Here is a 41,844-nt window from a genome sequence, read left to right on the forward strand (position 1 = left end):
GGAGGCCTCGTTGCCTCCTTCTTTTTTTCAAAATTGACACAAAAGGGTGCGTACACTAGACTGATTTTAGGCCTTTTTCACACAGCAAACGTTCAGATAGGGAACAGACTTGGTGAACTTTTCCCAGTTCGAAACCGCAAACCTCCCTGTACAACGCTGAAGCGGGGGGAGCACCTCATTGCACGACGCTGAAGCGGAGGGATCACCTCATTGCACGACACTAAAGCGGTTTGGTCGCCTTCCTGCGCATCGCTCAAAGGTGGGACCACCTCCCTGCGCGTCGCTAAAACGGGGGCCCCTCTCACAACATAGCGCTAACGGTCGTAGCAGAGGCTATTTGCCGAAAAAAGGCCGATTTGAAATTTTAACGGACGCAGTAGAGGCTAATCGTCGTTTCGGTGCCCAATTATCAGGGAAAAAGCAAAAATAGGCGCGCTCACGACCGTTAGAATCGAAAAGCGATCGATTTGGGCCAAATAGGCGCTGTCGCGTCCGTTAAAGGCTGCAAGTCGGCGAATCGACCAAGAGCATTGCCGCGCAAGAACTTCATATGCAATGAACAAGGAGGGAAACCGTTTTGTCAATTGACTTTGATAAGTACTTGGCAACGGTGATTTGGTGACCAGTCACGCAATGGCCGCGATTCGGTCGTGGCGGCATGTGTTCAAGCTGGACCCCGACCGTCCGATTTCCGATCACGCGTTGGAGCAAATTTGCGAATCCGGAACCGATGCTTTGATTGTGGGCGGTTCAACGGGCGTAACGTTTGACAACACGGTCGAGTTGCTGGCCAGAATCCGCGCATATTCTGTTTTTTGCGCTTTGGAAGTTTCCAACCAGGAGGCTATTGTTCCCGGCTTTGATTTATATCTGATTCCGACGGTGCTGAACACGCAAGACGGCGAATGGATCGTGGGGCGGCATGTTGAAGCGTTGAAGCGGTACGGGGCGATCATGCCGTGGGAACATATTGCGATGGAAGGCTACGTGATCCTGAACAAGTTTTCGGCTGCGGCCAGGCTATGCAACGCTCGAACCGAACTTGCGGTTCGCGATCTGGAAGCGTACGCGCGGTTTGCCGACAAGCTTTTGCACATGCCGATATTTTATGTGGAAAACAGCGGCGCTTTTGCCGATATGGAACCGGTGAAGCGCGTTAAATCATTGTTAACCGGGGCGCGGTTGTTTTATGGCGGCGGCATTGATAATCTTGCCAAAGCGAAACAGGCTGCGGAAGCGGCGCATACGATCATCGTTGGCAACGCCATTTATGAGCATTTGCCGGGAGCGCTGCAAACCGTAAAAGTTTTGGAAAAAAGCTGACAAATACGCGGAGTGGAAGGTATGGATGGCCATGTTGAACGATTTGCCGAATATATTTTCGGCGTTGCAGCAATTGAATCCGCGCCAGCGGGAAGCGGTCGAAGCCGTTGACTGCCCGCTTTTGATCGTAGCCGGAGCGGGCAGCGGCAAAACAAGGGTGCTTACGCACCGGATCGCCTATCTGATTGCGACGCAAAAAACGCCGCCATGGGGCATTTTGGCGATTACGTTTACGAATAAAGCGGCGCGCGAGATGCAGGATCGCGTAACCGCCCTGGTGGGGCCCGCGGCCCAGGAAATGTGGGTGTCGACGTTTCACTCGATGTGCGTGCGCATCTTGCGGCGGGAGATCGAACGGTTGGGGTATACGAGCAATTTTACGATTTTGGATTCCACCGATCAGTTGTCCGTCGTGAAAGGCTGCATGAAAGATTTGAACATTGATCCGAAAAAGTTCGATCCACGGGCGATGCTTGCGGCGATCAGCGCCGCGAAAAACGAATTGATTGACGCGGCCGCTTATGAACAACGGATCGGCGATTACCGGCAGGGCGTCGTTTCCCGCATTTACACCGCTTATCAAAAGAAACTGCGCGCCAACAATGCGCTTGATTTTGACGATTTGATCATGACAACGATTCGGCTGTTTGATGAAGAGCCTGAAGCACTTGATTTTTACCAACGTAAGTTTCAATACATGCATGTGGACGAGTATCAGGATACAAACCATGCGCAATATATGTTGTGCAACAGGTTGGCGGAGCGCCACAAGCGCATCTGCGTCGTCGGCGACAGCGACCAGTCGATTTACCGCTGGCGCGGAGCGGACATCCGCAACATTCTGGAATTTGAGAAAGATTATCCGAATGCGCGCGTCATTTTGCTTGAGCAGAACTATCGATCCACGGAAGCGATTTTGCAGGCGGCAAACGAAGTGATTGCGCATAACAAGGGACGCAAGCCGAAAAAACTATGGACCGAGAAAAAAGGCGGGAAAAAGCTGAAGCTCTTTATCGCCGACGGAGAGCATGAAGAAGGCTATTTTATCGCGCGAACGATCCGCGACGGGCTTTCGCAAAAACGAAAGTTTCGGGATTTTGCCATCCTGTACCGGACAAACGCGCAATCCCGCGTATTGGAAGAAATTTTGCTGAAAGCGGAAATTCCGTATCAGATTGTCGGGGGCATCCGCTTTTATGAGCGGAAGGAAATCAAGGATGTGATCGCGTATTTGCGGCTTGTCTCCAACCCCGACGACGATATCAGCCTGCAGCGCATCATCAATGTGCCGAAGCGGGGTATCGGCGATACGACGATGGACAAGCTTTTGGCGGCTGCCCAAGAGCGCGGCCAATCTCTTTTCCGTATGCTCGACGCGGCGGAAGAAGCGGGCATCGCCGGCAAAACGGCGCACAGTTTGCGGCAGTTTAAACAGATGATGGACAGTCTCAACGCCATGACTCCCTATTTGTCGGTGACGGAATTAACCGAACAAGTGTTGGAGATGTCCGGTTACCGGCGTGAATTGCAGCGGGAAGGGACGATTGAGGCGAATGCGCGCCTGGAAAATATTGACGAATTTCTTTCGGTAACCCGGGACTTCGAAGCGAAGAACGAGGATAAATCGCTGCTCGCATTTTTAACCGACCTTGCCCTGATTGCCGATATCGACACATTGGCTGACGAAAACGGCGGTCCGAAAGACGCGGTTACGCTCATGACGCTGCACAGCGCGAAAGGTTTGGAATTTCCCGTCGTATTTATCGCCGGCATGGAAGAAGGCGTATTCCCGCACAGTCGTGTGCGCGATGATGAGGAAGAGCTGGAAGAAGAACGGCGGCTCGCCTATGTCGGAATCACCCGCGCCGAGGAAGAACTGTACTTGACCTGCGCCAGAAGGCGGATGCTGTTCGGGCAAACATCGTATAACATGCCCTCGCGCTTTCTTGAAGAAATTCCCGAATCGGTGTTGGAACCCGTCTCCGGCGACGGAATGGCGGAAACAGGCGGTTTCGGGAAAGGCTACAGCTCGCCATCATGGGGATATGGCGGTTCTTTCGCAAGCGGTTCGCGCAGTGGGTTCGGATTCGGAGATCGCAAAACCGGCGGCCGGACAAGGAGATCGACCACATCGCCCGCACATCGGGCCACGGTGGAATCGCGACCGGCAACTGCGGCGGGAAACGCTCCGATTCGCCAGCCGCGGGTGAATGCCGCGAGCGCCGATTTTCGCGCAGGGGACAAAGTTTCCCACGGCAAGTGGGGCGTCGGCACGGTGGTGGCGGTAAAGGGGAGCGGCAGCGATATGGAACTGCAGATCGCATTTCCGGCGCCGGTAGGTCTCAAGCGGCTGTTGGCGCAGTTTGCCCCGATCACCAAACTGTAATTTGGAGGATTAAAGCGCATGGATCAGATGGATGAGATGCGAAATCTGGTTGCGGAGATCAATCGGCACAATTATCATTATTACACGTTGGATCAGCCGATTATTAGTGATCGTGAATATGACAAGTTGTATGACCGGCTTGTCGCTTTGGAAAACGAAACCGGGGTTGTGCTGCCCGACTCGCCAACGCGCCGCGTCGGCGGGGAGTTGCTCAAAGGTTTTGCCGAACATCGCCATCTCGGTCGTCTGTGGAGTCTCGACAAGGCGCAAAGCATCGCCGATTTGCATGCCTGGCATGCCCGGGCGCGCAAACTGGTTGCCGATTTTAACGCGAAACATCCCGACGCTATGCTGCCGCCTTTATCCTTTGTGGTGGAATTAAAATTCGACGGCTTAACGCTCAATCTGACTTACGATCACGGCGAGCTTGTACAGGCGGCGACGCGGGGCAACGGCGAAGTCGGCGAAGGCATTTTGCCGCAGGTGCGGACGATTCGTTCCATTCCGCTTGCCATTCCTTACCGCGATGGCGTAATCGAGGTGCAGGGCGAAGGCATGATGCATTTATCGGTGCTTGCGGAATATAACAAGACGGCTGCCGAGCCGCTGAAAAACGCGCGCAACGCCGCCGCCGGCGCGCTGCGCAACCTTAACCCGGAGGTGACGGCGGCACGCAGACTGGATGCGTTTATCTATAACGTCGGTTATGCGGATGGCCTGCATTTTGCCGATCATAAGGAAATGGTCGCCTTTTTGCGCGAAAACCGCTTCAAAGTAAATCCGCATATTGTGTTTTGCTCCACAATGGAAGAAGTTGTCGCACAAGTGGAACGCATTGCCGAAATGCGTTTTTCGCTGGATTATTTGATCGACGGCGCGGTCGTGAAAATCGCCGATATGCGCACCCGCGACGTTTTGGGCTATACCGAAAAGTTCCCCCGTTGGGCGGTCGCCTACAAATTCGAGGCGGAGGAAGCGACCACCGTGTTGACGGATGTTTCCTGGGAAGTGGGGCGCACCGGGAAGCTGACGCCGGTCGCCACGGTCGAACCGGTTGAACTGGCGGGCGTAACGGTGCAGAGATGCACGCTCAACAATCTCGGCGATATTGAACGGAAAAATTTGCGGTATGCGCTGGGCTCCCATGTGTTTATCCGCCGCTCGAACGACGTGATTCCGGAAATATTGGGCAAAGCGACGGACGAGCCGGACGGGCGGGAAATTCCGGTGCCGGCGGAATGTCCGGCTTGCGGCACGCCGCTAGAAGAGCGGGGCGCGCATTTGTTTTGCCCGAACCGGCTTGGCTGCAAGCCGCAGTTGATCGGCAGAATCGTGCATTTTGCCTCGCGCGATGCGATGGATATCGAGACGTTCAGCGTGGCGACGGCGGAGCAGCTCTATGATGAACTTGGCGTAAAAGATCCGGCGGACTTGTACGATTTGCGGCTTGCCGACCTGGTCGGTTTGGAACGGTTCGCCGAGAAGAAAGCGAATAATTTGCTGCAGGCGATCGAAGCGAGCAAAACGAAAGATCTCGCCTCTTTTCTGTTCGCTTTGGGCATTCCCAACACCGGCAAGACAACGACCAAAAGCCTGGCCGGCCATTTCCGCAGCATGGATGCCGTTATGCGCGCAACCCGCGAGGAGTTGACCGGCTTGCCGGACATCGGGGACGTCGTGGCGGACAGCATCGTGACCTTTTTCGCTGATCCGTATATCCGCGCTAGCCTGTCCCGCATGTTTGCCGCGGGAGTGCGCCCGACAGCGCCGGCGGAGCGGACGCAAACGGACAGCATGTTCAGCGGGAAGACGGTCGTTTTGACCGGCACGCTCGCATCGTTGACCCGGGATGAGGCCACAGCCAAACTGGAAGCGCTCGGCGCCAAAGTGGCGGGCAGCGTTTCGAAAAAGACGGATTTCGTCATCGCCGGGGAAAACGCCGGAAGCAAACTCGCAAAAGCGCGGGATCTGGGTGTTACGGTGATCGACGACGAAGCGGAGTTCCTGAAGCTGTTGGGCATGGGTGAAGCGTAAACGGGGGCGGATCGCCTCCGGTTGAATTTGTGGAAATATGGGATGAAGTAAAAAAATGGGGCGTCGCAGTGTCGGCGCTCTTTTTTTTTCGAATTGCCTGAGCGGCTGCTTATCAGATACAAAAATAAAAATAAACAGACATATTCAAATATAAACAAAAATATAGTATAGTAAAAATAAAAACATACCAAAAACTTCGGAGGGAAAACATGATTACAAGCCTGTGGGAACAAAGCAAGGCGGACAAACTTAAAAGCGGCCTGGATGAACTGGTTTACCGCTCCAACCTGATCGGCGCGGATCGGCGGGTGTGCAACTGGGGGGGCGGCAACACCTCCATGAAAACAACCGTCGTCGACTTTCGCGGGCGGCAAGTGGAAGTGATGTGGGTGAAAGGCAGCGGTTCGGATTTGGCGTCGATGCAGGCAAAAAACTTCACGGGGCTGCGCCTGGAAGATATTCGCCCGCTCATGGAGCGCGATGATATGCCGGACGACGAAATGGTCGCGTATTTGGCCCATTGCATGATTGACAGCAAGCATCCGCGCGCATCCATCGAAACGCTGTTGCACGCCTTTTTGCCGTTCAAGCATGTCGACCATACGCATCCCGACGCGATCATCAGTTTATGCTGCGCGGATAACGGTCGCGAACTGGCCCAAAAAATATTCGGCGACCGGTTTGTCTGGGTTCCGTATATCCGGCCGGGTTTTAAACTTTCCAAAATGATCGCCGAAGGTGTTAAGCAAAATCCGCAGGCCGAGCTGGTCCTGATGGAGAAGCATGGATTGGTAACATGGGGAGAAACGTCAAAAGACTGCTATCACAAAACATTGGCAATCATCAATGAAGCGGCCGCCTATATTGCGGCACACTCAGCCGGCAACGCCGCTTTCGGAGGGGAAAAGTATCCGGCGCTTCCGGCGGAAAGACGGCGCGGGATCGCCGCGCAAATCATGCCGCTAATCCGCGGCTTGGTCAGCGACAGCAAGAAAATGCTGCTTGCGTTTGACGACGCCGACGATGTCCTGGAATTTGTGAACAGCAAGGACGCTCCCGCTCTTTCCCAAGTGGGCGCGGCTTGTCCGGACCATCTGGTGCATACGAAACGGGTGCCGCTGTTTGTTGATTGGGACCCGAATTCGCAGGATGTTGCCTTGCTCAAATCCGCGGTTGCCAAAGGCATTTCCGCGTTCAAAGAGGAATATGCCCGGTATTTCGAACGTAACCGTAATGAAGGGGACGTGATGTTTGAAGCGGCGCCCCGCGTGATCCTGATTCCCGGCGTAGGCATGATCAACACGGGCAAAAGCCTGGCAATGGCTGAAGTGAGCGGAGCGCTCTACCATCGGGCGATTGCCGTCATGAAAGGCGCCACCGCGCTGGGCAAATTCGTATCGTTAAACGAAAACGAGTCCTATAACGTTGAGTATTGGCCTTTGGAATTATACAAATTGACTTTGGCGCCGCCGGAAGCCGAGTTTTCGCGCAAGATCGCTTTTGTGACGGGCGGCGCCGGCGGCATCGGCAGCGAAACGTGCCGCAGATTGGCGGCGGAAGGAGCGCATGTAATCGTCGCCGATTTGAATTTGGACGGCGCGGCGCAGGTCGCCGAAGATATCAACAACCGCTTTGGCGCAGGCCGGGCGATTGCCGTTAAAATGGACGTGACGAAAGAAGACGAGATTGCCGCGGCGTTTCAGACGGCGGCTTTGCAGTACGGCGGCGTGGACATTTTGGTCAACAACGCCGGCTTGGCCACGTCCAGCCCGTTTGCGGATACATCGCTGAAAGAATGGAATTTGAATATCGATGTACTGGGGACCGGCTATTTTCTGGTGGCGCGGGAAGCGTTCCGGCTCATGAAAGAGCAGGCAATCGGCGGAAGCATGGTCTTTATCGGCTCGAAAAATTCGGTATATGCCGGCAAAAACGCCGCCGCTTACAGCGCGGCTAAAGCGCTGGAAGCGCATCTTGCCCGCTGTATCGCGGCGGAAGGCGGCCAGTTCGGCATCCGCGTCAATACGATTTTGCCCGATGCCGTCTTGCAAGGCTCGGCGATCTGGAATTCCGCCTGGCGGGAAGAGCGCGCCGCGGCATACGGCATTCAGCCGGAAGAACTGGAAGAGTATTACCGCAAGCGCACGACCTTATTGGTAAATGTTTATCCGAAAGATATTGCCGAAGGCGTGGCCTTTTTCGCTTCCTCCAAAGCGGAGAAAACGACGGGGTGCATGCTGACGATCGATGGCGGCGTGCCCGCCGCATTCGTACGCTGACGTTTGGCAAAGCCATCAAACCAAATCCGAAAGGGTGATATGCATGTCCGACCGTGCTTATGCATTGTTTGCGGAACAGCAACAGGCCAGGGGAATAAACCTTGATAGGGTTATGCAAAAGCTAAAATCGCTAACGATTGAAACGCCTTCCTGGGGTTACGGAGACTCCGGAACCCGATTCAAAGTGTTTCGCAAGAACGGGGTGCCCCGCAATCCGTACGAAAAATTTGCCGATGCGGCGCAGGTGCACAAATTTACCGGGATCTGTCCATCCGTAGCCATTCACATCCCCTGGGACAAGGTGGACGATTACCATAAGCTGAGTGTGCACGCGGGCAATTTGGGTTTGCGCATCGGCGCGATCAACCCGAATTTGTTCCAGGACGACGATTACATGCTGGGCAGCGTGACCAATGCCGATCCGGCAATCCGCCGCAAAGCGACGGAGCATTTGCTGGAATGCGTGGACATTGCCAAAGAAACGGGTTCGCGCGACTTAAGCCTCTGGTTCGCGGACGGCACCAATTACCCGGGGCAGGACGATATTCGCGCGCGCAAGCACCGCATGCAGGAAGCGTTGGCCGCCATGTACAAGGCGATGACGCCGGATATGCGGATGTTAATTGAATACAAGTTTTTTGAACCGGCGTTTTATCATACCGATCTCGCCGATTGGGGCATGGCCTTCAACCTGGCCAGCAAGCTGGGTCCGCAGGCCGCGGTGCTCGTTGATACGGGGCATCATGCGCAAGGAACGAATGTGGAGCATATCGTGGCTTACCTGCTCGATGAAGAAAGATTGGGCGGTTTTCATTTCAACAGCCGCAAATACGCGGACGACGATTTGATCGTGGGCGCGATCAATCCGTATGAATTGTTCCTGATCTTCTACCAGATCATCGACGCGAGTGAGACTGCGGCGGAAGGCGTGCGCAACAACGCGGAAAACATTGCGTACATGATCGATCAAAGCCACAACATCGAGCCGAAAATCCCGGCGATGATCCGTTCCGTGCTGAATGTGCAAACGCAGTACGCCAAAGCGCTCCTGATCAATCTGGAAGAGGTTCGCGCGGCGCAAGCGGCGCAAGATGTTTTGCGGGCGGAAAATGCCGTGCGGGAAGCGTTCGAAATGGACGTGACGCCGCTGTTGCATGCGGTGCGCGAAGAGATGGGCGTGCCGACGGATCCGATGCGCGCCTTTTTGCAGAGCGGCTATCTGGAAAGCATTGCCGTGCGCGGCAAAGGCGGTGCAAGCTGGTGAACGTCCTGGCGTTTGATCTTGGCGCCGGAAGCGGCCGGGCATTGATCGGCAGTCTGCATGGCCGCAAGATGCAAATTCGGGAAGTGCACCGGTTTGCAAACGATCCGGTGCAGGTGAAAGACAGGCTGCATTGGGATATCTTGCGGCTGTATCATGAGATCAAACAAGGCTTGTTGCAGGCGAAATTGCAAGCGGGCGGCGGATTGGCAAGTTTGGGGATCGACTCGTGGGCTGTGGATTTCGGGTTGATCGGCGATAACGGGGAATTGCTCGGAAACCCGTACCATTATCGGGACCATCACACGGATCAAGTGATGGACGAAGTGTTTGCCCTTTTGCCCAAAGAAGAAATTTTTCGCCGCACCGGCATTCAGTTTTTGCAATTCAACACGATCTTCCAGTTGTATGCGCTAAGGAAAGCCGGTTCGCCGATTTTGGCGAAGGCGCAAACGTTATTGATGATTCCCGAGTTGTTGCGGTATTTTTTAACGGGTGAACAAATCGGGGAATTCACCAACGCCAGCACAACGCAATTGTATAATCCGATTGATGGTTGTTGGGATCGGACGTTGCTTGAACGCATCGGAGTCCGTCCGGAACTGTTCACCCGGGTATGCCGCCCCGGAACCGCAATCGGCGGGCTGTTGCCGTCGGTTCGTGCCGAATTGGGACTATCCGATCTGCAGGTCACTGCCGTCGCCGAACATGATACGGGTTCAGCCGTCGCGGCAGTGCCGGCCGAACAGCGTCATTTTGCCTATTTGATTTGCGGCACTTGGTCGCTCTTGGGCACGGAGACGGAAAAACCGGTTATTACCGATGAAGCTCTCGTCTTCAATTTTACGAATGAGGGCGGCGTTGCCGGAACGAACCGGCTATTGAAAAATATTATGGGCTTGTGGATTCTGGAAGAATGCCGCCGCACCTGGCGCAAGCAAGGGCTGCAATTATCCTATGACGAAATGTCGGAGCAGGCGTTGCAGGCGGAATCGTTTGCCAGCTTGATCGATCCGGATGATCCCGCATTCCTGAACCCTGCGAACATGCCGCAGGCGATTCAGGATTATTGCCGCAAAACCGGGCAGCCCGTGCCCGAACAGATTGGACAGATCGTTCGCTGCATTTTGGAAAGCCTGGCGTGCAAATACCGGTTTGTTCTGGAAATGACGGAGCGGCTTGCGCGGCAGCGGTATAACGGGCTGCACATGATTGGCGGCGGCATTCAAAACAAGCTGCTGTGCCAGTTTACCGCCAATGCCATCGGCAGGCCGGTTTGGGCGGGACCCGCCGAAGGCAGCGCAGTCGGCAACGTTCTGGTACAATATATGGCATTGGGCGAAATAGCCGACATATGGGAGGCGAGGACGATCGTCCGAAAATCTTTTGCCATCGAAACTTATTTGCCTTTAGAACAGGAACGTTGGGAAAAAGCGTACACGGCATTTTTGCAAATGATGAAATCAAGCGGCAGTTAGTGGCGAGGAGGGTGGCGTCCATGTTGGTGGCGCAAAGATACGAAATGATCGAGCAACTTGTCAAAAAGCGCGGCAGCATCCGCGTATCGGAATTGAGCGAACTGTGCGGCGTCACCGAGGAGACGATCCGCCGCGATCTTGACAAGCTGGAGCGGCTGGGAAAGCTGCGCAGAAGCCACGGCGGCGCGGTCAGCGTAAAGGAAACGGCGCCGGAAATTCCGTATTTCGAAAGAGAAGCGACCCATGTCGCGGAGAAAAAGGAAATTGCCGCCGAAGCGATCAAGCGCATTTCGCCCAGGGACCGGATTATTCTCGATGCCAGCACAACCGCGTGGTACATGGCGGCCAGTTTGCCGGATATACCGCTTACGGTGCTGACGAATTCGATCAAGGTGGCGGTCGAATTGGCCGCCAAAAGCAACATCCAGGTGATTTCCACCGGCGGTTTTTTGGCTTCGCGATCGCTTTCTTATGTTGGCCCGTTGGCCGAACAGGCGCTGGATCTTTACCACGTGAATAAAGCGTTTATCTCCTGCAAGGGTGTCCATCTGGAGCGGGGCATGTCGGAGTCGAATGAGTTGCAAGCGACCGTAAAACGCAAAATGATCGGCATTGCCGACAAAACGTTTTTGCTGGCCGATTTCAGCAAATTTGGCTCGCAGGAACTCGCCCATTTGGCGGGCTGTGAGCAAATATCCGCGCTCATCACCGACCGGAAAGCGGATTCAGGCTATGTGCAGGCGTTAGCCGAAAAATTCCGTCTGGAAGTCATCCGCCCTTTGGCAAACTGACGACATCCGGCTTTGCGAGAATTCGCGCTTGCCGCGCGGATTGAAATGGAGGCGATAAAGATGAAAGTTTCCTTGTTTATCACCTGTTTGAGCGATGCGCTGTATCCGCGGGTTGGCGCGGCAATGGTGCGGATATTCGCCAAACTGGGAGTGAAGCTGGATTTTCCCGGGCAGCAAACTTGTTGCGGCCAGCCCGCATTCAACAGCGGGTACTGGAAGGAAGCGAGAAGCTCCGCAAAAACGCTCCTGGAAGCGTTTGCCGACAGCGACTTTGTCGTTTCCCCTTCCGGCTCGTGCACCTGTATGATTCAACACTATTATCCCGAATTGTTCAAAAACGATCCCGAATATGCGGAAAAGGCCAACCAAATGGCGGAGAAAACTTATGAATTCTCGCAATTTCTCGTCTCGGTGCTGGGTGTGCAAGACGTGGGAGCGGTGTTTCCGCATAAGGTTGCGTATCATCCTTCCTGCCACGGCACGCGGCTTTTGGGAATCAAGGACGAACCGCTTGCGCTGCTGCAAAACATTCGTGGGCTGGAACTTGTGCCGATTCCCTATGCGCAGGATTGCTGCGGTTTTGGCGGCACTTTTGCCGTGAAAATGAGCGATATTTCCGCGGCGATGGTGCGGGAGAAAGCCGACCATGTGCTGGAAACGGAAGCGGAAGTTTTGACAGGCATGGATTTGAGCTGCCTGATGCATATTTCCGGAAACATGCAGTACCGGGGAGAAAAGATTCGCGTCATGCATCTGGCCGAACTTTTGTATGAGGGGATGGTTGCAGGTGGGCGCATCTGACGGGACGGTCAAAACCCGGGCCAAACTGGCGCTTAATGACGACTTTTTGCGCCAGGCGGTGCGGTTTACGACGGATAAACTCAGGGACGGCAAGAAAAAAGCCACGGAGGAACAAGGGAATTGGGAGGATTGGCGCGAACGGGGCGAGCTGATCCGCGCGCATACGATTGCCAATCTGGATTACTATTTGGCGCAATTTGCAAAAAACGCGCGGCTGCATGGCGCCCATGTGCATTTTGCCCGGGATGCCGCCGAAGCCGCGGCTATTGCCATTGCCATCGCCAAAGAAAAACAGGCCGGTCTGGCCGTGAAATCCAAATCGATGGTGACGGAAGAAATCCATCTGAATCAGGCGTTTGCAAAAGCGAACATCAAATCCGTGGAAACGGATCTCGGCGAATACATTATCCAATTGGCTGAAGAAGCGCCGTCGCACATCATCATTCCGGCCATTCACAAAAACCGGCGCCAGGTAGCCGAAGTGTTATCCCGCGATGCCGGAGAAAATCTGCCTCCCGAAACAAAGGTGTTGGCCGGATACGTGCGAAAAAAACTGCGGGAATATTTTCTTGCCGCGGATGTCGGCATTACCGGCTGCAATTTTGCCGTCGCCGAAACCGGTTCGATCGTCATTTTTGAAAATGAAGGCAATGCGCGCATGGTCAGCACCGTGCCGAAAACGCAAATCACGCTTATGGGCATGGAGCGGCTTATTCCGAGCCTCGATGACCTGGAAGTAATGGCGACGCTTTTGCCCCGGTCGGCCACGGGACAGCGTTTGACCGTGTACATGTCGGTGATTACCGGACCGCGCAGGCAAGACGACGGCGACGGACCGGAGAACATGCATATCATCGTGCTGGACAACGGCCGTTCTCTGCAGCTTGGCGACGCGGAGTTTCAGGATGTGCTGAATTGCATCCGCTGCGGCGCTTGCCTGAATGTATGCCCGGTTTATCATCAGGTCGGCGGCCATACTTACGGCAGCACGTACTCGGGGCCGATTGGGGCGATTTTGAAATCGGCATTGAATGGCGATGTGTCCACCTGGGACGACTCAATGAATTTGTGCACGTTGTGCGGCGCATGTACGGAAGCGTGCCCGGAGCGAATTCCGCTGCACAATATGTTTCTGCATTTGCGCAGGCGAAAAGTGGAGGCCGGACATGCGCAGCCGGCTGAAAAAAGCGCATTTAAAGGCTTCAGCTATGTCATGGCGGACGCAAAACGGTATCAAACGGCGCTCAAATTCGGGAGATTCGGCCAGCGCTTTATCGCGCGGGGCGGCGTGATCAAAGCAAAGATCGGACCTTTGAAAAAATGGACGGCAAGCCGCTACGCCCCGACGCTGCCAAAGAACAGTTTTCGGGACGACTGGGCAAGTTTGCATCGGGAACTGGAGGAGCAACTTCCCGAGACGTCGCCGGAAATGCTGGAAAGGCTGATGCGGGCCAAGCACAATCGGGAAACAGGAGGTAATGGGCATGGTCGAACAAACCGGGCATGAGATTCCGGCAGCCGTTTACGATGAGGCGGGCGAGGGCGAGCGATCGTTCCTGGAAAATATTTCGCGCCGTTTGCGCAGGCCGCAGCCGAAATCCGCGCCGAAGCATCCGTTTCGCGGCGCGCCTGAATTCTGGAAGGAGTATCAACTGCCGGTCGATGAGTGCATCCGAACCTTTATCGACCATTGGGAAAGTGCGGGAGGAAAAGCCATTCGGACAAGCGGGGACAACGAATTGCGGCAAACCGTGATTGAGATATTGCAGACTCATCACATTACGTCGGTGATCCGGCAAAACCAGCCGAAACTTGCGGAATTGTTGCTGGATGCCGGCATGCCGGAAGCCCGCTGGAAAACCTGGAGCGTTGCCGAACGCGGCTCGCTCGCCGAGTTTGCGGCGCAGGCCGACGCGGGCGTTGTCATCGCCGATTACGCTGTTGCGCATACCGGCACTGTCGTGCTCGGTTCATCGAGCGACAAAGGCCGGTCGGTCAGCCTGCTGCCTCCACTGCTCGTCGTCATTGTGCCGATTTCGCGGCTGCGCACAAGGCTGGGCGAAGTGATGCGGGATTTGCAGGAAATCTCCTCAGCGCAATTTCCGGCCGGCGTGCATTTCGTGTCGGGTCCGAGCCGCTCTGCAGACATCGAGAACGATCTGACGATCGGCGTGCACGGCCCGGGCATCGTCTATGCCATCATGGCTGACTTTTAGCACTTCGCTCGTTAGGCCCGGCACGTCAGCCCGCCAATCCCGACACGATCAGCCCACCCTTTCCTGATCGTTTGGTTAATATCAACCAAAGATGTTACGCAAACAGCAGGCTGCCGCTGCCGGTTGTAAATTTTGTCGTATACGCCTCGGCATTGGGCGTGACAATCTCGCCTGTTTGGTCACCTATACCTCTACACGCTACAGGGTCATGCTCTAACGGACGCCAGCGACGTTAACAGGCGGTTTTTTTCGCTTTTAAAATTTTAACGGGCGCCACAGCGCTTATTTGCCTATTTTCATAGCTTTGGCTCCGGAATTCGGCCAAATAACGTCACCTGCGTCCGTTAAAATTTCCACATGGCGTTTTTCCGCAAAATAGCCGCAAATACGTCCGTTAGCGCAGCCGGCATGGGCAATGTGCTGGTTGTGCTGCTGGTAGGGAAACACCGCATTGAGCCGATAATGGCAGCCGGCATAGGCAATGTGCCATTATCGCAACCAACTTGGGCAACGTGCGGTTGCCGGCCAGCCGTATGCAAAGGGCCTGCTGATTGCCCGAACCTTCCTCGATGGTGACAACTCTGAAAGGGGAAATTCCGGGGCAAGCTAACCCCCTGCGCTGTCCGCACCATCAGTTAAACGAAGTTCAGATAGGATAGGCAAAATATCTATTGACATTCTCGCCGCAAAGTAATAATGTAATTACATAGGAACATGAGAGTACTGACGCGCTAGAAACATGAGAGGCGCAGGCGCGTGATGAGGTTGCTGTCGCAAGATTGTGGCGCATGCGCACGAGATGGCACTGCCGCAAGATTATGGCACAGGCGCGCGAGATGGCACTGCCGCAAGATTATGGCACAGGCGCGCGAGATAGCACTGCCGCAAGATTATGGCACAGGCGCGCGAGATGGCGCCATCGCGCGATGATGGCGCGGTCGTCAGACGATTGCGCTGTAGTTGGATGATTACCCTAACGCAAGATGACAGTGCAGTTGCTAAATTGTGGTGAAGGCGCCAGTTGAAAGCGCTTTACGAACAAAAATGACTGGTGATAAAATATGGCTACCTTAATGAAAATAAACAAGACAAGTCCTGTCCCGCTATACCACCAACTACGGAGCGAGCTGGAAAGGTTGATACAGGAAGAAAAAATGAAGCCCGGAGATGCGTTTCCGAGCGAACTTGAACTATGCGACATGTACAATGTCAGCAGAACCACTGTTCGCCAAGCTATCCGCGAAATGTTCGCCGACGGTCTTATTTATCGCGATCATCCGCGCGGGAGGCCGCTGGTCGCCGCGACCAAGGTCCGCCAAAAACTGATGCGCCTGGAAGGTTTCTTTTCCGTTGATATGTTATCGTCCGGCTTGTCGCCGACAACGCAGGTGCTTTCCGTAGAATTGGTCGCGAAAACGTCGGCTTCGTTGGAATTGGGGCTGCCGGCGAACGAGAAGGTTTACCGCTTGCTTCGTCTGCATGGCAATAATGGCGAACCGTTGGTGATCCAGAACGTTTATTTGCCGAGAAAGATATTTCAACGTTTCAAGAACGAAGATTTGTCCAAATCGCTTTTTCAATACATCGAAACAACATACCAGCATCGCATCGTCAGGGCGGTTCAGACAATCAGCACCAGACAACCGGATGCGAAAGAAAGGGAATTGCTGCACATTACTCCGCATACAAGCGTGTTTCAGGTCAATCGCACTTCTTATGCCGATGACGGTACGGCCGTCGAATACTTTGTGTGCATTTTGCGCGGGGACAGATACGATTTTGTCATGGAATTGAACGCGGCGGACGCATAACTTTTTTTTAGGTTCTATTGTAATTACATCGGTACATCATCATGTGGGTATATAATTAATTAAAGGGGGTGATGCGGAAAAGTTGGGCATGTTTTGTCTGGCGGCTGGCATTAAAAAATATCTTATGTGGGGGTATTTTGCATGAATTGCAAGCGCTTACTCGTAATTTTGCTTTCTGCAATGGTTGTGTTGGTAACAGCTTGTTCAAGCAGTGGAAAGAATACCGAACAAAGCGAGGCCGGAGGCGACAATGCGGCAAAAGTGTCGGACAAGCCGGTGGAAATCAATCTTTGGTCGGGCTATCCCGAACTGGACCCATGGTTCAACAAAATGGCAGACGCTTATCATACGCAGCATCCCAATGTAACCATCCATATTTCTTCGTTCCCGTTGCGAGATTTTGAGAAAAAAGTGGCGACCTCCGTTCCGTCAAACAGCGCGGCGGAAATCATCACCATAAACCCCAGCATAGCTTTGCGGTATATTCAAACGGATATGATCCAAAAGGCGCCGGAAGATTTGGCCACTATGGTCAAAAGCGGCATTTTTCCTAAAGTGTTGGTAGATGACGCCTCCTATAACAATAATGTCTACGGCATACCGCACATGCTGGCGAACAGCGCCATTTTCTACAACACGAAAATGTTCGAAGAAGCCGGAATTAAAGAGCCGCCCAAAACGATGGATGAACTGATCAAAGATGCGGAAATGCTGACAAAACGCGATGCTTCGGGCAAAGTGATCCGATCCGGCCTAAGCTTGCGTTTGAGCGGCGGCGGCAGCGGCGTCGCGGAAAAGTTCTGGATTTTCGCCATGCAAAATGGCGCAAGCATTTTGAAAGAAGTGTCTCCGGGGAAATATCGGGCGAACTACGCGAATGAAGGCGGCCTGAAAACGTTGCAAATGTATGTGGATATGGTTCACAAGACGCACGTTGACGATCCTGCGCTCAAGCATGACGCGGAAGCGTTTGAATTGCAGGATACGGCGATGTTTGTGCGCGAAACATGGGTGATCGGCGACATACAAAAGAAATCACCGGATCTGCAATATGCCACCGCTCCGATGCCGTCCGCCAATCTGCTGGTGGAAAAAGACTTTTATGTGACGAATGCGGCAAAAGGCGACAAACAAGCGGCCGCATGGGATTTCATCAGATTTTTGATGCAACCGGAAAATCATATTCAACAGCTGGAGATGAGCGGCTGGCACCCCGCCCGGACCGATCTGAAGCTTGACGATATATTCGCAAAGACGCCGCAATTCGAGAGTTTCTTTGCCAATTACGATCATCTTGAGGTTTATCCGCTATTGCCCGAATTTGACGAAATTGCGACGAAGTTTGCCGATCGGTTGGCGACAAAAGGCTATGTGGACGCTTCGTTTGTCGATAATCCCGATAAAATGATGCAATTTTTGCAGGATGCGGCGAAAGAGACGAACGACATTTTGAAGCAAAACGGCCATCTGGCCGAATAATGCCGAAAATATTGGGCGCATAATCCACTGTCAGGGCGAAAACTTGCCGCTAAACACAGCAAATCAGCAATCCGGGCGGAAGTTTTCGTCCTGCCTTTTCCATCCTTTTTCAAGGAGATGAGACATCTTGGCTACTGCCACAAAACGAAAAAAGCGGCTGAAATCGACGCACTGGTTTGTCATGATCGCGCTTGCCCCGATTATGCTGCTCTATACGTATTTGCGGTTTATTCCGATCGGCAAAACATTCTATATGAGCCTGTTCAATTGGGACATGGTCTCGCTCAATAAACCGTTCATCGGGTTCGCCAATTATACTACCCTGTTTCACAACAATATGTTTAAAATGGCGATCGAAAACACGACCATTATCGCGTTTAGTATTTTGCTAACCAGTGTGCCGCTGGCGTTGTTGGTCGCGAATGCGTTGAAGGACAAAATCAAGTTTCAATCCTGGTACGAAGCGTTTTATTTTCTCCCGGTCATCACGCCGATGGTGCCGGTTACGGTGATCTGGAAATGGATTCTGGACGCCAATTACGGATTGCTAAACTACTTTCTGTCTTTTTTCGGCATCGCGCCGAAAGCATGGCTGCTTGACCCGCATCTCGCCGTCGTGTCCGTCATCATGTTGACCGTTTGGAAAACGGTTGGCTACAACATGCTGATCTTTATGGTCGGGCTGCGGGGGATTTCCAAAGAGTATTATGAAGCGGCGTCGATCGACGGCGCAACCGGAGTCAAGGCGTTTTGGCATATCACGCTGCCGCTTTTGAAGCCGATTACCGTGTTTGTGTCGATTATCACGCTCATACATGGTTACAACGTGTTCAGCCAGGTTTACATTTTGGCGTCCGACGTGCAGGGCGCGCCCGGTTATGTTGTGCGCGTGCTGGTGTACGACATGATCGAAAACGGCTTCCGTTTCTTCAAAATGGGCTATGCGTCCGCCGAGGCCGTTATCCTCTTTTTGATCGTGTTTGTGTTGACCCTGATCCAGCTGGGAATCACGCGGGAAAAGACGGCGCGCAAGGGGGCGAGAAAATGAAACGAACGATGAATGCGGGAGCGGTCGTGAAGTCCGTATGTTTGGCCGTCGGCGCCTTTTTCATGCTGATTCCGTTTTTGTGGATGTTATCCACAGCTTTCAAGACGCCGGCAGAGCTGAATATATGGCCGCCAAAATTTTTGCCGAACACGTTGGCTTGGGACAACTTTGTCGGGGTGTTCAAAGCGGCGCCGTTTGAGCTGTATTTTCTCAACAGTTTGCTGATGGCGGCGATTTCCGCCTCGTGTATCGTGCTGACCTCGACGGTTGCCGGCTATATTTTCGCCAAGTTTCGTTTTTTCGGCAGGGATGCGCTGTTTGCGCTCATCTTGGCGACGGCGATCGTGCCGTTCGAGATTTACATGATACCGCTATATTTGCAAATGCGCGCGCTCGATCTGGTCAATACCTTTTTGGGGCTGGTGATGCCGTATTTCATTATGAGCTTCGGGATCTTCTTTATGCGGCAAAACATTATGCAGCAAATCCCGGATGAAATTATTGAATCGGCCCGGGTCGAAGGGGCGTCGGAATGGCGCACGCTGTTTCAGGTCGTCATGCCTTTGTGCGCGCCGCCGATGAGCGCGCTAGGCATTTTCGCCTTCATTGAAGCGTGGAATTCCTTTGTCTGGCCGCTGTTGGTCGTCAATGTGAAAGAATTGTATACGATGGAGCTGGGCCTGGCGATGTTCCAGTCGTCGTTTGGCATCGACATCAGCGTCGTATCGGCCGGATCGCTAATATCGATTACGCCGATATTGCTCGTCTTTATTTTCCTGCGCCGCCGCATACTCGACAGCATCAGCCGTACAGGTTTAAAATAATGACGCATCAGAATATTTAAACAAATACAAGGAAGTGGAGAAGTCATGCCGCAATGGATTAGCGGAGCGGAAGCTATCGCGAAAATCAGGACGGGAGATCATGTCTGTTTGATTGGCAATATCAATTTGTTGGAGCCGGAAACCATTTTGCATGAATTGGAACAATCCTATATAACGTCCGGAACGCCGCGGGATTTAACCGTCAGTTTTCCGGTGTTTATCGGCAGCGAGGAAGGAAAAGGCATCGATCATCTGGCGCATGAAGGGCTGGTCAAACGCCTGATTGGCGGTTCCTACGCCAGCATGATGCCCAATCGCAAAATGAACGAGCTGATTGTGGCGAATCAGGTGGAAGCCTACAATATTCCGATGGGCAGCTTGTACAATTTGTTGCGCGATACCGGCGCGGGCAAACCCGGTTTGGTGACCGGAGTGGGGCTAAATACGTTTGCCGACCCGCGGTATGGCGGCGGGAAATTGAATGAACGGACACAAGAGGAATTGTGTGAAGTGGTGAAACTGAATGGCGGGGAATGGTTGTTTTACCCCCGGTTGAAGGTGAATGTGGCGATTATTCGGGCCACTTCCGCGGATGAACTGGGGAATCTTTCCCTGGAAAAAGAGCCGACGTCGCAAGGAATTTTGGCGATCGCCATGGCGGCGCGAAATAATGGCGGCATCGTGATTGCGCAGGTGAGGAGGAAGATCGCGCGCGGGTCTATCCACCCGAAAATGGTCACGGTGCCCAGCAAGCTGGTGGACTATCTGGTGCTGGACGAACGCGACGAAGCCATTGTGCAGAGCCATCCGGGCTCGGTGATGGGAGAATTCCGCCAGCCGATTGAAACAAGAAGGCCGATCCCGCTGGATCACCGGAAAGTGATCATGCGTCGGGCGTTGTTCGAATTTCGCCAGGGAGATTTTGTGAATTTGGGTTTCGGGATTCCGGCGGGTTTGCCTGCAGTGGCGCACGAGGAGAATTTGCTGGATGATATCCGCTTTACGATTGAGCACGGGCCGATTGGCGGGGTGCCGGGTTGGACCGGGGTTTTCGGAGTGTCGATGAATCCGGACTTGATTTTGGACAGCACGCAGGTATTTGATTTGTACGACGGCGGTCTGTTGGACATGACCTGTCTGGGGATGGGCGAGGTGGACCGTTTCGGGAATGTGAACAACCATAAATTCAAACATATTATCGCCGGAACCGGCGGTTTCAACGATATTATCTACGCGACGCCCAAAATTGTGTTAGCCGGGACGTTTACAGTCGGAGGGCTGAAGACGGAAATCCGGGACGGCAAGCTTATCATTGTGCAAGAAGGCAAGTTCAGGAAGTTCAATCGGGAAATCGAGGGGATTACGCTGAACGCCAAAGAAGCGCTTGGCAAGAAACAACGCGTCATGTATGTGACGGAGCGCGCGGTGTTCGAGTTGAGCGAAGACGGACTTGTCTTGACGGAAGCCGCGCCCGGTATCGATGTGGAAAGTCAGATACTGGGCTTGCTTGATTTTCCGGTGGCGGTATCGCCTGAGTTGCGCACCATGAATCCGCGCATTTTCCGCCCCGAGCCGATGCGCGTCAGGTTGACCCGAACGGGTTGCGAATGCGTGTAACCGATACAGTAAGCGTGTAGTCGAGGCGTAAAGTGATCATTTTAGCCGGTGCGGGCGACGTTGCGGTTCTGTGCGGGGGGGTCCCTCGAGGAGGCGCAACGCACCGCCTGAGACGAAAAACGACAGGAGAAGGAGAGAACCGAACATGGGAGCGGCAACACCACTCGTCACATATGAGAGATACGGCAATGGAGTAGTCGTTTTGACATTGAACAATCCGCCGCTAAATTTAATTACGCTGGATATGACGGCGCAAATGATCGCGATGATGGATCGTCTGGAAGATGATCCGGAAGCCAGGGCGGTCGTGATTCGGGGCAGCGGCAGCAAAGCGTTTTGCGCCGGGGCGGACATCAAGGAATTTACCGCGGTACGCGATCAGGTCGTGGAAAAAAAGCTGGCGAAGGAAAATGAGGCATGGAGCCGCATTGAGCGGCTGTCCAAACCGGTAATCGCCGCCATGGAAGGTGTCGTGCTGGGCGGCGGCTGCGAAATTGCCCTGGCCTGCGATTTGCGCGTGATGTCCGCAACGGGCCGCATCGGGCTGCCGGAGATTAATCTGGGGGTATTCCCCGGCAGCGGCGGGCTGTTTCGCCTATCGGAGCTAATCGGACCTTCCCGCGCCAAAGAGCTGCTGTATTTGGGCGAGCCGATCGACGCGCAGGAAGCGCTGAAGATCGGATTGATCAACCGGATCGCGCCGGAAGGGGAAACGCTGCAGGCAGCCGTTGCCCTTGCCGAAAAGATTGCGGCAAAATCGGCTACGGCAATCGCCATGATCAAATCCGGCGTCAAAAAATCGCTCGGAATGTCCCGCGCGGACGCGGTCGCGCTTTCGCTCGAATTAAGCGATGCCGTCTTCCGGACGGACGATTGCGCGGAAGGAATCAGCGCCTTTTTCGAAAAAAGAACGCCCATATTCAACAAGTCGAAAGGAAGAGGGTAATGGAAGTTACTGCAGCGTTGCAACAAGCGTTGGCGAAAGTGCGATGGATGTCCGACCATTTGACGCAGTTTCCCCACATTACCAAAAACGGCGAATGGCTGACCAACGAGAACGGGCATTGGACAGGCGGATTTTGGATCGGGCTGATGTGGATTTCCTCATTTTATGGCGAACAACCGGAGGTCGTGCGGGACCGCGCGTTAACTTGGGCAAAACGGTTGCAGCAGCGGACAAGCGATAATAAAACCCATGATATGGGTTTTTTATTCGGTCCCAGTTGTGTAATGGGCTACAGGCTGATCGGAGATATTAAATTAAAAGAAATGGCCTTGAGCGGCGCCCGCAACATGACGGATTTATATGAACCAAAGGTCGGTTTGATTTTGGCCTGGGATGAACCGGGATATGAAGGCAATGCGATTGTCGATACGATCATGAATGTGCCGCTGCTGGTCTGGGCTGCCGAGCAGTTGCATAATGATGAATACAGGCGGATAGCCTGTCGGGTGGCCGACAGGATTATGCAGGAGCATGTTCGCCAGGACGCTTCCATTTACCATATGGTGAAATGGGATACGACCTCGTTTGCCGTTGTCGAGCGCACGACGCATCAAGGGTTTGCGGCGGATACATGCTGGTCGCGCGGACAGGCATGGGCCTTGTACGGCTTTGCCAACCTGTACCGCTACACGAATGAACGGCGTTATTTGGATACATCCGTTCGTTTGGCCGAATATTTCTGGGAGCATCTTGATACCGACACCCGTCTTCCGCGATGGGATTTCGTATTTCAGGATCAACCGGATCAGCCGATTGACGCCTCCGCCGCCTCCATTGCCGCATCCGGCATGCTGTTGCTTGGCGAACAGCTGGCAAAAGCGGGCAAACAAACGGAAGCCGAAATCTGGATGATGCGCGGCGAAGAGATCGTCCGGTCATTGGCCGACCGGTGTTTGTACGCGGCGATGGAGCAATACGGGATTATTGAAAAGGCTACTGTGGACAAACCCAGAAATTCCGGCGTGCAGGAAAGCACCATGTACGGGGATTATTATTTTGTCGAGGCGCTGTTCCGCATTGTGAACCGCGGGAACCCGGATTTGTTGGGCCATTTATATTAATTTTTTCGAATCTGCCTAAGATCGGCAACCCGGAGAATATCGGAATTGCGGCGGTGTTTCCCGTTCACCCGCCGCATATTTATTTTCCGGGCACATTGCAAATAAAAGCGGACATAGAATGATGTTTGCCAGTTGCATATTTGTTATAATCAAAATATAATCTATTTGTAAAGGTAATTACAAATTTAATTTGTCACTTCATTTAAGATGTTGGCATTTTTTTCGTTTAGAGAGCTTTTTAAGGGGGAGTTTAATGGATTCGATAGAGATTCGCCCCGCGATTCATCGTGATGAATTGGAGTGTGCCTTTGACATCTGGGGAACTGTTTTTCCGGAAGAAAGATCGTTTTTTCAAAAGCGGTTGGATTTTGATCCCGATTATACTCTTGACACGACCTGGCTGGCATTAATAAACGGCCAAATTGTATCGGCTGTTCAAATATTTCCGTATCGGATGTATTGGGGATCCGTTTTTTTGAAGGTGGGCGGAATCGGTAACGTGGCGACCTTGCCGGAATATCGGGGGTTAGGTCTGGCTAAGCGGATCTTGCGCATGCAATGCGAATACATGAGAAAAAATGAATTCGACCTCTCTTTGTTGCTGACCGGGATCAATTCTTTTTATTCGCGAATTGGCTGGCAAACCATTCCCAGGCAGGAATGGACGGTAGACGCTGCGGTCATTCGGAAATCGGCCCATTCCACATTGCATCTGATCAGAACATTTGACGAGAAAGATCTGGGCCAGGTTAGTCAGATTTATGACGAAATCAATTCCCGCTGGATCGCTCCGATGAAACGATCCAAAGCGTATTGGATTGGGCAGATGAAATGGGAAACCGCGAATCCGGGCCATTTTTTGGTGATGGAAGAGCAAGGACGAATTTTGGCTTATATGCGGTATGTGCTTAACGGCAACGAGTTGCGAATTCGGGATTGTTGTTACAGGGAGGAAAATGAACAGGAAGCATTGAACCTGCTTAGTTTTATATTGGCGAAGGAACAGCAGGTGGAGTCGGTGCGGGCAGAATTACCTTCCGATCACGTTATGGCTGTTTTTTTTCGTAAAATCGGCGGCCAACCGAAAACCGACAATGGATACATGTGGAGAATGTTTGATTTAAACGAAACTTTGCGTAAATTGGCTCCCGAATTGTCCAAAAGGATTTGCAAAAGCAGGCTGTCATCCGAAGCGGACCTTTCCGTCGCACTGCTGCTTGGCGTAGGAAATCAGCTTTCTTTGCTCAAGATTTCACATGAAGCCGTTGAGGTGCAGCCCGTTCGGGAGCCTATTGCTTATAACTTGGCCATCGATTTAACAGAGGAAGAGTGGTTGCGCATCCTTCTGACAGGTTGTGGCGCATTTGGTAAGCCCACTCGAGCCGGTTACGAATATATTCGCGTATTGTTTCCGGATTGCCCCCATGTCTTTTGGCATGCGGACCATTTTTAGCGGGGAAACTTCACGTGGCTAACGTCCATTCGGCAAAAAGATTGCCCCACAATACCTGAAATGAAAGGAAATTAATCCGGGTGAAAATATTTTGTCTTTATTATTTCTTTTATTATTTGGCGTTGGCATCGTATTACCCCTATATAAGTCTTATATTAGACGAAAAAGGCATCCGTCTCGCGCAAATCGGAGTCATCCTTTCCGTATGGGCGTTTGTCAGCGTCTTTTCGCAACCGATTATGGGGTTGATCAGCGATCGTCTGCGGGATCGGCGTATGGTGTTGATTATCGCTACATTTATTTCACCCATCGTGGCATACGGATTTTATTTTTCGGGTCGATTTACGGATTTACTCGTCGTAGCAGTGTTGTTTTCCTGGTTCCAATCTTCCACCAGCCCGCTAAGCGATGCGCTGACGATTGAGACTTGTTCCCAAAAAGGCGTAACATTCGGAAGAATTCGCCTTTGGGGGGCTCTCAGCTATGCAATTTGCACTCTTGTAAGCGGCTTGGTTTATAAGAAAATCGGTTACAATCGAAGTTTTTTTGTTTACTTCGCGTTAAGTTTTATTGTGTTTTTTATCCTTTGGTTTATACCGAAGCAATCTTCATCCCGCATGCGCACTACTTTTTTCAATCAGAGCAAAATTGTATTTTTTCATAAAAAGTTTTTGATGTTCAGCTTCGCCTGTTTTTTGATCATGATGTCCGCATCCATCAATTCTTCCTACCTGCCTATTCATTTTTCCGAAATGGGCTTTGATAAAGGTTGGATCGGCGCGGCTTTTTCCGTGGCGGCATTTATTGAAGTTCCGATGTTCTGGCTTTCGGATCGGCTTAATAGGCGTTTCGGAGGATCTATTATGCTTCGCGCCGCAGCGATTCTTTATGCTGTCAAATATCTTGTCTTTTTCTTGTGCCACAACGTTTATCTCATAATAGCCGCTCAGTTGCTGGACGGAGTTTCCTTTGCCTTCTATGCCAGCAATTCGGTGGAGATGGTTGATGATTTTTCAGGATCGGATAACAAAGCGTCGTTTCAAACAATCTTTGCCTCATTAACCTACGGATTGGGTGGAATTATAGGAGCGGCAATCGGCGGGATTATCATTGACTTGTCAAGCACTACGCATCTTTATTTTGTCCTGGTCCTGTTTTGTTTTTCAGGATTCGTCCTCCTGTCAATGAAACGATTGACATCCGATTCGCTCCCAAAAAAAGAATCATTTAACGGATAAAATCGTTTGATGTTGAAGAGCGGGGCACATTTAATTTTCTTTCCAGAATGAAACTCGAGCGATCCCCACGGTAAACTTCGCGCGAATATTCCAACGGTTCGTCATTGACATTGTATGTTGTAGACTTCAAAAGCATTGCCAACGATCCCACAGGGATGCCAAGGACTTCGCTCGTTAATTGGTCGATCAGAACCGGTTCGATTTGTTCTACACATTTCTCCAGTTTATGATTGAATTTATTCTCAAACATCCAGTACAAAGAGCCCTCACAATCCTCCTTTGTTAATCCCGGCGCCATTTTCCAAGAAATATAGGTTTGGGAATATTGGAATGGCAAATTCTCCACGTAACGAGAGCGGATAATGTGGAAAACAGGGTCTTTTTCGGCAATACGAAGATGTTTGGCAATATTCGCACTGGCCGGTATAACGGAAAATTCTATAATTTTCGTTTCATTAGCCAGGCCAAGGCTATTCATAAAATCAATAAAACTGATATAGCTTGTAAGCCGGTGCTGGATTTTTGATTTGGAGACAAAAGTCCCCCTTCCTTGCACTTGATTTACATGCCCTTCCAATTTCAATTGATTCAATGCCAGTCGAACCGTCGTTCGGCTAACGTTGAACATTTTACAAAGTTCAAATTCCGTCGGAAGTTGATCGCCAGGCTGATATTTTCCCGTTTCGATCATTTCAAGAATTTTGTCTTTTACACTTCCGTAAAGCGGTTGCCCCATCTTGCTCATGAGCTGATTTCCTCCATGATTCATATCCGAGTTAGTGTTGCCTTAAGAAATTTTCTTAATCATATCGCAAATCCCGCAAAATGAAAAGAATTTGTCATTATCAATATGAAAATTGGCGAACATCTGAATCCTATCGCGATCATTTTTAGTGACAAATATGAATGTGCAAACGATGCATATTCGAATAAATGATTGTTTGCGATTCAATCCGGAGAACGGCCCAAGCTTTAATAAAACACACGATCACAATGCGTATGGCAGACACAAAACCAAGTTTCAAAACGAAGCGCGCAAAAAAATTTGTATTTTCGTTGACAATTCGTAATAACAAATATTATAATTAATTTGTAATGTTACAATCATTCATTATTTTCATTAAGGGGGGTTTTTCCTTATGCTCGTGAGGGGTTTGAGGGGACTTTTTGTCAGTGTTTTGATTGTTTTGCTCATTGCCGGTTGCAGCGCGGTTCCAAAGTCGCAACAAAATGAAAACGCTTCACAAAGTGTGGATGTAGGCGCCAATAACAATGAAAGCGGTAATAATTCCGATGCCTCTGCGGAAAATATATTGAGTTGGGACAAAACGGACGATCCGTCGTTGAAGGGGCAGGAAATCACTGTACTGCTTGTGGACACGGATGGAACATTGGAGCCGATCGTAAAACAATTCACAGACGAAACTGGCATAAAGGTTAAAATGCTTGCGGTGGATTACAATTCGCTTTATAACAAAATTACAACCGCCGCATTATCAAATTCCTCGGACATTGACGTCATCGAGATGGATACAATTTGGGCAGGGCAGTTCCTTAAAGGAAATCTTGTTGTCGATCTGACGGATATTGTGCCGCAGAATGTTAAGGACACCTTTACACAATCATCCTTAAGCTCAGTGGAATATAATGGCCACTTGGCGGCAATACCATATTACTCAAGCACCAAACATTTTTATTGGAACATGGATTTGTTGAAAAAAGCCGGGTATGATGCACCGCCGAAAACTTGGAGTGAATTTCGGGAAATGTCCAAAAAGTTGACGAAGAACGGCGTTTATGCATCGGGATGGTCTTGGAAGCAAGCGGAAAGTTTGAATTGCGATTATGTCGCGATGGTTTACGCTTTCGGCGGCGACTTTTTCGGGCAAGACGGAAAAATCAAAGCCAACTCCCCGGAAGCCGTCAAGGCGTTGCAGTTTATGGTCGATATTTTGAATACGGACAAAACCGTAAACCCTGCCAGTTTGCAGTGGGCTGAAGATGATGTCACCAAAGCGTTTGAGGCCGGAAAGATTGCCATGATGTCCAATTGGGAAGGGCAATATCCGGAATTGAACGATCCGTCGAAATCGAAAGTTGTAAATCAAACGGATGTAGGTTTGCTCCCGGGTGAAGGCAATGTGAAATCCGCTTCTGTCACCGGTTCTGAAGGTGTGGCTATTATGCAAGCAAGCCAGAAAAAGCAGGCTGCGCTGGCCTTTGTGAAATGGATAGGGGAAAAGCATTTCCAATTGGAAAACTTCGCCGAACGGGGCACATATCCTGCGCTTAAATCCTTATACTCAGATCCGGCTATGAAGGAAGCGGATTCGACAAATACGATCGATAAAATCCAGGAACAATTTTCGTTTGGGGTAAATCGACCGAACGCGCCAGGTTATGTGGAATGGGCAGACATTCTTTCGGCCCAGGTATTCTCCGCTCTTACAGGCCATGTTACGCCCCAGGAAGCACTGGATAATGCGCAACAGAAAATTGAAGCTGCCATCGCGGCAAAACAATAACATTTCGGCTGAATTTGGTCCGTTTATGTTATGGTTCGGGAATAAAAGAGGAGTTAGTTGATCTGGCTCCTCTTTTTTCGCCGCAACCTCTCAAAGCATCTAAACCTGGAGGATGAAAAATGAGGGGAACAGGTTTAAAAAGAAAAAAATTAAGTTATTTAACAAACCGAGACCGCAAAGAACTTATTCTGGCAATTATACTCCTGCTGCCCACCATTTATGTTTTAGTCCGTGCTTTTATTTTTCCGATTTACCAATCGTTGGTATGGAGTTTTTTCAAATACAATTTGATGGATGGCTCAGAGATCCGCTTTATTGGTTTGCAGAACTATGAGGCGGTATTCCGTCTAAGGGATTTTTGGGTCTCAATGTACAATACTGTATATTTTACCGTGTTTACAGTGACGGTGGAACTTGTTATCGGTTTTTTTAGCGCGATTTTGCTGAATCAGGCTTTCCGCGGTCGAATTTTCTTTCGGGCGATGATTATTGTACCGTGGGCAATGTTGACGTTGGTTAACGGTTTGTTGTGGAATTGGATTTACCAACCCGGATATGGGGCATTGAACCAGGTACTGCATTTTTTTCATATACTTGGTCCGGATCAAACCCCGATATGGCTTTCCAGTTCATTTCGGGTTGTTACGTTCGCTTCCATAGCCGATATTTGGAAGATGACACCGTTTATGACGCTTTTGTTATTAGCCGGTCTGCAGTCTTTGCCACCCCATTTATATGAAGCGGCAGTAATTGATGGTGCGGGCTTCTGGGAAAAAATCCGGCACGTTACGATTCCGCAACTTTGGCCCGCGATTATCATTGCTTTGGTTCTGCGTATCATTGGAACATTCAGAGTGTACGATATCCTGACGGTATTCACGGGCGATCCGACGGCATCCTCCACTTATTTGACCTTTAATTATGCTTTTCGGTACTTTTATTTGGGCAAAGCATCGGCCATGGCCTGGATAACAACACTGTTTATACTGGCGATGATCATCATCTACATTCGTCAATTGAAAAAGAATCAGGATCTGCAATAGGGGGTGAAGCAGAACCGTGTTAAAGCAAATCAAAAAAAGCATAACAGATCATACAGACGATACTTTCAGAAAAAAATCGTGGCGGGTGCGCCTATTTAAAGCGGCGAGCCATGAACTTTTTCCGCCTTTGTACTTGTGGATCGGACTGCTGTTATTAGCCTTGTTTACTTTGTTGCCGTTTCTTTATTTGTTGACATCTTCCTTCAGTGAAACGCAAGAACTGATCAGCGGGCACTTGTTTCCGCATCATCCGACTTTGGAAAATTACAAAAAATTGTTTACCGGTTCGACCAGCTCCGATTTTATAAACGCCATGAAAAACAGCGTGCTCACCGCATCTCTGACAACTTTTTTCACATTAATTATCGGTGTCTTCGCTGCCTACGCATTAGCCAAAATCAAGTTTCCATTACGAATGTCGACGATGTTCGGGATTTTATCGATACAGCTTTTGCCGTCCATTAGCATTATCGTGCCAATGTATATCATGATGCGCAATGGCGTGACGGTCAATATTCCGTTTACGTCAATCGAATTGATTCACACCCCGCCGCTATTGGATTCAATCTGGTCGCTTGTGATCGCTTACAGTACGTTCTCCCTGCCGTTTTCCATTTGGTTAATGACCGGATATTTCCGGACGATATCCCGCGAAATGGAGGAGGCTTCATTTGTCGATGGATGCAGCCGGATTGGCTCGATGATCAGAATCGTCATTCCATTGTCTTTGCCTGGAATTGCGGCCACAGCCATTTTTACCTTTTTAAACGCATGGGACGAGTTTATGTTTGCCAGCGCGTTTACGCAAACTTATGATTCCAAAACCCTGCCAATCGCAATTCGTGAATTCATCGGCAAACACAGCATCGACTGGGGGTTGATGACCGCGGGAGGCTTAATCGCTTCACTTCCCCCGGTTGTGATCTCACTTTTCTTGTATCGCTATATAGTAAGCGGATTGTCTGCAGGAGGAGTGAAAGAATAAACGTTTTCTTTTTACCATGAGCTTATGGCGATAGGTTGACTTTTAATATGTATTGGTTTTATAATTTGTTACAACAAATCCAATTAATTTTTTATACATCATAATAAATATATTGCGGGAGGTATAACGAGTGGTTGAGAAACAATTGAAAATTGCCGTAATCGGCGGCGGTTCTTCCTATACACCGGAACTTATCGAAGGGTTCATCAAACGATATCCCCATTTGCCGGTAAAAGATTTATATTTGGTCGATATTGAAGAAGGGCGCAACAAATTGGAAATTGTCGGAGCTTTGGCCAAACGCATGGTTGAAAAGGCGGGAGTGCCGATTCGTATCCATTTAACGTTAGAACGCCGCGAAGCGATAAAAGACGCTGATTTTGTGATAACCCAGTTGCGCGTAGGATTGTTGGAGGCGCGCGTGCGCGACGAGAAAATTCCGTTAAGGTATAATCGAATCGGGCAAGAAACGACCGGTGCGGGTGGATTCGCGAATGCTCTGCGCACGATACCGGTCATTCTCGAAATTTGCAAAGATATTCAGGAGCTGTCGCCCAACGCCTTCATGTTTAATTTTACAAATCCGGCCGGACTCGTTACGGAGGCGGTATTAAAGTATTCAAAAGTAAAATCGATCGGACTTTGTAACCTTCCGATTGGCACGCAGATGCAAATCGCAAAGTCCGCCGGAGTTAATCGCGACGATGTCGAACTGGAAATGGTCGGAATCAACCATTTGAATTGGACGACAAAAATCATGGTAAAAGGCGAAGATATTACTTCGTTCATCTTGCAAAAGGCGGAGAATACAGGATTTAGTATGAAAAATGTGCCGGATTTCGGCTGGAGCCCGGAATTTTTGCGGTCGCTTGGAGCGCTTCCTTGCGCGTATCATCGTTATTATTACATGCCAGACAAGATGCTTGCCGAGGAGATCGAATCTGCCAAAACAGTAGGGACGCGGGCGGAAGTGGTCAGGCAAATTGAAGCAAAGCTGTTTGAAATGTACAAGAATCCCGAATTGGCGGTTAAACCGCCGGAGCTTGAAAAAAGGGGAGGAGCGTATTATTCGGAAGCGGCTCTTAATTTAATCGACTCCATTTATAATAATAAACGAGATTTGCAAGTAGTTAATGTGCAAAATAACGGCACAATCTCGTGCTTGCCTGACGATGTCAGCATTGAGGCAAAGTGTGTGATCGGCGCGGAAGGCGCGGTTCCGGTTCACATTACGACACCGATAGATGCCCGCATCCGCGGATTGTTGCAAATTGTCAAAGCTTACGAGGAATTGACCGTAGAAGCGGCTGTAAAGGGTGACTATGGCCTGGCATTACAGGCATTGGCAATCCATCCGCTCGTAGGAGACATTGATATTTCGAAGCGGATTTTGGACGACGTATTGTCGGAAAATAAGGCTTATTTGCCACAATTTCATTTATAATCATAAATAACGGCTCTTTTGTCTTATAAATAAAAAATAAAGGCGGGGCTCGAATATGATTGGCACGGTTAGGGAATATAATCATTTCATTGGAGGGGAGTGGGTCCCCCCCGGTTCCGGCAAGTTTATCGAACGGAGAAACCCGGCGACTTGGCAATTGGTATCGCGGTTCGCTGATGGAACTCCGGAAGATGCAAAACGGGCGATTACTGTTGCCAGACAAGCCTTTGATTCAGGGCCGTGGCCGCGCATGTCGGGAATGGATCGAGCCCGAATCCTGTTTCGGCTTGCGGATCTGATACGAAATGAAAAAGAACAATTGGCGAAAATGGAGACAGAAGAGACGGGCAAACCGATTAAGTTGTCCAGAGGAGATATGGATGGTTGTATCGGCCTGATTGAGTATGCGGCCGGTTTGGCCCAGCAGCTTCACGGAGAATGTTATTCCAACCTTGGCGAACGGCATACAGCGCTTGTGATTCGCGAGCCTGTAGGTGTGGTGGGAATGATTGTGCCGTGGAATTTTCCCGCGTTAATTTTTTGTCAAAAAATGCCGTTTGCATTGGCTGCGGGATGCACAGTTGTGGCCAAACCGTCCGAGTTTACTTCCAGTTCCACTTTGGAAATCAGCCGCCTTGCTTTAAAGGCAGGGGTCCCGGCAGGTGTAATCAATATTGTGACTGGATATGGCGCGCAAGTGGGCCAGGCAATCGTCGATGATCCCGATGTTGATTTTATCTCCTTCACCGGGTCCACCGTGACCGGAAAACGCGTGATCGCATCATCGGCTGATACTCTAAAAAAAGTATCGGTTGAATTGGGCGGGAAATCGGCAAATATCGTGTTTGCGGACGCGGATTTGGATGATGCGATAGACGGGACGATGCTTGGCGTCTTTTTTAACAATGGTGAAACATGCTGTGCTTGCAGCCGTCTGATAATTGAAGATTCAATTGCCGATAAGTTTATTGAAAAACTGGTTGAACGCACACGGCAATTAAAAGTAGGCAACCCGTTAAATTTGGACACGGATATTGGAGCGCTCATTCATGAAAAGCATGCCGATAAAGTTAAAGGATTCATAAAAACGGGTCAGGAGCAAGGAGCAAAACTCCTTGCCGGGGGCCTCAAATCGTTGCCCGATGAGTGCCAAACCGAATGTTTTGTACTTCCAACTATTTTCGACCATGTCAAAACAGAAATGAGTATTTTTCAGGAAGAAATCTTTGGTCCGGTATTGAGCATCACGAGATTCAAAACGATAAATGAGGCTATTCGGATTGCAAACAGCACAAGATATGGTTTGGCATCCGCCGTTTGGACAAAAAATATCGACAAAGCAATGGTTGTGTCCCGGGAAATGAAAAGCGGAACAGTATGGGTTAATACCGTTATTGATGGATCGGCGCAACTTCCGTTCGGAGGTTATAAGACAAGCGGCTTCGGCAGAGAGATGGGGCAGGCAGGATTTGAAGAATTTACAGAAGTAAAAACAGTCAATATACACATTGGAAAAAGAGAGCCCTTTTACAACATCGATAAAAATTAATCGGCAAGCCATATGTCAGATCACTTTAATACGAATGTGGAGGAAATGATGGCATATATTATGGGGGTTGATGGCGGAGGCAGCAAAACCTATACGGTTATTGTAAATGATTCCGGCAAATTATTGGGCCACGGCATTTCAGGCTGCGGCAATTATCAAATGGTCGGGATCGATGCCGCTATGCAAAATATTAATTCCTCAATTAATTGTGCGCTTAAACAAGCAAACCTCGCGGCGGAAGAAATTGATTTTACAATGTTTGGTCTGGCGGGTGCGGACCGTGAAAAAGATTTTTCGATACTTCGTCCGGCACTTGGCAAACTGCCGTTGCCTAGATGGGATATTGTTTGCGATACGTTTGAGGGCCTTCGCACTGGTAGTCCGCAAAACATTGGAATCGTCCTGGTATGCGGAAGCGGGACAAATGCCGCGGGGAAAAATCGGCAGGGGAAAACCGTGCAGGTAGGCGGATTTGGTTATTTTTTTGGTGATCATGCCGGCGGGCACGAAATGGCGCAAAGCACTTTTCGGGCAGCGGTCCGCTCGTGGGAAGGCAGAGAAATTCCATCCGTTTTAACCCAAAAAGTGGCCAACTATTTCGGTTTTAATTCTATGGAAGAAGTTTTTAACTATTTCTTGGATCATGATATTCATCATTTGCCTGATGGAAATCTGACATTGTTGTTGCATGAAGCGGCGAATGAAGGAGATCGGTTGGCCATACGGATAATCGAAGAAACGGGTTATGAATTAGGCATTGCGGCTAATTCGGTTATAAGGAGACTAGGTGGTTTTCCGGGTGAAAATTTTCCGGTTGTATTGGTTGGTTCCGTCATTCAAAAGGGCAGAAATTCGTATTTGTTAAATTCCCTCCATAAAACGATCGCCGCGGAAAATACGAATTTCGAGTTCGTGATTCCGGAGATGGCTCCTGTTTATGGCGCCGTTTTGTTAGCTATGGATGAACTTGGAATTAAGGCGACGGATGATATGTATAAAAAGTTTATTGATTATGGGGGATACCAGGTTTGAAGCGCGGGGGATTGCAATTTGCTGAAATTAATAGCCTTGGACGTTGATGGGACATTACTCAATGAGTCAGGTCAAATTTCGGAACAGACGCTGGAAATGGTCGCTACGCTGCGGGGGCGAGGCGTCGAATTTACGTTGTGTACAGGGCGTAATTTGCCCATGGTCCTTCCTTTCGCAGAAAAACTCCAGATCAAATTACCGATTGCCACTTGCAATGGAGCCGAAGTTCGTTGTCTTGACGGGAGAGTATTGGCACGCCGTTCGTTGCCGAGCGACACAGCGGCGTCTGTCCATCACGTTTTGCGATCTTGTGATGCTCTATATCATGTATACGCGGACGATTATATTTATTTCGAAAATAAGGACAGACATAGCAAGAAAATGTATGCTTATTATCGCGATTTGCAACGAAATAAGGATATGAAAACAATCTTGCACGAAATCGATCAACCATACATGATTGAAACGTCCAATTTGGATGATTTATGGAAAGATGAATCTGTAACGGTCGAGAAGTTTTTTGTTATGGAACAGCGGGCCGATCGCTTGCAGGAAATTCGTAGGAAACTTATAAAAAAATGCGATCTTGAAATTGCCACTTCCCATTTTGCTGCGTTGGAAGTGTGTCATGTTTTGGCTAATAAAGGAAACGCGCTATTGAAAATTATGGAAATTTGCGGTTTTTTGCCTCGAGAGGTTGCGTCAATTGGCGATGGTATGAACGATGTGCCCATGTTTACAGTTACCGGAAATTCAATTGCAATGGGGAATGCAATCAACGAAGTGAAAATGCGCGCTCGGTTTGTTTCCGGGAAAAATAGCGAAGAAGGTATGGCGCAAGCGTTGCGGCATTTATTAAATTATTGCTAGGGCCACTATCCTTTTCGGGCAATAGGCATCAATTGGAGAACGATAGTCCGGTATCCTACTGAGGAACGTATTGCCCCCGTTCCGCAAACGCCCCGGGCTAAAACCCGGCCGGATAGCGGGCCAGTCTTCGCACTCTTCGTTGCCGCTCCACGTTGCAGGGGCGTGCTTTAGCGGACGCCAGTGACGTTAACTGGTCGCTCTGTCGTCTAACGGACGCCAGTGACGTTAACAGGCGGTTTTTTTTATGTTTTAAATTCTTACGGACGCTATTGCGCGTATTTGCTCATTTCTATGGTTTTACAGGCCCGATTTAAGCAAATAACGTCACCTGCGTCCGTTAAAATTTCCACATGGCGTTTTTTCGCAAAATAGCCGCAAATACGTCCATTAGCGCTAGTGGCTGGGGGGAAAGTCACAGGTTGGCGGATTATGCGGTCGATTATGCATCGATTGCGCGGCCAGCAACCGTAAATACGTCCGTTGGCACGGGCAACATGCTGATGCGGGCGAACTGCCCATAATGGCAGTTCCGTTTGCGAAGGCGTGGCGGCAATTCCGATAAAATCGTGGCAGTATTTGCGCAGCGTTGACACGCGACTTGATCGTGTTATAATTGAGAATGATTATCAGTCAAGCTGACCGCGTGGCAAAAAAGCTGCCGCGCTGTCGCAGAACAAGCAAAGGTGCCATTTGAATGAAAAAAGCTTCCGCGTTTGAAAAAGTTGCCGCCAGGTGTTGGAACGTGCTGAATGAAGGCAAGCCGTTTACGCCTGTATTTGTCGTCGGCACTTTTCTTATTTATACGCTGCTGCAAGGCGCCGGTCAGATCAGCTGGCCAAGCTTTGCGCTGGCGGTTGTGTGGTCGTTGCCGGTATTCGCGGTTTATTACGCGTTCGACTTTCCGCTGCACTTGCGCGTCTTCTTATGGCTGCCGGCAGCCTTGCAAATCTGGATGTTCCCCGGGGCTGATTTTGCGTTATACGCGTTGGGACTGGGACTTTATATTTTCTTCACCGTATTTTTTTGGGGCACGATCTATTACCATCTGCGCATCGGCACGCCGTGGACGAACTATCGCCGGTTCTGGAAACTGGTGCTCAAAAACAGCGATTCGACAAGCGGCAACGCTCAGGAGCAGCTGCCCAAAGTCTGGCTGCTTTTGGGACTCTTGGCGTGGTTTTATGCGCATCCGTTAGGCGGCATGCCGCGGCACATCGTCGTCTATGCCGTTTTTGCCGCCTGTTTATGGCTATACGCCTGGGCGGTGCATAAGCTTTTGTTTACCTGGAAGCCGCATGAGTTGCCGCCCACGAAGCGGGAAGGCGCCTTGAGCGCGATCGCCGAAAAAGTTTACATCGTCATTATCGACGGCTGCCGCAAGGATCGGTTGGCGGAAGCGGACACGCCGTTTATCGATTGGCTGCGCGCGGAAGGGACGGAATTCGCCAGCATGGAAACGATTTATCCCGACCGCACCGTCGTCTGTTTTTCATCGATGTTTACCGGGACATACCCGCGCGAGCACGGCATCAAAAGCAATATGGTGTGGAGGCTGGGCGTCCGCTGCGAAAGCGTCTTTGACAGTTTGCGCAAAGTCGGCAAAACGGGAAAACTTTTAGGGATCGCCCATCTTGTCGACTCGTTCGGCGATGATGTGGAAACGGTCACGGCTGTGATGAAAAACGACGAAGCGGACGCCAATATCATGCTGCGGGCCAAAGATATCGTCGAACGGCATGACCCCGATCTCCTGATCGTGCAGCTGATTGCGACCGATCAGACGGGGCACAGCCGCGGTGCGCTTTATGAGGAATACAAGCAAAAAATTGCGGAAGCGGACCGCCATATCGCAGACTTTTACGCTTGGCTGAAAGCCAGGGGACTGCTGGATGATGCCGTGTTCATCGTAGCGGCGGACCATGGTCAATCTGACGGAATCGGCGGGCATGGACATCTGGATGAAGGCGAACGGTATGTGCCGTTTTTCATGGCCGGAAAAGGCATCCGCAAAGGCCACCTCGTAACGTCCAAGCACAGCCTCGTTTCCGTTACGCCGACCATATGCCGGCTTTTGGGCGCGCCGCTGCCCGACAAAAGCAGAGGCCCCGTGCTTGCGGAAGCGTTCAAGGAGGAGATCCGGTGAAAACGTGTATCGTCGTCATTCCCGCGTACAATGAGCAGGACGCGATTGCCGGCGTCATCGCCCAAATACCGCGCGCAGCCATGCCGGGATATGAGGTAAAAGCGCTTGTGGTCAATGACGGCTCCGGCGATGCGACCGTGAAGAGGGCGCGCGAGGCCGGGGCGGACTATATTTATTCGACCGTGGCCAACCAGGGACTTGGCGCAGCCGTTTATTTCGGATTAAAGGAAGCGTATCGGCTGGGCGCCGACATCGTCGTAATGATCGATGCCGACAACGAATATCCGGCGGCCGAAATTCCGCACGTCGCGGCGCCGATTGTGAACGGGGAGGCGGATTATGTGATCGGCTCCCGGTTTATGCGCAAAGTGCGCGGCATGAAGCTTTACCGCAGATGGGGCAACCGCGCGTTTACGCTTCTGGTATCGCTGCTTTTGCGCAGACGGTTGAGCGACGGGCAGTCCGGCATGCGCGCGTTTTCCCGGGCGGTCTGCCGTGACGTGGACATTATTCATGCTTACAATTACGCGCAGGTGATGACGCTAAATATTGTGCGCCAGGGCTATCGGCTGCGCGAGGTGCCAATCTCGTATAAAGTTCGGACAACGGGTGAATCGTTTATCCGGTTCAACTATCTTGCCAGGGTTATTCCGGCGATTTGCAAAGAAATGCTGACGCCGGTGGAAAATCGTCGCGGGGTACAAACACCCTACGCCTTGGAATTTCATAAAGCTATAGTGACCGACAAAATATAAAAACCGGCATTGTTTAAAACAATAGATTCGGTGAATACTGGTATACAGGATGAGAAAAGCTTTGGAAGTTTCGAGGTGGTAGAAGCATGGATGATATGCAGAACAGTGTTTGTATCATTTGCCACGGGCAGCGATCCGAAGGCATTCGTATTTGCTCCCGGTTTATTTGCGCCGATTGTGAACGGGAAATCGTTCGCACCGACGTGGTAGACGGCAATTACGGTTACTTTATTGATCAGATGAAACAGATTTGGCGCGATATAAAAGGATTGGCTTGAATAAAATCATTTCAAATCATTTCGAAACTGCTGCGGATATACACCGCAGCAGTTTTTGAAAAACCGGGAAAAAGAGTACAGATTCGGATAGCCAAGCGTGAAGGCGATTTCGGTTATCGTCATTTCGTTTTGCCTAAGCAGATGTTTTGCTTTATCCAATTGCAGCTTTTGCAGGAAAGCTTTCGGCGACATGCCCGTTTGCTCCGAAAATACGGTCGCGAAGTACGTCCGATTCACGCCGATGAAATCCGCTATATGTTGAACGCTGATCTTCTCCGTATGATGCAGCTTCATATATTCGATCGCCCGCTGAATCCAACTGATTTGGCGCACAGGCTGGTTCGCGACAGACTCGGACAATTCGGCAAACAGGCGATAAAAAAGGCTGAGCAGACGCAGCGGAGTTGTCTGTTCGGAAGATGTAGGCTGCCTAAGCTCATCGAGTATATGTTCAACCGTATTCCATACTTGTTTGGAAGCGGCATTTGTTTTGCACGGATAGTGGCGCATGATGCCAGCCGCCCCCATCAGCCCATCCGCACCCGGACCGGCGAAAGCGGTCCAGTACATTTGCAACGGCTCCTCGGCCGGAAGCCCCCGATAGGAATAGCTGCACCCGGGAAACATGCCGAACAGGTCTCCGCTTGCGAGATCGGCTGAACCGCCCGGATATTCAAAATGAACTCGGCCAGAACGGACAAAATGAATACTGTAGCATTCGATTTGCTTCGGACCGACCGCATAATTGGGTTTGGCAATGTTGCGACCAGCGCGGACGGGCCATATCCGTTCATCTTTTTCATAAAGCGAAGGTGTGTAGTATAGCTGTTCGGAAAATTCGTGCGCATATTCCTTCACATTCCCGCCGCCCCTCTCGTCACTTTATTTTTCCGACTTGTACGCCGAGCCGGGCGTCGATCATCACCGGGATGTATCCCAGCCAGCATGGCGCCTGGACATTGGGCACGAAGTTGTTGGAAGACCGCCATACGGTCGGTGAAGATTTTGTGCAGGCGGGTTATCGGACGGCGCTGATTGGCAAAGCGCATTTCCAGCCGCTGCGTACGACAGAAGAATACCCTTCGCTGGAAGCGTACCCCGTGTTGCATGATTTTGCTTTCTGGAAACAATTTTATGGTCCGTTTTACGGCTTCGAGCATGTGGAGTTGGCCCGTCCCCACACAAACGAAGCGCATGTCGGGCAGCATTACGCGCTATGGATGGAACAAAAGGGCTGCCGCAATTGGCGCGATTATTTTCTGCCGCCGACCGGCACTATGGACAGTTCGCAAACCTACAAATGGCCGATTCCGGAGGAATTCCACTACAACACCTGGATCGCCGAACGCACCAATCGTTTGCTTGAACGGTACAAGAACAACGAAGAAAACTTTTTCCTGTGGGCCAGTTTCTTTGATCCGCATCCGGAATACCTGGTCCCCGAGCCCTGGGATACGATGTACGATCCGGACATGTTGACGATTCCCGCACTGGTGCCCGGCGAGCATGAGCACAATCCGCCGCACTTTCAGATGACGCAGGAGGAAAATCCGAACTACAAACGATGACCGGCGTAAGTCAAAAACAGGTGTGGCTCGGCGAAACCGCCCAGGCGCGGGATCATGCGATTTGCGAATTTCGCCACGAACCGACCACGATTCACCAGAAAACGTTTGTCGATGCGCGGTATAAAATCACGGTCTATTACAACCGGACGTACGAAGAAATCTTCGATCTCAAGGAGGATCCGCACGAATTGCATAATTTATGGGACGACCCCGCGTACGGACAACTGAAGCAGGAATTGCTGCTCAAGTATATCTGGGCGGAATTGGGCAAGGAGCCCTTGGCAATGCCGCGCATATGGGGCGCATAACTTGACGTTTTCTCTAGCATGGCGCCAGTGTGAAAGTGAAATGGTCCGGACGACGGATGCAGTAGATGAAAAAAGCTTATATTGTATAGCTGGCTACCGCCATTTACCCGGTAAATGGCGGATTTTTTATTCTCGTACTTTCCTGTAATACTGGTAGGGGGAAAGCCCCGTGTATTTTTTAAAAACCTTGCTAAAATAATAAGGATCGTCCAGGCCGGACAAGCTACCGATTTCATTCATGGCGAGATGAGTCGTCTCGATTAATTCCTTCGCATGGTTGATACGAACCATATTGACATATTTCATGATTGTGTGGCCTGTTACTTCCCGAAAGACACGGTTAATAAAATCGAAATTGCAAGCGAACTTTTCTTCAATCATGGTGCTGCTGATTTTTGCAACGAAATTTTGATGAATATAGTTGAGAAGTTCGTGAACTTTCTCAATGGATTTTGTATTTTTACGGGTGTTTTTCCGTATTTCGCTCATAAAATGTTCCCTTGAAATTTCGATCAGCAATTCGGAGAATCTCAAAGCCGTCAGACTTCGGTTATATTGTTTTCTTTTATACAGATTGAGGATATCGTTCATAACATGAAGCACCTTATGGAAGCCGCTGTTTTCGGCTAATGTCAGATATTTTGGCAGATAACAAAGATAATTGTCGGCGATTTCATCTTCAAACCCATGCTGCCCGTCTTTTCTGGGTCTGCTATGCTCCAGGAAAAAATTGCTGATAAAAGTGTTCGGATCCTCGATATAGACCGACCGCACATCCGGGTGGCCAAAGTGAATATAGAAGTAATCGCAAGCATGCTTCTCGATGCCTTCATGTTCCAGCCCAGGTTCAAGAAGCAACATATCCCCTTTGCGAAGCTCAAATTTTTTGCCGTTTTCCCGGAGATGAAGCTCGCCGCTTTTGATCAAATAAAGCAAATACTCGTCGGTAATCCGCCGAAAATGCTTCCAGGGCGATTTGTAAGATACAAAGCCCATAACCGTAATCTTTGGCAGAGAAATGAGATTGATTGCCAGCATTGACGGCGCGCTCCTTTCGAGAATGAAAAAGTCGCTAAATTACAAAAAGTAATCTTTATTTGCCATTCTCAATTATTCTAACACATCCTATACTGATGGTGTAATCGAATACAAAAAAAGCAGGATGGTAGATATGAATAAAGTAAAAATTGGCGTAATCGGTCTCGGCATCATTTCCAACAATCACATTCGTTCCATCA

At 50.6% G+C, this 41,844-nt stretch carries 32 protein-coding genes and 1 pseudogene; 30 read left to right on the forward strand and 3 right to left on the reverse strand.

Features of this window, described 5'->3' with window-relative positions; all coding sequences use genetic code 11:
• Positions 1-633 precede the first annotated feature (633 nt).
• The 19 genes from VF260_03655 (at position 634) to VF260_03745 (ending at position 26,106) form a co-directional block, all read left to right on the forward strand.
• Positions 634-1,323 (forward strand): heptaprenylglyceryl phosphate synthase, encoded by a 690-nt coding sequence (locus tag VF260_03655; protein HEX7056282.1) that lies wholly within the window; start codon positions 634-636, stop codon positions 1,321-1,323.
• A gap of 31 nt (positions 1,324-1,354) precedes the next feature.
• Positions 1,355-3,709 carry a DNA helicase PcrA gene (gene pcrA, locus VF260_03660; protein ID HEX7056283.1) on the forward strand — a complete coding sequence of 785 codons (2,355 nt, stop codon included), beginning with the start codon at positions 1,355-1,357 and terminating at the stop codon, positions 3,707-3,709.
• 18 nt (positions 3,710-3,727) lie between these two features.
• The gene (gene ligA, locus VF260_03665; protein ID HEX7056284.1) at positions 3,728-5,743 is read left to right on the forward strand and encodes an NAD-dependent DNA ligase LigA; all 2,016 of its coding nucleotides are present in this window, start codon (positions 3,728-3,730) and stop codon (positions 5,741-5,743) included.
• A 209-nt stretch (positions 5,744-5,952) separates the two neighbouring features.
• Complete coding sequence (locus VF260_03670) at positions 5,953-8,022, forward strand: bifunctional aldolase/short-chain dehydrogenase (GenBank protein HEX7056285.1); 2,070 nt, start codon at positions 5,953-5,955, stop codon at positions 8,020-8,022.
• Positions 8,023-8,065: 43 nt separating this feature from the next.
• Positions 8,066-9,286 carry an L-rhamnose isomerase gene (rhaI, locus tag VF260_03675; GenBank protein ID HEX7056286.1) on the forward strand — a complete coding sequence of 407 codons (1,221 nt, stop codon included), beginning with the start codon at positions 8,066-8,068 and terminating at the stop codon, positions 9,284-9,286.
• Entirely contained in the window at positions 9,283-10,761 is a 1,479-nt protein-coding gene (locus VF260_03680) for a rhamnulokinase family protein (GenBank protein HEX7056287.1), read from the forward strand. Before rhaI ends, VF260_03680 begins: the two co-directional genes overlap by 4 nt.
• Positions 10,762-10,781: 20 nt before the next feature.
• Positions 10,782-11,552, forward strand: a complete 771-nt coding sequence (locus tag VF260_03685) for a DeoR/GlpR family DNA-binding transcription regulator (protein ID HEX7056288.1) — start codon at positions 10,782-10,784, stop codon at positions 11,550-11,552.
• A 60-nt stretch (positions 11,553-11,612) separates the two neighbouring features.
• The gene (locus tag VF260_03690) at positions 11,613-12,353 is read left to right on the forward strand and encodes a (Fe-S)-binding protein (protein HEX7056289.1); all 741 of its coding nucleotides are present in this window, start codon (positions 11,613-11,615) and stop codon (positions 12,351-12,353) included.
• Positions 12,340-13,860, forward strand: coding sequence for a LutB/LldF family L-lactate oxidation iron-sulfur protein (locus VF260_03695; protein HEX7056290.1), 1,521 nt, complete (start codon positions 12,340-12,342; stop codon positions 13,858-13,860). Before VF260_03690 ends, VF260_03695 begins: the two co-directional genes overlap by 14 nt.
• Positions 13,838-14,569, forward strand: coding sequence for an LUD domain-containing protein (locus VF260_03700; GenBank protein ID HEX7056291.1), 732 nt, complete (start codon positions 13,838-13,840; stop codon positions 14,567-14,569). Before VF260_03695 ends, VF260_03700 begins: the two co-directional genes overlap by 23 nt.
• A 1,073-nt stretch (positions 14,570-15,642) precedes the next feature.
• The gene (locus tag VF260_03705) at positions 15,643-16,380 is read left to right on the forward strand and encodes a GntR family transcriptional regulator (protein HEX7056292.1); all 738 of its coding nucleotides are present in this window, start codon (positions 15,643-15,645) and stop codon (positions 16,378-16,380) included.
• A 141-nt stretch (positions 16,381-16,521) separates the two neighbouring features.
• A complete protein-coding gene (locus tag VF260_03710) occupies positions 16,522-17,859 on the forward strand; it encodes an extracellular solute-binding protein (GenBank protein ID HEX7056293.1) in 1,338 nt (445 codons plus the stop codon).
• A 127-nt stretch (positions 17,860-17,986) separates the two neighbouring features.
• Positions 17,987-18,907 (forward strand): sugar ABC transporter permease, encoded by a 921-nt coding sequence (locus VF260_03715; GenBank protein HEX7056294.1) that lies wholly within the window; start codon positions 17,987-17,989, stop codon positions 18,905-18,907.
• A complete protein-coding gene (locus VF260_03720) occupies positions 18,904-19,731 on the forward strand; it encodes a carbohydrate ABC transporter permease (GenBank protein ID HEX7056295.1) in 828 nt (275 codons plus the stop codon). Before VF260_03715 ends, VF260_03720 begins: the two co-directional genes overlap by 4 nt.
• Positions 19,732-19,776: 45 nt before the next feature.
• Positions 19,777-21,348 carry a CoA-transferase gene (locus tag VF260_03725; GenBank protein HEX7056296.1) on the forward strand — a complete coding sequence of 524 codons (1,572 nt, stop codon included), beginning with the start codon at positions 19,777-19,779 and terminating at the stop codon, positions 21,346-21,348.
• Positions 21,349-21,493: 145 nt separating this feature from the next.
• Positions 21,494-22,294 carry an enoyl-CoA hydratase-related protein gene (locus VF260_03730; GenBank protein ID HEX7056297.1) on the forward strand — a complete coding sequence of 267 codons (801 nt, stop codon included), beginning with the start codon at positions 21,494-21,496 and terminating at the stop codon, positions 22,292-22,294.
• Positions 22,294-23,415: a glycoside hydrolase family 88 protein gene (locus VF260_03735; GenBank protein ID HEX7056298.1), complete on the forward strand. Its 1,122-nt coding sequence runs from the start codon at positions 22,294-22,296 to the stop codon at positions 23,413-23,415. The genes VF260_03730 and VF260_03735 overlap by 1 nt, the downstream gene beginning before the upstream one ends.
• 253 nt (positions 23,416-23,668) lie before the next feature.
• Positions 23,669-24,868, forward strand: coding sequence for a GNAT family N-acetyltransferase (locus tag VF260_03740; protein HEX7056299.1), 1,200 nt, complete (start codon positions 23,669-23,671; stop codon positions 24,866-24,868).
• Positions 24,869-24,948: 80 nt separating this feature from the next.
• A complete protein-coding gene (locus VF260_03745; GenBank protein HEX7056300.1) occupies positions 24,949-26,106 on the forward strand; it encodes an MFS transporter in 1,158 nt (385 codons plus the stop codon).
• Here the strand turns inward: VF260_03745 and VF260_03750 are convergent.
• Positions 26,096-26,851, reverse strand: a complete 756-nt coding sequence (locus VF260_03750) for a GntR family transcriptional regulator (GenBank protein HEX7056301.1) — start codon at positions 26,849-26,851, stop codon at positions 26,096-26,098. The genes VF260_03745 and VF260_03750 overlap by 11 nt on opposite strands.
• A gap of 568 nt (positions 26,852-27,419) precedes the next feature.
• On the opposite strand from VF260_03750, the gene VF260_03755 reads away from it, so the two are divergent.
• From VF260_03755 to VF260_03800, 10 genes are all read left to right on the forward strand, one after another.
• Positions 27,420-28,631 (forward strand): extracellular solute-binding protein, encoded by a 1,212-nt coding sequence (locus tag VF260_03755; GenBank protein HEX7056302.1) that lies wholly within the window; start codon positions 27,420-27,422, stop codon positions 28,629-28,631.
• 119 nt (positions 28,632-28,750) lie between these two features.
• Positions 28,751-29,674 carry a sugar ABC transporter permease gene (locus VF260_03760; protein HEX7056303.1) on the forward strand — a complete coding sequence of 308 codons (924 nt, stop codon included), beginning with the start codon at positions 28,751-28,753 and terminating at the stop codon, positions 29,672-29,674.
• Between the two features lie 16 nt (positions 29,675-29,690).
• Positions 29,691-30,659 carry a carbohydrate ABC transporter permease gene (locus tag VF260_03765; protein ID HEX7056304.1) on the forward strand — a complete coding sequence of 323 codons (969 nt, stop codon included), beginning with the start codon at positions 29,691-29,693 and terminating at the stop codon, positions 30,657-30,659.
• A gap of 130 nt (positions 30,660-30,789) precedes the next feature.
• Complete coding sequence (locus VF260_03770) at positions 30,790-32,103, forward strand: 6-phospho-beta-glucosidase (protein ID HEX7056305.1); 1,314 nt, start codon at positions 30,790-30,792, stop codon at positions 32,101-32,103.
• A 55-nt stretch (positions 32,104-32,158) separates the two neighbouring features.
• On the forward strand, positions 32,159-33,652 hold the full coding sequence (locus VF260_03775) for an aldehyde dehydrogenase family protein (GenBank protein ID HEX7056306.1): 1,494 nt from the start codon (positions 32,159-32,161) through the stop codon (positions 33,650-33,652).
• A 45-nt stretch (positions 33,653-33,697) separates the two neighbouring features.
• Positions 33,698-34,684 (forward strand): BadF/BadG/BcrA/BcrD ATPase family protein, encoded by a 987-nt coding sequence (locus VF260_03780; protein ID HEX7056307.1) that lies wholly within the window; start codon positions 33,698-33,700, stop codon positions 34,682-34,684.
• Between the two features lie 18 nt (positions 34,685-34,702).
• Positions 34,703-35,554, forward strand: coding sequence for a Cof-type HAD-IIB family hydrolase (locus VF260_03785; GenBank protein HEX7056308.1), 852 nt, complete (start codon positions 34,703-34,705; stop codon positions 35,552-35,554).
• A 694-nt stretch (positions 35,555-36,248) separates the two neighbouring features.
• Positions 36,249-37,697 carry an alkaline phosphatase family protein gene (locus tag VF260_03790; protein HEX7056309.1) on the forward strand — a complete coding sequence of 483 codons (1,449 nt, stop codon included), beginning with the start codon at positions 36,249-36,251 and terminating at the stop codon, positions 37,695-37,697.
• Positions 37,694-38,452 (forward strand): glycosyltransferase family 2 protein, encoded by a 759-nt coding sequence (locus VF260_03795; protein ID HEX7056310.1) that lies wholly within the window; start codon positions 37,694-37,696, stop codon positions 38,450-38,452. Before VF260_03790 ends, VF260_03795 begins: the two co-directional genes overlap by 4 nt.
• 86 nt (positions 38,453-38,538) lie before the next feature.
• Positions 38,539-38,730 carry a sigma factor G inhibitor Gin gene (locus tag VF260_03800; protein ID HEX7056311.1) on the forward strand — a complete coding sequence of 64 codons (192 nt, stop codon included), beginning with the start codon at positions 38,539-38,541 and terminating at the stop codon, positions 38,728-38,730.
• Positions 38,731-38,736: 6 nt separating this feature from the next.
• Here VF260_03800 and VF260_03805 read toward each other — a convergent pair whose 3' ends face one another.
• A complete protein-coding gene (locus tag VF260_03805; protein ID HEX7056312.1) occupies positions 38,737-39,588 on the reverse strand; it encodes an AraC family transcriptional regulator in 852 nt (283 codons plus the stop codon).
• 32 nt (positions 39,589-39,620) lie between these two features.
• Between VF260_03805 and VF260_03810 the strand changes: the two are divergent.
• Positions 39,621-40,606 (forward strand): annotated as a pseudogene (locus VF260_03810) (sulfatase-like hydrolase/transferase).
• Positions 40,607-40,732: 126 nt separating this feature from the next.
• Here the strand turns inward: VF260_03810 and VF260_03815 are convergent.
• Entirely contained in the window at positions 40,733-41,644 is a 912-nt protein-coding gene (locus tag VF260_03815) for an AraC family transcriptional regulator (protein ID HEX7056313.1), read from the reverse strand.
• Positions 41,645-41,844: the final 200 nt, after the last annotated feature.

The sequence above is a fragment of the Bacilli bacterium genome (genome assembly GCA_036381315.1).
In the GTDB taxonomy this organism is placed as follows: domain Bacteria; phylum Bacillota; class Bacilli; order Paenibacillales; family KCTC-25726; genus DASVDB01.

Bases quoted from the DNA above. Each gene is read 5' to 3' on its own strand.
- VF260_03655 (HEX7056282.1), top strand. From the start codon at position 634: ATGGCCGCGATTCGGTCGTGGCGGCATGTGTTCAAGCTGGACCCCGAC.
- pcrA (HEX7056283.1), top strand. From the start codon at position 1,355: ATGTTGAACGATTTGCCGAATATATTTTCGGCGTTGCAGCAATTGAAT.
- ligA (HEX7056284.1), top strand. From the start codon at position 3,728: ATGGATCAGATGGATGAGATGCGAAATCTGGTTGCGGAGATCAATCGG.
- VF260_03670 (HEX7056285.1), top strand. From the start codon at position 5,953: ATGATTACAAGCCTGTGGGAACAAAGCAAGGCGGACAAACTTAAAAGC.
- rhaI (HEX7056286.1), top strand. From the start codon at position 8,066: ATGTCCGACCGTGCTTATGCATTGTTTGCGGAACAGCAACAGGCCAGG.
- VF260_03685 (HEX7056288.1), top strand. From the start codon at position 10,782: ATGTTGGTGGCGCAAAGATACGAAATGATCGAGCAACTTGTCAAAAAG.
- VF260_03690 (HEX7056289.1), top strand. From the start codon at position 11,613: ATGAAAGTTTCCTTGTTTATCACCTGTTTGAGCGATGCGCTGTATCCG.
- VF260_03700 (HEX7056291.1), top strand. From the start codon at position 13,838: ATGGTCGAACAAACCGGGCATGAGATTCCGGCAGCCGTTTACGATGAG.
- VF260_03705 (HEX7056292.1), top strand. From the start codon at position 15,643: ATGAAAATAAACAAGACAAGTCCTGTCCCGCTATACCACCAACTACGG.
- VF260_03710 (HEX7056293.1), top strand. From the start codon at position 16,522: ATGAATTGCAAGCGCTTACTCGTAATTTTGCTTTCTGCAATGGTTGTG.
- VF260_03720 (HEX7056295.1), top strand. From the start codon at position 18,904: ATGAAACGAACGATGAATGCGGGAGCGGTCGTGAAGTCCGTATGTTTG.
- VF260_03725 (HEX7056296.1), top strand. From the start codon at position 19,777: ATGCCGCAATGGATTAGCGGAGCGGAAGCTATCGCGAAAATCAGGACG.
- VF260_03730 (HEX7056297.1), top strand. From the start codon at position 21,494: ATGGGAGCGGCAACACCACTCGTCACATATGAGAGATACGGCAATGGA.
- VF260_03735 (HEX7056298.1), top strand. From the start codon at position 22,294: ATGGAAGTTACTGCAGCGTTGCAACAAGCGTTGGCGAAAGTGCGATGG.
- VF260_03740 (HEX7056299.1), top strand. From the start codon at position 23,669: ATGGATTCGATAGAGATTCGCCCCGCGATTCATCGTGATGAATTGGAG.
- VF260_03750 (HEX7056301.1), bottom strand. From the start codon at position 26,851: ATGAGCAAGATGGGGCAACCGCTTTACGGAAGTGTAAAAGACAAAATT.
- VF260_03760 (HEX7056303.1), top strand. From the start codon at position 28,751: ATGAGGGGAACAGGTTTAAAAAGAAAAAAATTAAGTTATTTAACAAAC.
- VF260_03775 (HEX7056306.1), top strand. From the start codon at position 32,159: ATGATTGGCACGGTTAGGGAATATAATCATTTCATTGGAGGGGAGTGG.
- VF260_03780 (HEX7056307.1), top strand. From the start codon at position 33,698: ATGATGGCATATATTATGGGGGTTGATGGCGGAGGCAGCAAAACCTAT.
- VF260_03790 (HEX7056309.1), top strand. From the start codon at position 36,249: ATGAAAAAAGCTTCCGCGTTTGAAAAAGTTGCCGCCAGGTGTTGGAAC.
- VF260_03800 (HEX7056311.1), top strand. From the start codon at position 38,539: ATGGATGATATGCAGAACAGTGTTTGTATCATTTGCCACGGGCAGCGA.
- VF260_03815 (HEX7056313.1), bottom strand. From the start codon at position 41,644: ATGCTGGCAATCAATCTCATTTCTCTGCCAAAGATTACGGTTATGGGC.